We start from the raw sequence: 57671 nt of genomic DNA, 5'->3' as shown, positions 1-57671 counted from the left end.
TTTGATTTACAAATTTACCATCAATAAAAGTAGCAAAAGTAGGTAAGTTACTTACATCTGCAAGTTTTCTACTTTCTGGAAACTTCTCTGCGTCAGCTATTACAAAAACCATATCTTCATTTTCAGAAGATAATTTTTTAAATTTAGGTTTCATAATACGACAGTTACCACACCAAGTAGCTGAAAACTGTACTACTACTTTTTTATTACCTGCAACAACCTCTGATAAATTGTCTTGACTCAATTCTTGTACCATAGTTTCTTATATTATCAATTTCGAAAGGAGCTCGTGCTCGACCCCTTCACTTATCTCACACGAACTTGTTTCCTTTCTTAAATTATATTTTAGATTGCTGCTAAGTACTCTGCAGTAGCTTTAGCATTTGCTTGCATTGCTTCTTTACCCTCTTCCCAGTTTGCTGGACAAACCTCACCTTTTTCTTGTACGTGAGTGTAAGCATCAACTAAACGTAAATATTCGTTTACGTTACGACCAACTGGCATGTGGTTGATTCCTTCATGGAATACAGTTCCTTCTTCATCAATTAAATATGTAGCTCTATACGTTACGTTATCACCTTCAACTTGTACAGTTCCTGTAGCTTCATCGTAAGTTTCGTTAGAGATGTCTAAGATACCTAAAATAGATGACAAATTACGGTTACTATCAGCTAATAATGGATAAGTAATACCTTCAATTCCTCCATTATCTTTTGATTGGCTTAACCAAGCAAAGTGCACTTCAGGAGTATCACAAGAAGCTCCAATTACAATAGTGTTTCTTTTTTCAAATTCAGGTAATGCAGCTTGAAAAGCGTGTAACTCAGTTGGACAAACGAAAGTAAAGTCTTTCGGATACCAAAATAACAACACTTTTTTCTTGTTTTTAACTGCTTCTTCTAATACATTTAATTTAAACGTATCACCCATTTCATTCATTGCATCCACGTTTAAACTTGGGAATTTTTTTCCTACTGCTGTAGCCATTTTATAATTTTTTATTGATTAATAATTTTTTACGAGCACAAATGTATTTCGTTTCTTATCATTAAAAGAGTGAATCTAAAAATATTTTTTTATTACATTATAAGAATTATCAATACTACAAAGCTAACAAAATCAACAAAACAAATACCTTTTTAAAAACCAATAACTTACAGGGCAAAAAAAACAAATAATAAGAAAATATTATACCAAAATAAAAAATATAGATAAAAATTATTCACTCTTTTATTGTAAATTTGAACGTATTCTAACCTGAAAAAAAATATAAATATGAAAGATTTACACTCACACTCTTCTAGTAAAAATGGAAAGTGTCCTTTTTCTCAAGGCGCTAATACTGAAATACATGACAACGTTATGGAGTGGTGGCCTAAATCATTGAATTTAGACATCCTACATCAACATGACACTAAAACCAACCCTTTAGGAGAAAGTTTTAATTATGCTGAAGAATTTAAAAAATTAGATTTAGAAGCTGTTAAAAACGACCTAAAAGACTTAATGACTGATAGCCAAGATTGGTGGCCTGCCGACTGGGGACATTATGGTGGTTTAATGATTCGTATGGCATGGCATGCTGCAGGTACTTATAGAGTTGCAGATGGTAGAGGTGGTAGTAATACAGGAAACCAACGTTTCGCTCCATTAAATAGCTGGCCAGATAATGGTAACTTAGACAAAGCTAGACGACTATTATGGCCTATCAAGAAAAAATACGGAAATAAACTATCTTGGGCAGACCTTATTATTTTAGCAGGTAACATGGCTTATGAGTCTATGGGATTCAAAACATTTGGTTTTGCAGGAGGACGCGAAGATATTTGGCATCCTGAAAAAGATATTTATTGGGGTACTGAAAAAGAATGGTTGGCTCCTACCAAAAATAGATACGGAAGTGACAATGACCGTGAATCACTTGAGAACCCTCTTGCTGCCGTTCAAATGGGATTAATTTATGTAAACCCTGAAGGTGTAGACGGAAAACCTGATCCGTTAAGAACTGCACAAGATGTTAGAGAGACTTTTAAGCGAATGGCAATGAACGACGAAGAAACTGTTGCTTTAACTGCTGGTGGACATACCGTAGGAAAGGCTCACGGTAACGGTGATGCTGATGCTTTAGGTCAAAGTCCTGAAGGAGCAGAAATTCACAACCAAGGTTTTGGTTGGATGAATCCTAAAGGAAGTGGAAATGCTGAACATACAGTAACTAGTGGTTTAGAAGGTGCATGGACAACAACACCTGATAGATGGAATAACACATACTTCCATTTATTACTGAATCATGAATGGGAATCAAAAAAGAGTCCTGCAGGAGCATGGCAATGGGAGCCTGTTAGTATGGATGAAGCTGACAAGCCTGTAGATGCTCACAACCCGAACATCAAAAGAAACCCTATCATGACTGATGCGGATATGGCGATGAAAATGGATCCTGAATACAGAAAAATATCTGAAAAATTCTATAAAGACCCTGAATATTTTGCTGATACATTTGCTCGTGCTTGGTTTAAATTAACACATCGTGATTTAGGACCTAATACACGTTATTTAGGTGCTGATGCTCCAGCAGAAACACTTATCTGGCAAGATCCTGTTCCTACTGTTGACTATACTTTAAATGACAGTGAAATTGAAGAATTGAAAGAAAAACTATTAAATAGTGGACTTTCTCGTACTGAACTTATAAATACTGCTTGGGATAGTGCTAGAACTTATAGAGGATCCGACTTTAGAGGTGGTGCTAATGGAGCTCGTATTCGTTTAGCTCCTCAAAAAGACTGGGAAGGAAACGAACCAACAAGATTAAAGAAGGTACTAGATAAGCTTACTGAGATTCAATCAGGACTAAATAAAAAAGTAAGTATTGCTGATTTAATTGTGTTAGGAGGTAGTGCTGCTGTTGAAAAAGCTGCTCAAGAAGGTGGTGTCAATATTAAAGTTCCTTTTACACCTGGAAGAGGTGATGCAACCGCTGAAATGACAGATGCTGAATCTTTTGATGTTTTAGAGCCTTTACATGACGGATACAGAAACTGGCAAAAGAAAGATTATGTAGTAAAACCTGAAGAGTTATTATTAGATAGAACACAGCTTATGGGCTTAACCGCTCCTGAAATGACTGTTTTAGTTGGAGGAATGCGTGTACTAGGAACCAACCATGGAGGTACCAAACATGGTGTATTTACAGATAATGAAGGTGTATTGAGTAATGACTTCTTTGTAAACCTTACTGATATGAAATACTCATGGAAGCCTGCTGGGGAAAACTTATACAATATTGTTGACCGTAAAACTGGAAGTACTAAATGGACGGCTACAAGAGCTGATTTAATATTTGGTTCAAATTCAATTTTACGTTCGTATGCAGAAGTATATGCACAAGATGATAATAAAGAAAAATTTGTGAAAGATTTTGTAGCTGCTTGGACTAAAGTAATGAATGCTGACAGATATGATTTAGCATAATTTAAAAACTAAATCATAAAAAAAGAAGAGCAAAATGCTCTTCTTTTTTATTTATTACCTAGTAATGTTATTTACTCGCAAATAGTTTCACGTCATTTTTAGAAACTTCTTTTTCTCCTAAAATAAGTAATCGCTCAACTACATTTCGTAACTCACGAATATTCCCTGTCCAATCATATTCTTGTAATAACTTAATAGCATCTTCTGAGAAGCCTTTCTTTGACATTCCTTGTTCTTCAGAAATTTTATTTGCGAAGAAATCTACTAATAACGGGATATCTTCTCTTCTATCGTTTAAAGCAGGAACTTTAATTAAAATCACTGCTAAACGGTGATATAAATCTTCACGGAAGCGTCCTTCTTCAATCTCCTTCTTTAAATCTTTATTTGTTGCAGCAACTACACGTACATTTACTTTTATATCTTTATCAGACCCTACTCTTTGAATACGGTTTTCTTGTAATGCTCGTAATACTTTTGCTTGTGCCGACAAACTCATATCTCCTATTTCATCTAAGAAAATAGTTCCTCCATTTGCTGCTTCAAACTTCCCTGCTCTATCTTTATTAGCCCCTGTAAAACTTCCTTTTACATGTCCAAAAAGCTCACTTTCTATTAACTCAGAAGGAATAGCTGCACAATTCACCTCAACCATTGAAGCTTTAGAACGATCAGACTTTTCATGCAACCAATGTGCTACTAATTCTTTTCCTGTTCCATTAGGACCTGTAATTAATACTCTAGCATCGGTTGCTGATACTTTTTCTATAATTTCTTTTATATGAGTAATGGCATCACTTTCTCCAATCATTTCATAATTCTTACTCACCTTCTTTTTCAAACGCTTGTTTTCTACTACCAACTCCTTTTTATCTAAAGCATTTCTTACGGTATTAAGTAAACGATTTAAATCTGGCGGTTTAGAAATATAATCAAAGGCTCCTAAACGCATTGTATTTACTGCAGTATCTAGGTCTCCATGACCAGAAATCATTACCATTGGTATTTCTGGTTTCAACTTTCTGGCTTTTTCTAACACCTCAACACCATCCATTTTAGGCATCTTAATATCGCATAAAACTAAATCGTAATCCGTTTTCTTTATCATTTCAATTCCTTGTAAACCATCTTCAGCTTCTTCTACTTCATAGGAATCGTTTTCTTCAGAAATAATTTTTTTTAATACTCTGCGAATTGCAGCTTCATCTTCTATTATTAATATTTTAGCCATGCTTTATTTTATTCTTTTAATATTTCCTCTAAAGGGCAACAATTAGGCCACTATTACTTTACTCTTTAATAATATGTATATCTCTTTGAGGAAATGGTATACTAATATTATGTTCTCTAAACAGTTCGTCTATTCTAAATCGTATATCACTTTTTGGTATAGCTGCTTGAAAACTATCGTTTAATGTAAAAATCAATTTAAAGTCCAATGAGCTATCTCCAAAATTTTCAAAAAGCACTAAAGGAGCAGGATGTTGATACACTTTTGAATGTTCACTAGCCGCTTGCATTAACAACTTTTTTACCAAAGCTACATCACTTCCGTATGCCACTCCTACTGTAACACTTTCTCTTGTTGTAGTACCATTTTGAGTCCAGTTATATAAACTGTTTGATAAATATTTATGATTAGGTATTACCAAAACTTTGTTATCAATAGTAACAGCTCTGGTGGTTCTTAGTTTTATTTCCTCTACTCTACCTACTTTTCCATCTAACTCAATAATATCACCAACATGAACACTTTTATCAAGAATAATAAAAATTCCAGAAATTATGTCTTGAAAAAAAGTCTGTAATGCTAAACCAATACCAATTAATAAGGCTGAAGACGCTACTAAAATTGCACTTAAATTAACCCCAGCTGAACTTAAAGCTATAGAAAAAACAACTACATAAGCTAACCAACTAGTAAAGGAGAAAATAGTATCAAACTTATTCTTGTCTTCTTGTTCTAGTTTACTTTTTGCTAGTCTTTTCAAGTACTTCAGTAAAATCTTCACAAGAATCAAACCTAGTATCAAGAACAAAACTGTCTTTATTGTGATATCTATTTCTTTACCCCCTAGAGGAATTCTAAGGTTTAGAAAATCGGTTACTTCTTTTATTAATTCTTTCATCTACTAGTTCTTATTGTTTTTATTCATCAGATTCGTTTCACTATTAAACTCTTTAAAATAAAATTTATTAAGTCAATTTCATAAAGATTTAATTATCCATTATAACGAATCCACTTCCATAAGTCTTTATACGTTGGCTTTTTACCATACATTAAAATACCCACGCGATAAATTTTAGCAGCAATCCATACAATAACCATAAAAGTAAGAATTAATAGCAACATAGAGATTGCTATTTCCCACCAAGCTACTCCAAATGGAATTCTCATTAACATAACGATTGGCGACGTAAATGGTATATATGAGAATATTACTGATACTGGTCCGTGAGGATCATTAATTACCGTTGCAAAACCTACATATACTGCTAAAATTAACGGTAACATAATAGGCATCATAAATTGTTGCGTATCCGTTTCGTTATCCACTGCTGCTCCTACCGCTGCAAACAAAGAACTATACAACATATATCCTCCTAAGAAGTAGAAAATGAATAAGAAGAACATTTTTACTAAAGGCAACCTAAAAATTTCTTGCACAATCATTTCACCTTTATTGGTTGCTGTTTGCTGAATAGCTTCCATTTGTTCTGGTGATACTTTTGCTGACTGCATTTCCATCATATCAACTCCAAAGAAAGAAGATGCTACTAGGCTAAATACTAAAAACAAAATTCCCCAAATAAAGAATTGTAACAATCCAGCTGAAGCATTTCCTATAATCTTTCCTAACATTAATTGGAAAGGTTTTACTGAAGAAACAATTACTTCAATAATTCTACTTGTTTTTTCTTCAATTACACTACGCATTACCGATGTACCATAAATCATTACAAACATCATTAACAAATATCCGGCAATAGCTCCCACACCTATTTTTAACCCGTTGATTAATTTTGAAGATTTTTCCCCAGAAAAATTCAACATTTTTATTTCTGAAGCTATTTTTGATTCTTCAATATGCGCAATATCAATTCCGAAGCTTGTTAGTTTTTTATGACGCAACTCCTTATCAATTTTATCTTCTAAACTTTCCATGATAGACATACTTGGTGAATCTTTTGAGAAAAACTCAATCGATTTTGCCAACACTTCTAAACTATCTTGTTTTGGAATATACAAAGCTCCATAATAATCCCCTTCTTCAACTTTCTTTTTTGAATCATCTATTCCTAAAGCAGTAAAGTCCTCGTACTTTACTGTTTTTGAATCTTTAAAAACATCTTTAGAGAACATTCCAGACTCATCAACATATACTATCTTCTTAACCTTTTCATCGTTCTTCTTCATTAAGAAAAATACTAAAGCCCCCATACCAATCATTAACAGTGGACTTAAAAAAGTCATAACGATAAACGACTTATTTCTAACTTTAGCAATAAACTCGCGTTCTATAATTAATCGTAATCTTTTCATTGCTTAACTGTTTTTATGGATTGCTTGAATAAAAATATCATTAGCACTTGGCACCAACTCTACAAAATGCTGTACTTGACCTTGGTTGGTTAAATACGATAGTAAATCGTTTGGAGAACTTCCGTTAGTAAGTTTTACATTTAACTTTAACCCCTCATTTAACAATTTAAAATCTGCTGGTAAAACCTCAAAGTTTTCTTTTAGCTTTTGCTCCACTTCTTTTGAATTAGAAGTAGCTAATCCAACCTGAAAAGTATTTGTTCTAAACTCCTTTTTAATATCTTCTAGCTTACCATCTAAAATTTTATTCGACTTGTTAATCAAAGCTATATAATCACACATTTCCTCAACAGACTCCATTCTATGGGTAGAAAAAATAATGGTAGCTCCTTCATCTCTCAACTGTAAAATTTCCTTTGCTATTAATTGGGCATTAATAGGATCGAAACCAGAAAAAGGCTCATCAAAAATTAATAATTTAGGCTGGTGTAGTACAGTTACTATAAACTGTACCTTCTGCGCCATTCCTTTAGATAACTCTTCAATCTTTTTATTCCACCAAGCACCAATATCAAATTTATCAAACCAATATTTTAATCGTTTTTTTGCTTCCGATTTACTCAACCCTTTTAATTGAGCAAGGTATAATGCCTGCTCTCCTACCTTCATACTCTTATACAGTCCTCTTTCTTCTGGTAAGTAACCTATATGCTCTATATGGTTTGGAGCTAACTTTTCTCCGTCTAATATAATTTCACCAGCATCAGGCATTGTAATTTGATTAATAATTCTAATAAGCGAGGTTTTTCCTGCTCCATTAGGACCTAACAAACCAAAAACACTTCCTTTAGGTATGTGCATTGACACATTATTTAATGCAGTATAATCGCCATAACGCTTTACCACATTGTTAATTTCTAATAAATTACTCATAGATTTATAGTTGATTAATTACCGCTTATTGAAAAACAGCAGTGACAAACTTACATATTTTTATACTCAATTAGTATACGGTTCTCTCCAAACGTTACAAGATTAATTTTTTGTTAATTTTATTATGCATGCATAACTTTTTTGCAAAATACTATGCATGCATAATAAAATTTTATATATTTGGCATCCATGGACAAGGATAAATCAATAGATCACCAATTAAGAGCCACGTGGCAAGCCGTTGCAAAAATGTATAACGAGCAGGCTGCAAAGCACGATAGCACAATGGCCACGGCTTTTGCTTTGTTGAATATCGATTCTGAAAACGGTACCCCTTCAACTGCATTGGGTCCGTTAATGGGAATGGAACCTACAAGTCTTTCTCGTTTATTAAAAACTATGGAAGATAAGGGAGTTATATGTCGCGAGAAAAATCCAAATGATGGTAGAAGCGTTATTTTAAAACTTACCGAATACGGTAAAGAAATGCGCGAAGTTTCAAAAGGACACGTATACCAATTCAATAATAAGGTAAGAGAACATATTACTGAAGAAGAGCTAGATAGCTTTTTTAAAGTAACAACAACAATAAACAAACTAATTACAGATAAGTTAATATACGAAGACGATATTGACAATAAAGCTGTATAAAACAAACCAACAAACAAATGGCAAGAAGAATTAAAAAAGTAGCAATTATCGGTTCTGGTATCATGGGATCAGGTATTGCATGTCATTTTGCTAACATTGGCGTTGAAGTATTGCTTTTGGACATCGTTCCAAGAGAGCTTAACGACAAAGAAAAGGCAAAAGGATTAACCTTAGAAGACAAAGTAGTTCGTAACCGTTTGGTAAATGATGCTTTGACTGCTTCGTTAAAATCGAAACCATCACCTATCTACAATAAAAAATTTGCAGATAGAATTACTACTGGAAACCTTGAAGACGATTTACACAAAGTAAAAGATGTAGATTGGATTATGGAAGTAGTTGTTGAACGCTTAGACATTAAACAAAGTGTTTTTGAACAAGTTGAAAAATACCGTACACCTGGTACAATTATTTCTACCAACACTTCAGGTATTCCAATTAAGTTTATGAACGAAGGACGTAGTGAAGATTTTCGTAAGCACTTTGCGGTAACTCACTTTTTTAACCCTCCTCGTTATTTAAAATTATTTGAAGTTGTTCCAGGACCAGACTGTAAACAAGAAGTTACTGACTTCTTAATGGATTATGGTTCTAAATTCTTAGGAAAAACTTCAGTATTAGCAAAAGATACACCAGCATTTATTGGTAACCGTATTGGTATCTTCGGAATCCAATCTTTATTTCACCAAGTAAAAGAATTAGGATTAACAGTTGAAGAAGTTGATAAATTAACTGGTCCTGTTATTGGACGACCAAAATCAGCTACTTTCCGTACTGTTGATGTTGTTGGGTTAGATACTTTAGTACACGTTGCTAACGGAATCTACGAAAACTGTCCTAACGACGAAGCTCACGACTTATTTAAGTTGCCTGATTTCATCAACACAATGATGGAAAATAAGTGGTTAGGTAACAAAACCAAGCAAGGTTTTTACAAAAAAACAACCAATGCTGAAGGAAAGCGTGAAATTTTAGCGTTAGACTTAGATACGATGGAATACCGTCCGTCTAAAAAAGCAAAATTCGCTACGTTAGAATTAACAAAAACAATCGATAAGCCAATTGACCGATTCAAAGTATTAGTTGGCGGAAAAGATAAAGCGGGAGAATTTTACCGTAAGAACTTCGCAGCAATGTTTGCGTACGTTCAAAATAGAATTCCAGAAATTTCTGATGAATTATATAGAATTGACGATGCTATGAAAGCAGGTTTCGGATGGGAAAATGGTCCTTTCGAAATTTGGGATGCTGTAGGAGTTGAAAAAGGTATCGAATTAATGAAAGCTGAAGGAAAAGAACCAGCTGCTTGGGTAACAGAAATGTTAGCTAAAGGAGAGAAATCTTTCTATACAGTTAAAAACGGTGCAACATATTACTACGATGTACCTGCAAAAGCACAAGTTAAAAAACCAGGACAAGATTCATTTATCATCTTAGATAACATTCGTAAAACTACTGAGGTATTCAAAAACTCTGGAGTTGTTATTGAAGATTTAGGAGACGGAATCTTAAACTGTGAATTCCAATCTAAAATGAACACTATTGGTGGTGATGTTTTAGCAGGATTAAATAAAGCAGTTGATTTAGCTGAAAAAGACTTCCAAGGATTAGTTATTGGTAACCAAGCTGCAAACTTCTCAGTAGGTGCCAACATTGGAATGATTTTTATGATGGCTGTTGAGCAAGAGTATGATGAATTAAACATGGCTATCAAGTATTTCCAAGATACAATGATGCGTATGCGTTACTCTGCAATTCCTACTATTGCTGCTCCTCACGGAATGGCGTTAGGTGGTGGATGTGAGTTATCATTACACGCTGATAAAGTAGTTGCTGCTGCTGAAACCTACATCGGATTAGTAGAGTTTGGAGTTGGAGTAATTCCTGGTGGTGGTGGATCTAAAGAAATGGCTTTAAGAGCTCAGGACTTATTCCACACTGGCGATGTTCAATTAAACGTATTACAAGAGCACTTCTTAACTATTGGTATGGCTAAAGTTGCAACTTCAGCTTATGAAGCATACGACTTAAACTTACTACAAAAAGGAAAAGACGTTGTGGTTGTAAACAAAGACCGTCAAATAGCAGAAGCTAAAAAACACGCTGTGTTATTAGCAGAAGCAGGTTATACACAACCAGCAAAACGCAAAGATGTTTTAGTATTAGGTAAGCAAGCCTTAGGTATGTTCTTAGTAGGAACAGACTCTATGGAAGCTTCTAAATATATTTCTGAACACGATCAGAAAATTGCAAACAAACTAGCCTATGTAATGGCTGGAGGAGATTTATCAGAACCAACAAAAGTTACTGAGCAGTATTTATTAGACCTTGAACGTGAAGCTTTCTTAAGTTTAACTACAGAACGTAAAACGTTAGAGCGTATTCAGCATATGTTAAAAACTGGTAAACCACTTCGCAACTAGTTGCGAATAGTATTGAGATATTAGTATTAAGTAGTTAGAAATGCATAAAGTAGAAGATTTAAAAATATGGCAAAAATCAATAAAGTTAGCAAAAGCTACCTATCTACTTGTTTCAGAATTACCATCGGATGAAAAATTCGGACTAACATCTCAAATAAAGAGAAGTGCTATTTCGATTCCTTCAAATATAGCAGAAGGAGCTGGTAGAAATTCACAAAAAGAATTCAAACACTTTTTGAGTGTTGCAAATGGTTCTACATACGAACTTCAAACGCAATTACTATTAGTTATTGAATTGAACCTAATACATAAAGATAAAGTACAACCCATTATTGAGTTGTGTATTGAAATTCAGAAAATGAATTATGTTTTTCAGCAAAAATTAAACGCCTAAACATTCACTCAATACTAAAACCTCAATACTCAATACTAAAAATAAAATGAAAACAGCATATATAGTAAAAGGATATAGAACCGCCGTAGGGAAATCTAAAAAAGGTGTGTTCAGATTTAAAAGAGCTGACGAATTAGCTGCTGAAACCATCAAATATATGATGGATAAGTTGCCAGAATTCGATGTAAAACGTATCGACGATGTTATTGTTGGTAACGCAATGCCAGAAGGTTCTCAAGGATTAAACATGGCAAGAATTATTTCGTTAATCGGATTAGATTCTGTGGATGTTCCTGGAGTTACCGTAAACCGTTTCTGTTCATCAGGATTAGAAACTATTGGTATGGCTGTAGCAAAAATTCAATCTGGAATGGCAGAGTGTATTATTGCTGGTGGAGCAGAAAGTATGAGTTCTGTACCAATGACAGGTTTTAAACCAGAATTAAACTACGATATCGTAAATGCAGGTCACGAGGATTACTATTGGGGAATGGGTAATACTGCGGAAGCAGTAGCTCAACAATACAATGTATCTCGTGCAGACCAAGATCAATTTGCATACGAATCGCACATGAAAGCTTTAAAAGCGTTAGATAGTGATCGTTTTCAAGATCAAATAGCTCCAATCAATGTAGAGGAAACCTACATTGATGGAAACGGAAAACGAGCTACAAGAAATTATACAGTTACTAAAGACGAAGGTCCACGTCGTGGAACTAGCGTAGAAGCTTTAGCAAAATTACGTCCAGTATTTGCAGCTAATGGTTCTGTTACCGCTGGTAACTCATCACAAACAAGTGATGGTGCTGCGTTCGTAATGGTAATGAGTGAAGATATGGTAAAAGAGTTAGGTATTGAACCAGAAGCTCGTTTAGTAAGTTATGCAGCAGCAGGAGTACCACCTCGTATTATGGGAATTGGTCCTGTAGCAGCAATTCCAAAAGCATTAAAACAAGCAGGTTTACAACAAAGTGATATTGAATTAATTGAACTAAATGAAGCGTTTGCTTCACAATCGTTAGCTGTTATTCGCGAATTAGGTTTAAATCCGGATATCGTTAACGTAAATGGTGGAGCAATTGCTTTAGGTCACCCATTAGGATGTACTGGTGGTAAACTATCTGTTCAGTTATTTGACGAAATGCGTAAGCGCAACATGAATAACAAATACGGAATGGTAACCATGTGTGTAGGTACTGGTCAAGGTGCTGCTGGTATTTTTGAATTCTTAAATTAAAATTAAGATATAAGTATTGAGTATTGAGAATTTTCTCATCTCTTTTAAAAAATAAGTAACAAAATTATAAAAGTAGTTAGTATCTCAATACTCACTACTAAATACTAAAATCTAATATACTATGTCAGAATTAAATAAAGATATTTTACGCGGAGGGCAGTTCCTAGTAAAAGAAACAAAATGCGAAGATATATTTACTCCTGAAGATTTTTCAGAAGAGCAAACAATGATGCGTGATGCGGTTAAAGAATTTAACGACCGTGAAATTATTCCTTATAAAGATCGTTTCGAAAAGAAAGATTATGCACTTACCGAAGAAACTATGCGTAAAGCAGGTGAATTAGGATTCTTAGGTGTGGCTGTTCCTGAAGCTTATGGCGGATTAGGAATGGGATTCGTTTCTACCATGTTAACTTGTGATTATATTTCAAGTGGAACAGGATCTTTTAGTACAGCTTTTGGTGCACATACAGGTATTGGTACGATGCCAATTACTTTATACGGTACTGAAGAGCAAAAGCAAAAATACGTTCCTGCGTTAGCAATGGGTGAAAAGTTTGGAGCTTACTGTTTAACAGAACCAGGAGCTGGATCGGATGCGAACTCAGGTAAAACTACTGCTGAGTTAACTGAAGACGGAAAGCACTACAAAATTAACGGACAAAAAATGTGGATTTCGAATGCAGGTTTTGCTGAAATCTTCATCGTTTTTGCTCGTATTGAAGACGATAAAAACATTACTGGTTTTATCTTAGAATATGATAAAAACAATCCTAACGGAGTAACTTTAGGAGAAGAAGAGCACAAATTAGGTATTCGTGCATCATCTACACGTCAGGTATTTTTCAACGATACATTAATTCCTGTTGAAAACATGTTATCTGTTCGTGGTGGTGGATTCAAAATTGCAATGAACGCCTTAAACGTTGGTCGTATTAAATTAGCTGGTGCTTGTTTAGATTCTCAAAGAAGAATTATTAGCCATGCTGTAAACTATGCTAACGAGCGTAAGCAATTTAAAACTCCTATTTCAGAATTTGGAGCTATTAAAATGAAATTAGCTGAAATGGCTACTAGTGCTTATGTTGGTGAATCTGCATCATACAGAGCAGCTAAAAACATTGAAGACAGAATTGCTATTCGTGAATCTGAAGGAAGTTCTCACCAAGATGCAGAATTAAAAGGTGTTGAAGAATATGCTATTGAATGTTCAATCTTAAAAGTAGCTGTTTCTGAAGACGTACAAAACTGTGCTGATGAAGGAATCCAAATTTACGGAGGTATGGGATTCTCTGAAGAAACTCCAATGGAGTCTGCTTGGAGAGATGCTCGTATTGCTCGTATTTACGAAGGAACTAACGAAATCAACCGTTTATTATCGGTAGGAATGTTAGTTAAAAAAGCAATGAAAGGTCATGTAGATTTATTAAATCCTGCAATGGCAGTTCAAAACGAATTAATGGGAATTCCTTCTTTCGATACTCCAGATTATTCTGAATTATTCTCAGAAGAAAAAGAGATGTTAGCTAAACTTAAGAAAGTATTCTTAATGGTAGCTGGAGCTGCATTACAAAAATTTGGTCCAGAATTAGAGCAACACCAACAGTTATTAACTGCTGCTTCTAATATTTTAATTGAAATATACATGGCAGAATCTGGAATTTTAAGAACTGAAAAGAACGCGAAGCGTTTTGGTGAAGATGGTCAAAAAGAACAGATTGCAATGGCTAAGTTATACTTATACAATGCCGTAGAAACTATTACTAAAAGCGCAAGAGAAGGAATTATTTCTTTCGCTGAAGGTGATGAGCAACGTATGATGTTAATGGGACTTAAGCGTTTTACAAAATACGCAAACTACCCTAACGTAGTTGAGTTACGTGACACAATCGCAGAAAAATTAAAAGCAGAAAATAAATACTGCTTCTAAAAAATAGAAAAATTTTCTTCAACTTTTATAGGTTTTAGAATTTAGTTGTTTGTTTAAAAGATCGTCAAATTAGTTTTTGGCGGTCTTTTTTTTATCCTCTAAAAAAACATTAACAAACCTATACACTACAATATCAAGCTTCTGTAAAATTAAGGTTCTTAAGTTTTTCTTAAAATGCTTTTTCATATCTTTAATGGTATATTTATTGAATCAGTCCCTATGAAAAATAAAATAGCATGATAAAACTTACCAATTCAGCACTACTAGGAATGGCATTATTAGCCATAGTTAGCTGTAAAAAAGAAGCAAAAAAAGCAGACACACAAAAAACCGTTAACCAAGAAACAGTAGCCACAATAACTGATGTTACTGGAAACTATGTTTCTTCAGAATATGAAAAAAGAAATGAAGGATACGATTGGGTTTCTGTTGCTGTAAAACCTGCTGTAAATAATCAATTAAAAATTGTAGTTCGTTCGCGAGCTGATAAGAAAAAACCTACCTGTACTTTTAACGCTCTTGCTAAAAAAGCAAATGACAGCACGTATACAATTGACATAAATGGTAAAACTGTAGTATTTTCTTTTAAAAACAAACAAATTTCTATTGCAACGGCAAACAAAGAAGACAGCGGTTTATTAAACTTTTACTGTTCTGGTGGAGGAAGCCTTGCTGGTTCTTACCATAAAATTGAAGGAGACTTAGACCAAACACAAATAGACAAAACTATTTTTAAGAAGCATTTAACCTTACAAGGAATTGGTTTTAATATTTCTACTAAAAAAAATGGAATGGATACTGAATTAACGGTTGCTCCTTACGGTTTAGAAATTGACAATTCAGCAATTACTCAAAACATTGACGGTAGTGTTGTTGATGCTGAAATTGAAGATTTAAACTCAGATGGTTTTCCTGAAGTAGTTATTTATACTCGATCTGATGGAAGCGGAAGCTACGGTAACGTAATTGGATATTCTGTTAATAACGGAAAATCGGTGAGTCAAATATACTTCCCTCCTATTACTGAAAATAAAAAGTTAAGCGAAGGATACATGGGACACGATGAGTTTACCATTGTTGAAACTACCCTATCTCAACGTTTTCCTATTTATACAAAAGAAGATTCTAATGCTAACCCAACAGGAGGCATCAGACAAATTAATTATAAATTGGTTGATGGTGAAGCTTCAAGAAAATTTGAAATAAAGAACTCAACTGATTTTAACACTAAAAATTAAACTATTTATTATGAAAAAACTATCATTTTTATTCGCTACTATTTTACTAATCACAGTTTCTTGTACTAAAAAAGATGCTGCTGATCAGCTATACAATACCACTTGGGAACTAGAATATATTACTGGACCAAAAATTGCTTTTGATGGATTATACCCTACTAAAAAGCCACAACTTACTTTTGATAAAGAAACAAAAAAAGCTACAGGAAATAACGGTTGTAACGGTTATTCTGCTGAGTTTACGTTAGGTGAAGAAAACGCTATTTCTTTTGGAGAAGCAGGACCAACTACTATGATGTATTGCGGACAAGGGGAACAAGTATTTTTAAAAACCATTAAAAAAATTAACAAGTATAGCTTTGACATAGAAGGAAAACTAAACTTATTAATGGACGATGTAACCATGATGCGCTTTAAAAAAGTAACCACTGAAGAATAACTCACTATAGTTGTCTCTTTAAACTGAGTGATAACATAGGGGAAAACCTCATACTATACAGCCTTTTTTTGGTTTGTTGGTATGAGGTTTATTTTTTTACTACCAAAGGCAGCGTCCGCTAATAAGTACACAGAGAATATTGAGTTGAATCTATACCAATGTAAAAGCAGATAACATGCCGTGATATCAGCAACCCGTGCCGCGGTGTCTGCGGAGCATGCCGTGATATCAGCGACCCGTGCCGTGGTGTCTTCGGAGCATGCCGTGATATCAGCGACCCGTGCCGTGGTGTCTTCGGAGCATGCCGTGATATCAGCGACCCGTGCCGTGGTGTCTTCGGAGCATGCCGTGATATCAGCGACCCGTGCCGTGGTGTCTTCGGAGCATGCCGTGATATCAGCGACCCGTGCCGTGGTGTCTTCGGAGCATGCCGTAATATCAGCGACCCGTGCCGTGGTGTCTTCGGAGCATGCCGTGATATCAGCGACCCATACAATCTTTAATGACACTTAAAACATCTTTTATTACCTAAATAGCTGAGCTTATGGGATTCCGTAATAAAATTAAGTTATTATTAGTAAGTTCGTTAAAGTATAAGCAAACATAAAATACAATCATAAACATACTAAAGTGGTCGTATAACGATGTATTTTACATCTATATAAACAAGTTAGCCACAAGCAAAACAAAACCAATAATAATAGAATGAATCCAGTATTTCTTGACCTACATATCCACACTTCTGATGACCCTAACAATCTGAACCCAGATTACGATTTACAATTATTAGTGGACAATATCAATAATTATACTAATGATTCTACATTTTTAATCTCAATTACCGACCACAATACCATTAACAAAACAGTATATCTGAAAGCAAAAGATTTAGGAATAAATATATTGGTTGGAGTTGAACTTCATATAAAAAATTATAGCACCTGTCCGCCTTATCACTGCCATATTTATTTCAATTTAAATGAGATTACTGGTGAAATCATTGATGATTTGAACAGTAAATTAGATGAGTTATACCCAGACAAAGTAGTTCAAAAAGACGATGAGAATATTCCATCAATAGAAACTATTATAAACACCTTTGATTTATATGAGTTTTTGCTTTTACCACACGGAGGACAATCTCATTCTACATTTGACAAATCAATTCCTGATGGAGTTCGATTTGACAGTACGATGGAAAGAAGCATTTATTATAATCAATTTGATGGATTTACTGCAAGAGGAAATTCTGGATTGGAAAGAACACAAGACTATTTCAAAAAGCTTGGTATTAATGAGTTTGTGAATTTAATGACTTGCACGGATAATTATAACCCAAATCAATATCCTAACGCAAAATCCTCACAGGCAAAACCTTTCGTACCTACTTGGATGTTTTCACTACCGACCTTTAACGGTTTAAGATTGTCACTTTCAGAATCATCCAGATTAGCTTATTCAAAACAAAAACCAAAGAACTGGTCAGAAAACATAAGAGCAATAAAACTTTCCAAACCAAATATTGAAATAGATGTGGAATTAACATCAGGATTGAATGTTGTAATTGGAGGTTCTTCAAGCGGAAAAACCCTATTGGTAGATTCCATAAACAACAAAATCTATAATGACTTTTCAAAAAGTAATTACGGGCATTTTGAAGTGGAAAAAATAATTATTGAAAATCCTTCAGGTTTGCATCCTCATTATATATCTCAAAACTATATTATGAGTATTGTCAACGAAACTACAGACGACAATCTAGGTAACATCGATATAATTAAAAAAGTTTTTCCAGGCGATGATACGATACGTGAAAAAGTAGATGCAGGTCTTTTAAAATTAAAATCGGACTTAAAAGATTTAGTCAAATGCGTTAAAATAATTGAAGACGAAGACAAAAATTTAAAAAAAATACCAGTCCTTTCAAGGTTAGTTAACAAACAAGATGTTCAAAAAAACATCATATCGAATCTTTTACCATCACAAGAAATAATAGACAAAACCGAATATCCACAGCATCAGTATGAGCAGCACACATCAATCTTGGACGAGATTGAAACCCTTTTAACCGACAATCCATTTATTGACCATAATGAAGATTTGGTTGCTAATCTAAAAGAAGAGCTTCAACAGGCTTTCAATGTTTCTAAATTCGAAAACAAAACAAGAAAATTAATTCAAATATCTAAATCAGCGTATGACGAGCATTTAAAAGCATCAAATGAAGAAGAACAGTCTAAAAAACAACATTTTGATACACTAATTACAAGTATTAAAAATTACTCTAAAGCCTATTCACAATTCAAAAAAATTATTGAGAAAATTTCTGAATATGCAATTCGATGTGATTCAGAAGTAATCGAATCTATGGGACACAAACTATATATCCAAAATGATTTTAGTTTAACCAAAGAAAAATTTCTGGATGTGATTAATTTTTATTTAAAAACTGATAAGAAGGTTATTGACTTTGCACAATTAACACCTGAAAACTTATTCTTTCAAAATTTCAAACAACAGTCACCTAAAGTTCACAGTTATGATGATTTTGAAATTAAGGTGAATAAAAAATTTGAAGACCTGAACAAGAAAAAATATAAAATTGAAACGGCAGATGGAAGAGATTTTGATAATTTAAGTGCTGGTTGGAAAACATCTGTAATCCTCGATATCATTTTAGGTTATGATGGAGATATCGCACCAATTATAATCGACCAGCCAGAAGATAATTTAGCTACAAATTACATTAATAAAGGGCTAGTAAAAGCGATTAAAAAAATTAAGCCAAAAAAGCAAGTTATTTTAGTTTCTCACAATGCCACAATTCCAATGCTAGCTGATGCTCAAAACATTGTTCTATGTCAAAATATAGAGAATAAAATAAGTATTGTATCAAGTCGATTAGAAGGTCAAATAAATGATAAAAACGTACTTGATTTCATTGCTGAAATTACAGATGGAGGTAAACCTTCAATTAAAAAACGAGTAAAAAAATACAACCTTAAACATTTTACAGAATAAATGAAACTATATTTTTCAAAAGACGACCAAGATGAAATAGTTGTTAAAATGTCAACTTCTACTGTTCAAGAAGACTTTTCGTATGTCGAAATGATTAAAAATCTATTAAATAATAATGAATTTGATGAGACAGAATTCAGTAGCGACTTTTCAGATGATGAAAAATCAAGAATCGAAACAATGTTAAGTTCAATCAATGAATCTATAGCATCTGAAAATGGAGAAGAAAGTGGAACATCAGAAAATGCCAGTGGCTAACAATGTATATAAAAAATAGGCGAAACAGTAATAAATTAAAGGCTTTTAGCTCGTATCAAACTTTGTGTTTAATCGAAAGTTTGGTGCTTCGAAATCGCCTACTTTTCATATACTAACCGTTGTACGCAATATGAACAAGACTTATGAAATTTAGAGTTGGGAATTGGAGAATAGACTCAAAAAGTCTTGTAAGAATCCATTGGAAAAAATACTATCCGAAACTCGTGGTTCACGAAAAATATGAAAATCACGTTAAATGGATTTTGCGAATTTTAACTGTAATTGGAATTATTACAAGTTTTCTAATTCTTCCTTATTGGGCAGGAATTGCAGTAACTTTAGTTCTCTTTGGAATTGAACAGTTATTTGAGCGTACTTTATTCGAATATTCAGTAATGATACTACAACCTTTTCCTGATTTTGAAATTGAGTACGACCAATGGTTAACAAACGGTTATTTTTTATTAAACCCGGAATACGAACAAACAGATGGATATTTAAATTATTTTGGTCCTGCATACGCAGACAAAGAATATGCAATAAAATTCTTTAATTACATTCGCTCTTGGAATCAAGACAGCGATATTGACAAAGACAATAATATTTGTATTTCCTTTATCATCGAGAGTGATGTAAGTTATTCGACCTTTTTATATGCAAATCCTGACAGGAAATGGCTCAACCCAATGTTTGCGGATTATAAAGAAGCGATGAAACTGGAAAAATATGGGAAACAACAGCAAGAATTAGTTATGCAAATGGTGTTTTGGAAAAATCTTAAAATGAAAGAAGGTCTGTTTTTCCATAAATTCAGAGCACAACAGAAAAATAATGAACCATTCTTTTTTGCTCCTTTTTGGGTAGAAAATGAAAAACCGATTGAAGAGTTGAGAGTTTGGAAAACTCATTATAAAATTAAAGGGCGTTCTGAACTGACGCCAAATGAAATTGAATATTATTATAAATAAAATACTGCGTACAACAATGGCTATAAGTAATTGCTTGTTCTCGCCTACTTTTAAAAACAGTAGTTTTCTTATTCATTTCGTATTCATTAAATTAGAGATTTAAAAATGTAACTAATCTTATACGAATACGTTATGTATCTTTCTAAACACAAAACACTAAAACACTATTTAGGAGCGCTTTTTTTAATGCTTATTGTAACTTCCTGTAAAGGGCAAACACAAACAAACATAGAAAGAAATGTGGGTGGAGGTTGCCAAGACTGTAAAGCTTTATTGGATTATAAAATGCTTAACATAACACCTAAGTCAGTTGATACCTTACCTGGTTTTCATGAAAATGAGCCAAAACTAAAAATAACGGGTACTGCGTTTAAAAAAGACGGAAAAACACCTGCTGAAAATGTTATACTCTACATTTATCACACAGACAGAAATGGAATTTACCAACCCAGTGACAAACCTGTAGGTTGGGAAAAAAGACACGGACAATATAGAAATTGGCTAAAAACAGGTAACGATGGAAAATTTACTTTTTACACATTCAGGCCTGTATCTTACCCAAATACACAAGAGCCAGAGCACATTCATATTTATGTAAAAGAGCCCAATACTGTACCTTATTATATTGACAGCTATCAATTTGAAAGCGATCCTACTCTTACTGAAGAAAAAAAGCAATCAGAAAAAAACAGAGGTGGTTCTGGAATTATACAACTTAAAAAAGAAGATGGTATTTGGACTGCCAACAGAGATTTAATTTTAGGATTGAATATTCCTGATTATGAGTAAGTTTTTTTGCCTCGATAACAACAAGTATTTCTGAGTAGTGTTTGATACAAATGGCAAAAACCTATAAAAAGATAACTTTTTAACTTAACCTTATTTGATTAGCTCAGCAAAGACAAGGCTACTTTTATTGAATTTGATAACTCTTTTTTATCAGGGTTTACTTTAGAAACAACTCGAATACCATTATAAAGTGTGTAAAGAAGAGTGGCTATAGATTTTAAATCTTGACTGTTTTTTAATTGCCCTCTTTCTTTACCTGCTTTCAAGTACTCGTAAAATAAGTTTTGGAAATCGCATTTGTTTTCTATTAGCACTTTCTGTAAACTTTCGTCATTTGGAATAAGTTCTGTCGTAGCATTTACAACAAAACATCCTTTTTTATCTTCATCAAGAATAGCTTCTTCTATAGTTTTATTAAAAAGCTTAGAAAATCCTTCTTTCACATCTGGATAGTTTTTAAAAAACTCTATTAGTCCTTCTTTTGTAGTAGCTCTATAAAGCTCGAAAGATTTTTTAAATAACTGTTCTTTATCACCAAAAGTATCGTATAAACTTGCTCTGTTTATTCCTAAGTGGCATACCAAATCTTGTACAGAAGTAGCAGAATATCCTTGTTTCCAAAACAAACACATTGCTTTGGTTAGTACTTCTTTTTCATCAAATGATTTTACTCTTGGCATATAAAAAAAAATGTGGAAGCGATTAACTCTTCCACAAAATTACCATACTGGAACTTTCATTCCAAATATATTCAAAAAAATTTAACTCAATAGTGGGTTAATATTTATTCCTCCATCAATATTATACTCACTTCCTGTAATAAAAGAAGCATTATCTGAAGCTAAAAACGATACCAATTTTGCAACCTCTTCTGGTCGTCCAAATCGTTTTAAAGGTATACGATTTTCTATGGCTTGAGCAAGACCTTGTATTTGCTCTTCTTCCATTCCTGTTTTTTCAAAAATTGGTGTAGAAACTGGACCAGGGTTTACCGAATTAATTCGTATTCCTCTCGAAGCTAATTCAGTAGCTGCTGTTCTAGTATAAGAGTTTAATGCTGCTTTTGATGCTGCATATACAGCTGTATTTGGCATTCCGGTATAAGCGTTTATAGAAGATAAATTTATAATTGATGCTCCCTCATTTAAAATTGGTAGGAATTTTTCGGTAGTAAACACAGCTCCTTTAAAGTTAATAGCCATTTGATGATCAAACATTTCTTCACTTATACTTCCAACAGGTGCTGGTTGAAAAATACCCGCATTTACAAATAGTATATCAACTTTATTGAAGTCTCTCTTAACCTGTTCTACTAAGTTTTCAATAGCTGAAAGACTTTTTACATCAGCAACAATTCCCTTTACTCCTAGTTTTTGTGAAGCCTCTTCTACTTTTTCAGAATTTCTTCCTGTAATAATTACTGTTGCTCCTTGATTTTTTAATTCTTGAGCAGATGCAAACCCAATACCACTGTTTCCGCCAGTTACAACTGCTATTTTTCCTTTTAATGTACTCATTGTTTTTATTTTTAGTTAATAATTAATTATAGAACGATCATTCCATTTACAAACATACGTATATTAGAATGATTGTTCCAAATTAAATTTGCTCTTATTTCATTCGCTCAAATGTTAAAATACCGAACAGACTTGTCTGTTCTTTTGAAACTCTGTAACTTTGACATAAATTAAGAGATATGAGTAGTCCCAGAGAACGAATATTAGAAACAGTTGCACATTTATTTCATCAACAAGGTTATAACAGTACAGGTATTAACCAAGTTATTAAAGAAGCTAAAGTTGCTAAAGCTAGTTTTTATCAACACTTTAAATCAAAGGATGCTTTGTGTATTGACTTCTTAAATAACAGGCACGAGCTTTGGTTTAAAGAACTCTTTAAGTATACTTCAAAAAGTAAAAATTTAAAAGATAGAGTATTGCTAGCATTCGATTTTATAGCTTATATGAATACAAAAGAAAATTTTAGAGGTTGTAGCTTTCTAAATATTCTATCAGAAATATCTAAAGAACAAGAGGGCATTTTAACCGTAATTCAATTACATAAAAAAGAATTGAACAACTTTTTTAAAGAGTTAATAGACAATGAATTACTTGCTACACATATTTATCTGCTTTTTGAAAGTGCTATCATAGAAAGTCAACTCTTCAAATCAAATGAAATAGTATATAAATCAAAAAAAATCATACAAAACTTACTATAATTATTATGGAACAGAAACATCCACTACCTCCTTTTACCCTCGAAACAGCTAAGCAAAAAATTCAACTCGCAGAAGATGCTTGGAATTCTCAAAATCCTGAAAAGATAGCCTTAGCTTACACTGTTGATAGTGAATGGAGAAATAGAGACACCTTTGTTAATGGTAGAGAAGAAATTATTAACTTCTTGAGTAAAAAGTGGCAAAATGAGCTTAATTACAAATTAAAAAAAGAGTATTGGGCGCATAGTGAAAATAGAATTGCTGTACGCTTTGAATATGAATATCAGAACAAAGAAGGCAAATGGTTTAGGGCTTACGGTAATGAAAACTGGGAGTTTGATGATAACGGACAAATGAAAAAAAGATATGCTAGTATTAATGATCTTGAAATAGAGGAAGTTGATAGGTATCTTTAATTTTTTAGCATAAAATTGAAAAAGTGAATTATATATCCTTTTTACTTTAAAGGATTACTTATTGAATTAAATAATTGAACTGTAAAATGAATTATAAAATAGATGATATAAACAGTACCGAATATCAGGAAGTAGTTGACTTATGGGAGGCTTCCGTTAGGGCTACACATCATTTTTTAAAAGAAGAAGACATTTTATATTTTAAACCTCTTATTCTAAATACGTATTTAGATGCAGTAGAGTTAAAGTGCATTAAAATCAATAATAAAATAGTAGGTTTTTTAGGTGTTGCTGAACAAAATTTAGAAATGCTTTTTATCCACCCTGAATATAGAGGTAAAAAAGTAGGTAAAGCCTTATTAGAATACTCAATTGACAAATTGAATGTGGATAAGGTAGATGTAAATGAGCAAAATGAACAAGCAGTTGGTTTTTACAATCATTTTGGTTTTGAAACTATCAAACGTTCTGAACTAGACGCTACAGGAAAACCATACCCTATTTTACATATGCAGTTAAGTAATACTCTCTAAAAGAGCTTAAGGGTTATTACTAATAACTCTTATTCCTAAAATTAAAACAAAAAGAATTAACTTTATCAAACTGTAAAAACTAATCTTTTGTAGTTTTACAATATACTAACCTAAAACCTAAACTTTTATAAACACGCGTCTATGGAAACAGTTACTACTAAAACAAGTAATACTTTTAGTGATCGTATTAAACTGCCTTTTAACTTTGATACTACCAAAATGCTTGAAGAAGCTAAAGCTTTACAATTAGATAATTTTGAATATTATGATGTAATTGCTTTGCGGTCGCCTGCACACCTAGTTGATACATCATTACCTTTCCCTCCTCCTGCTGAAGATTATGCTGATGGTTCGTGGACAGATTGGTTAGATACTAATGCTTTAAAAAAATCTCCATACTTAACTAGTGTTATCGATTTTTTTAAAGAAAATACTACAGTTAACTTAGTTAGGTTACTTCGATTAGCTCCATATTCAACAGTTAAAGAACATACGGATCCTACCTTAGGTTTAGAGGTTGAAAGATCAGTAATTCGGCTTACAATACCTATTCTTAATAATGATAATGTTACTTTTTATTTAAATGACACTCCAGTATTGATGAAACCAGGAGAATGTTGGTACATGAGACTTACAGATCCTCATAAGGTTATTAATAATGGTGATGAAGAACGTATAAACCTTACCATAGACATGATTCCTAACGATTGGATTCGAAGGGTTATTAAAGAAAGTGCACAAAATTCTAAATAAAATAAAAAGGGTACGCTAATACGTACCCTTTTTTGTTTTATATAACTTTATAGTCTATTCTAAAGCTCCTAAATAACGCTCTGCGTCTAAAGCAGCCATACAACCTGTACCTGCTGCTGTTACTGCTTGACGGTATTCTTTATCTTGAATATCACCAGCGGCAAAAACTCCTGGTAAGTTTGTTTTGGTAGATTTACCTTTTGTTATTAAATATCCTGTTTCATCCATATCTAATAAACCTTTGAATAAATCAGAGTTTGGTTTGTGACCTATCGCAATAAATACACCTGTTACAGGAATTTCTGTTTTTTCACCAGTTTGGTTATTAACAGCACGAACTCCTTCAACAACATTTTCTCCTAATACCTCATCAATTTCAGTATTATACATAACAGTAATATTTTCTGTTTTGTTAACACGGTGTTGCATTGCTTTAGAAGCACGCATATAGTCTTTACGAACTAACATAGTTACTTTACTACAAATATTCGCTAAGTATGTTGCCTCTTCTGCTGCAGTGTCTCCTGCTCCAACTACAACAACATCTTGCCCTTTATAAAAGAAACCATCACAAGTAGCACAAGCCGAAACCCCACCACCAATTAAACGTTGTTCACTTTCTAATCCTAAATATTTAGCAGTAGCTCCAGTAGAAATAATTATAGTTTGAGCCTCTATCTCTGTCGATTCATCTACAATTACTTTATGAATTCCTCCTTCTTCTTTAGAAAGCTCTACTTTAGTAACCATTCCAAAACGAACATCTGTTCCGAAACGCTCTGCTTGACTTTTTAAATCTTCCATCATTGCTGTTCCATCAGTTCCTTTTGGATATCCTGGGAAATTATCTACCTCGGTAGTTGTAGTTAACTGACCTCCCATTTGCATTCCTGTATACATAACTGGTTTCATGTCTGCTCTCGCTGCATAAATAGCTGCTGTGTAACCTGCTGGACCAGACCCAATAATCAAACATTTAATTTTTTCTGCCATTATCTTGAATTTTTGAAGTTACAAATGTAATTTTTTTTTATTTCTAGTTATCTGCTTTTAAATATATTTTAACTATCGTCTTATAAAATCAAATTATTTAATAAATATTTCATTTTTTTATTTGTTGTTTGCTTTTTTTTTCTACATTTGCAGTCCCAATTATTCGGGGTGTAGCCTCTCGTTTTACTCGAGATAAACTACACTACGAATTTTACACTTTTCGGGGTGTAGCGTAGCCCGGTCATCGCGCCTGCTTTGGGAGCAGGAGGTCGCAGGTTCGAATCCTGCCACCCCGACGAAAATCCTGTAAGTCATATGATTTACAGGATTTTTTATTTGACTAATTATTCTTTTTACTAAGCTTATTTTTCTTCTTCCTATTTTCTAATTAATTTCACGCAGTTTTAGTTCTATCATTATACCATGAAAACCATACCTGTAAGACATTTAAAAACTTCTCAAAAAGAGCCAAACCTATCTGGTGATTTTATGATTAAAAGTCTTCAAGAACTTCTTAACGGGAAAAATATGGTTCATGAACTTCATAGACACGATTTTTTCTTCTTTTTGGCTTTGAAAAAAGGTACAGGAAATCACGAAATAGATTTTGTTAATTATGATGTAACCGATTATACTATTTTTATAATCCGACCTGGTCAAGTTCACAAATTAGATTTAGACAGTAATTGTGAAGGTTACATGATTCAATTTAATACTGAATTTTACTATTCAATTCAAAAAGAGTTAAATTCTTTGTTGCAAAAAGTAAGTGCTATTAATTATTATCAATTAAAAAAAGATGATTTTTTAAAATTAAATCTATTACTAACATCTATTTTCACCGAATATAAAAACAAAGCTGTAGCATATAAAGAAGTTATAAAATCTAATCTTAATATTCTTTTTATAGAATTAATAAGGTTAAAAAACACCAATAACAAAACACTTAATACCAAAGACTTATATATTCAAGAGCGTCTTGAAGAGTTTTTGCATTCATTAGAAACTAATATTATAAAAATTAAGCAAGTGTCTCAATATGCAGACATGCTAAACTTATCTAACTATCAATTAAATACAATAACCAAACAAACCTTAAGTAAAACTGCATCCCAGCTTATTAACGAACAAATTATATTAGAATCTAAAAGATACCTTTTAGCATCTTCCAATCAAATAAATCAAATAGCATATCATTTAGGCTATGAAGATGTTTCTTATTTTATACGTTTTTTTAAGAAACATACTGGTTACTCTCCTGAAGCTTTTAGAAAAAAGCTAAAATAAGTACAACACTATTTTACATTTATCCTATCATTGAGGCTTGAACTCAATATACTTTTACATCGTATAAATTAAATTAAAAACACGATGAAAAAAAGCGATTTAAAGTATATAGATTTTTGGAATGAAAGATATCAAGACCTCAACTTTGCCTATGGTAAAGAACCAAACTTATTTTTTAAAAAAGAGCTTCAAAAATTAAAAACAGGATCAATTTTATTACCTGCTGACGGAGAAGGTAGAAATGGTGTGTACGCTTCAAAATTAGGTTGGGATGTTACTGCTACCGATTTAAGCATTGAAGGAAAAAATAAAGCTCTAAAGTTAGCCAACGAGTTTGATACAAATTTAAAATATGTTGTAGGTGATATACAAGACCTTGAATTTCCTAAAGAATCTTTTGATGCTATTGGTTTAATCTACGCACATTTTACAGCTTGGAAAATTTCTGCAATTCATCAAAAATTAGTTACACTTCTTAAATCTGGAGGATACATCATATTCGAAGCGTTCAGTGAAAATCATTTAAAGTATCAGGCTGACAATCCAAAAATAGGTGGACCAAAGGATATAAATATGCTTTTTTCAGTAGAACAAATACAACAAGATTTTACTGGTTTTGAAATTCAAGTTTTAGAAGAAGAGGAAGTTTTTTTGAATGAAGGAAACTCTCACAACGGCAAAGGAAGTGTGATTCGCTTTATAGGTAAAAAACTCTAGTAATAATGAAAAATCTGCTAACTATAGATTTTGTATTTAGATTAATGTTAAGCTTATTATACAAAGTTGATTTTAGAAAGAAAAAGAAACCGTTTAGTTTACTATGATTTTTTTTATCCCCACTCTCCACTAAATGTTACTCAATAAGAACTATTTTAATCATATAAAAAAACCTTGGAACTACATGATTCCAAGGTTTTACAACTAACTCTACAAATCTAACATACTTGCTTTACAAGAATGCTATTCTTTTAGTAAAACTTCCTCAAAAAACTTGTCTTTAAGTTTTTGGTAAGCTTCCAAATTATTATGATAATTCTCACGTAACCTATCGTACTCTCCTAAATAAGCCATGTCGCACTGAATATCATCACACTCCGCTACATTTACATAGGTATTTGAATATGACAAAACAGTTTTATAAAGCTCATTGTTTATTTTTTTTCTCTCAGAAAAAAGCTTCAATGTTTCTTCAGAAATGGCTTTATTTATTAAAGAGTGTTCATGTAAGCTTAAAAGATTGTCAATTTCTTTATTAACATATTGCAATTGATCTACCCATCCTTTTAACTCTACATGGTTGTATTTATGTACTACATCTATATCGCTACCGTGATTATTAAGTGTCATTTTTTTGTCTTTAAATTAAGGTACTAAAACTCTCTTCCCCCTCTTTTTGAGTTACTTTTAAAATTTTAACTTCTTTCCTTCCTCCTGGTAAATCCCAGTGAACTACATCGTTTAAAGCATAACCAAATAAAGCTATGCCTATTGGTGTTAAAATGGAAATCTTGTTGTTTTTTAAATCCTTTTCAGTTGGTTTTACAATCTGAATAGTTTTTTTCCAATCATCTCCAGAAGTTATAGTCACAACAGTATTCAATCGTACCACATCATCTAGCATTTCATCTTCATCTAAAATTTTAGCCGATTTTAACTCTTCAGCAAACTTATCTAGTGATGTTTGTACTTTATCTTCTTCAGTATGCTCTGAAACATTTAGCAAACTCTTAATGTACACATACTCTTTTTTCTCTAGAACTAAACTTCCGTATTTCATTTTACTTCTTTTTATGGAAAAATACCTCGTTGAACATAAGCCTTTTCAATACGCTGTATAGCTATACAGTAAGCTGCTTTTCGCATGTCTACACCTTCCAACTTTGCATAGTCTGAAACTCTGGTATATGAGTCTTTTAGTTTCTTATCTAATCGCACAATAACCTCTTCCATATTCCATAACTCACCATTACGGTTTTGAAGCCATTCAAAGTAACTAGTAATTACACCTCCTGAATTACATAATATATCAGGAATTATTGTTACTCCTTTTTCTAAAAGGATTTTTTCTCCTTCTACATTTATAGGGCCATTTGCTCCTTCTGCTATTAAATTAGCTTTAATTAAGTGTGCGTTATCTTCAGTAATTTGATTTCCTAAAGCGGCTGGAATACAAATATCACAGTCAATAGCAAAGAAGTCTTCTTTTTCTATCTCTGTTGACTCTGGGTATCCAACTAAACTTCCGTTATTAGCTTTCGTATAGTTGAAAAGGTCTTCTACCTTGATTCCACTTGTATTTTGAATACTTCCGTAAGCATCTTGAACTCCTGTCATTTTAGCTCCTTCTTTTTCTAAGAAATAAGCAGCCCAATACCCAACATTTCCAAAGCCTTGAACGATAAAGGTTTTACCTTCTAAAGTTTGGTTATTTTCTTCTACCCAAAACTTAATTGTTAGGAACACTCCGTAACCTGTAGCTCTGTCTCTTCCTTCTAGACCTCCACTACCAATTGGTTTTCCTGTAACTACATGTTGATTCATTGAACGTTCTGCAGGAGCTTTAGTACTCATATATGTATCTGCCATCCACGCCATAGTTTGAGCGTTTGTGTTTACATCTGGAGCAGGAATATCATGTTCTGGACCAATATTATCACCTAAAGCAAACGTAAAACGTCTTGTAATTCGCTCTAATTCATCTTTTGAATATTTAGTAGGATCAATTTGTATACCTCCTTTACCTCCACCATATGGTAAACCTGCCAAAGATGTTTTCCATGTCATCCACATAGCCAGAGCTCTTGCTGCATCTATATCTACCGTTGGATGATAACGTAAACCTCCTTTATATGGTCCCAAAGCATTATTGTGCTGTACACGATATCCTTGAAAAATTTCAACATCACCATTATCCATCTTCACAGGAAAATTAACAATGATTTCGTTATTCGTAATACTTAATATTTTACGAATATTAGGGTGTAAACCAATTTGATCAGATGCACTATTAAACTGCTCTAATACATTATCAACCATTCCTCTAGCATTCTTTCGCTTCACTGGTTTTTTTAATTCTTTGGTTAATGTCATCTCACTTATGTTTGAATTTATTTTACTTTCTGATACTTCACTTTTTGTATTATTCATACTTTATTTATTAGTAAGCTTTTCTTGTCTTAAGCAGTTTGAACTTGCATTTCAGGGCTTACAACTGCCTCTTTTTTCTTCTCTTTCTCTACTACTTCATTTACCTCATTATACTCACTACACGACCATACCTTTTCTTTAGATTTGGTTAACACACATGTATTTACTTCTATACATGATGGACAAATGTTAAAAGGATTCGTATTCATAAATTACATTTATTTTATTTTCATCTATAAAGGCAAATGGCATGCCGACGAATATGCCAAAAAAACAAAAAACCTCTGAATCCCTTTATTTATAAAGGATTCAGAAGTTTCTTTGAAATTTTATTTTAAAGTTTAAGTGGGGAGTTTCTCCTCATATGGAGAAAAAACTCTCAAAAAAGATGTTTTATTCTTTCAGCTTTTCTCGCAGTGTCTTACGATCTATTTGGAGAATTTTTGCCGCTTTTGTTTTATTATTATTAGTAGCATTTAATACATGTTGTATGTGACGCTTTTCCATTTCTCTTAAAGATATCAATCCTTCTTCAGAAAAATCGACATTATATTTTAATGAATCAGGTAAGTGCTCTACCTCTACTATACGATCACACATAATTACCGCACGTTGTATTATATTTTCTAATTCTCTTATATTTCCAGGCCAATTGTATCGTTGAAGTATATCTGTAGCTTTGGGACTTATTTTTATGAATCTATCTTTGTACTCTATTCCATATTTAAATAGAAACTTTTCCACCAACATAGAAATATCCTCTTTTCTTTCTCTTAAAGGTGGCACCTCTATTTCAACAACTGTTAATCTATAAAACAAATCTTCTCGAAACGTTCCTTTTTGAATCATTTCCTTTAGATTATTGTTTGTTGCTGCAATAATTCTAACATCAACTTTTTCTGCTTTTTGAGCTCCAACCTTTACTACTTCCTTTTCCTGTAAAACTCTTAATAATTTAGATTGTACATTTAAAGAAGCGTTACCTATTTCATCTAAAAAAATAGTTCCTCCATTTGCAGCTTGAAAAAAACCATTCCTATTACTTTCTGCTCCTGTAAAAGCGCCTTTTACATAACCAAATAATTCAGATTCTAATAAATTTTCAGGAATTGCCCCACAGTTTACAGCTATATATGGCCCTTTAGCAAACTTACCTTCATAATGTATTGCTCTTGCTACTAATTCTTTACCTGTACCGCTTTCACCCTTAATAGAAACTGTAGCTTTATTATTTTTAACTCGATCTATTATTTGAAAAATTTCATTAATCTTTTCAGAAGCCCCTATCATGTCTCCATAAAAGTCTTTCTTCTCTTTTTTTTGAGCAGCACTTTTCTTACTTATTCCTGATTTTGATAATGCATCATCCATTGCCGTTTTCAACTCGTTTTTAGTAAATGGCTTCGTTAGGTATGCTACTACACCTGACTTAATTGCCTCTAGTGAATCTTGAACAGATGGATACCCTGTTACAATAAGTTTTGGTAGCTTTGGATAATGCTCCGAGACAAATTTAACTAACTCGAAACCATCAACTTCAGGCATTTTTAAATCTGTAATTAACAAATCAATTGGCGTATCTCTTAAAATTGTAACTGCTTCTTTAACCGATACCGCCTTGTAGGTATGATAGTTCCAAGACTGTAAATGTCGATGTAACAATTCTAAAATATGAACATCATCATCTACTATTAATATATTTTCTTTTTTTAACGGCATTTCTTTTATTTTGGTAACCTAACCTCAAAGATAGCACCTTTTTCAATGCCATTTTTAGCAGTTATTGTTCCTTTATGACTCGATACAATACCATGCACAACACTTAATCCCAGCCCTGTTCCTTCTCCTGTTGGTTTCGTTGTGAAGAAAGGTTGAAACACTTTTTCAAGAGCTTCATTACTTAAACCTATTCCTTCATCAGAAATTCTTAAAACAACTTCTTTATCTGTTTGGAATGTTTCTATAGTAACAAGCCCGTCTTTAGGTGAAAAATAAATAGCGTTTATAATAAGGTTAAAAATAATTTGAGTAAGTTGAACTGTATCTGCTCGCAACCATAATTCTGACTCCTCAACTTTCACTAAATATTTTACAGACTGCCTTCTAAAAGTAGCGTCCAGTAAATTTATAGCATCTTTTATACTTGGAATTATATTTACTTTTTTCATTTCTTGCGGCATTTCACAAGCAAAATACATGAGTTTTTTTACTACTTCTCTTGAAAAAATTGCGCTTTGAATAATTTTATCTACATCAGCCAAAGCCTTTTCATTACTGGACATATCCGCTTTCAATAGCTCTGAATAACCTAATATGTTAGCTAGGGGGGTATTTAATTCATGGGCAATACCAGCGGTTAATTCTCCTAAGATTGATAAACGATCGGCATGTTCCATTTTACGTCTCATCGACAACTCATTGTTCTTTATTTCAATACGCTCTAAAAGTCCTCCTATTTTTATAGCAACGGTGTCAAATAATTCTTTTTCTTCCTTTAGGTATAAATTATCCTTAAGTTCCTTTCCTCTTATAAATGCTGATATTTTTCCTTTAGGAATATTAAATACTGAAATAGGACTTGAAATAATACAAAACTCTTCCTCGGTTTTACTTTCCTCTTCAGAATATTTTTCCGTATCAATAAAAACTCGCGTGTTTTTTGGAAACTGTAATGCTTTTTTTAAACTTTTAGCTATGGCTTTTAAAGCTACATCAACTTGATCTAGGTTTGCATTTATTATTAAAGATGTTACTTCATATAAACAAGTTAACTCTTTTATACGTTCTTTTAGTTCTTTTTCTGTTGCGCTTGCTGACCTCATTAAGTAGTTGTTTTACTCTGATAAACTCTTTTACTTTCTGAGAATAAAAATACAAAATAACTTTCCTCCACTTACTTCATTTATAAAACTACTACAATATATATTCTCTTTTATGCTTTACCTATTTTATGTAAATTCGTAACTATGGAATTACTTTTTATAGGTTTGGCGGGAGGTGCCATTATATCCTATTACATTTTTAAAAAATTCACCTCAGCAAAAAGAAAAAATTTAACCGAAAAACAATCGGTAGTTCTGCTAGATAAGATTAAAAAAGTATCTAAATTAATTACTGTTGAAGGGGAATTTGCCGAGATATATCATCATGAAAACACCAAAGAGAAGTTTTTAGGACTTGTTACTAGTAAGAAAAAAGCCATTATTTTAATTAATGCTAAAGTTCATATTGGTTTTGATTTTAGAAAAATAAAAATGCATACCGACACGAAGAAAAAGGTATTGGTTTTATCTGAATTCCCACAACCCGAAGTATTTTCAATAGAACCAAACTTACGTTTCTATGACATACAAAACGGATTACTTAACAAGTTTAGTTCTGAAGATTTAACTGAAGTAAATAAAGAAGCTAAAGATCACATTCTTCAAAAAATACCTGAAAGTAATTTAATGCAAACCGCAAATAAAGAAGCCTTAGAGGCTGTTACCTTAATGCAAAATTTAGTGGAAACTATTGGATGGAAACTAGACTACACAGCTTTAAAGATTCCTGAATCAACTCAAAATTTAATTGAATAATGAATATTGAAGAATTTCGTAACTATTGCATTACCAAAAAAGGAGTTACTGAACATTTTCCATTTGATGATAATGTTTTAGTATTTAAAGTAATGAATAAAATGTTTTCGTTATCGGGTTTAGATAGCTGGGAGCAACATGAGCCTAAGGTTAATTTAAAATGTGATCCTGAACGTGCTTTAGAATTAAGAGCTGAGTATGAAAGTATTAATCCAGGATTTCACATGAGTAAGAAACATTGGAATACAGTTACTTTAAACAATGATGTTTCTGATACTTTTGTTTTTGAATTAATTGATCACTCATACGAACTTATAGTAAAAGGATTAACAAAAAAACTTAAAGAAGAATTAAAATCGTTGTAACCCAATGCTTAAATCTGACCTTAGAAAACTATATAAACAAAAGAGAAATACTCTTACAATAACTAAAAAAGAAAAATTACAAGAGAGTATTTACCAACAAATATTCGAGTTAAAAACTGATAATATTAGTACTGTACATTTGTTTTTATCCATGCGAAAGTTTAATGAAATAGACACTCAACCTATCATTGATTTTTTTAGAGATAAAGGAAAAAGAATTATTGTTAGTCGTTGTAATTTTGAAGATGACTCGCTAACTCATTTCTACTTTGAAAAAGAAACCAAACTAGAACTCAACAAATTTGGAGTTCCAGAACCTATAAATGCAGAAGAAGCAGATGTAAAAGATATTGACTTGGTTTTTGTGCCTATGTTAATTTCTGACGAACAAAACTATAGAGTTGGTTACGGTAAAGGGTTTTATGATCGATTTTTATCAGAATGTAGAGAAGACACTCAAACTATCGGACTCAACTTCTTTTCTCCTATCAAAAAGATAAAAGATACCCATGAATTTGATGTCCCACTAAATTCTGTGATATATCCAAAATAAAAAATCCCGCTAAGAGCGGGATTTTTTATTTTATATAACTAACGATTATCCATTCATTGAAATCAGGAACTCATCGTTATTTAATGATCTTTTAATTCTGTCTTGAATAAACTCCATTGCTTCAATAGGATTCATATCTGCTAAATACTTACGTAATACCCACATACGTTGTACTGTCTTTTCATCTAATAATAAATCATCACGACGTGTGCTCGATTTAATTAAATCAATTGCAGGATAAATTCTACGATTGGCAATATTACGTTCTAATTGTAACTCCATGTTACCTGTTCCTTTGAATTCTTCAAAGATAACCTCATCCATTTTCGAACCAGTTTCGGTAAGTGCAGTAGCAATAATAGTTAACGAACCACCATTTTCAATATTACGAGCTGCACCAAAGAAACGTTTTGGTTTATGTAATGCATTCGCATCGATACCTCCTGATAAGATTTTACCAGATGCTGGTGCTACTGTATTGTAAGCTCTTGCTAAACGTGTAATAGAATCTAATAAAATCACTACATCATGTCCACATTCAACTAATCGTTTTGCTTTTTCTAATACGATATTGGCAACACGTACATGTTTATCTGCTGGTTCATCAAAAGTAGATGCTACAACTTCACCACGTACACTACGTTGCATATCAGTTACCTCTTCAGGACGCTCATCAATTAATAAAACTATTTGATATACTTCTGGATGATTCGCTGCAATTGCTTTTGCTACATCTTTTAACAATACTGTTTTACCAGTTTTAGGCTGCGCTACAATCATACCACGTTGTCCTTTCCCTATTGGAGAAAACAAATCGATAATTCTAGTAGATAATGTGCTTCCTTTTTCTGCTAAATTGAATTTCTCATTAGCAAATAATGGTGTTAAATGTTCAAATGAAACACGATCACGAACAATATTTGGATTTAATCCATTAATTTTTGAAACTCTAATTAAAGGGAAATACTTCTCTCCTTCTTTTGGAGGACGAACATTACCTCTTACAGTATCTCCTGTTTTTAATCCAAACAACTTAATTTGAGATTGAGAAACATAAATATCATCTGGAGATGACAAATAGTTATAATCAGAAGAACGTAAAAACCCATACCCATCAGGCATCATTTCTAATACACCTTCACTCTCTATAATACCATCAAATTCAAAATCAGGATCACGGTACTTATTACCACTTTTGTGATGTTGTTTATTTGTATTCTGATTTTTATTGTGCTTATTACCTCTATCTCTGTTGCTATGATTTTTATTATGCTGCTGCTTTTGTTGTTGAGGTTGTTGCTGCTTTTTATCTTCAACAGCTTTAGGAGGCTGTTTCTTATCTTCTACCCTCTTTTTAGGCTTAGCAACTGGCTCCTTTTTTTCTGGAGCTTCTTTTATCTCAGGCTTAACAACAACCTTATCTTCCTGTTTTTCAACAGCAGTAGTTGTAGTATTAGCTTCTGTTTTAGATATTCTTTTTCTTTTTGGCTTCTCTGCTTTAGGAGCAGGTTTTGGTTTAGCCTCATTAGCACTTGCTTCTGCTTGCGCATCTAAAATTTTGTATACTAAGTCTAACTTCTTAAGTTGACTAATTTTCGTTAATCCTATTGATTTCGCAATAACTTGTAAGTCAGCTAATTTTTTAGTTTTTAATTCCGAAATATCGAACATTCGTTAAATAGTTAAGTTACTAAAATTCCTTATGTATAAAGAATTATTTTGTATTAAGTTTTGTTTTGAGTGCTAATTATATAGGGGCTATATAATAATTTTGTGCGGTTACATACAAGGCAAATATATACAAATATTTTAACTTCTAATATTTCTTTTTAAAAAAAGAAGTATTACATTTGCTACCCGATAAAAAATTATGATACAAAGAATACAATCTATATACTTATTAGTAGCAGGAATTATCTCTGGAGGATTGACTTTTTTATTTAGTCTTTGGAGTAACTCTCAAACTAACACTATATATATATTGGATTTGTTTTCTGGAAACTCAATTCTAGAAAAAAGTATTCCTGTTTTATTTTTTATTTCGGCTTTAGTATCTATTGTTACAATATTTTTATTTAAAAACCGTCAGTTACAATTTGTACTAAACCGCTTAAACATATTGATAAATCTTTTTTTATTAGGAGTATTGATATATTTATCACAAACATTATCTGGAGAAGCTTCGGTTTCTGAGAAAGGTATTGGGATGTTCTTTCCTATCATTGTTGTTTTGCTGTTAGTTTTAGCAAATAGAGCCATTAAGAAGGATGAAGATCTTGTAAAATCTGTAGATAGATTACGATAAACCTAACATCTTAGTATATTTAGTGCGAAAAAAACCGAGGATTAATTCTCGGTTTTTTTATTTTTGTTTCCTAAGCTATTCAAGGCCTACAGCTTTAAATGTTAAAGAAATGTTAAAAAAAACTCAGGGTTAACCCTGAGTCATTAATGAAACGATTAGGGATACTGTGTATTGTGCACACTGTTTTAACCTCATAAATTTGTAACTGTAATAACAACCATGAATTACAACAAGATAAAAGTTCACATAGCAGATGACCATAAGATTTTAATAGACGGAGTCATTGCTTTATTAAATACTGAAGACGACATTGAAGTTGAGGGTTTTTCTTTAACTGGAAGACAAGTAGTAAACTGGTCCTCTAAAAATACAGCAGATGTATTAGTTTTAGATATTAACATGCCTGAGATGGATGGTATAGAAGTTTTAAAAACGTTTAAAAAACGTAATACAACTATTAAAACAATAATACTATCTAGTTTAAGCGACCCAAAACTTGTTCAAGAAATGATTGCGTTAGGCGCTAATGGTTTTGTAGATAAAAGTCGAGCTAATGAGCAAATAATTGATGCCATTAAAGTTGTACACAACGGCATACAATACATTAGTGAAGATATTAAAGTAAAATTATTAGACTTATATGCTTCTGATGCAAAAGAAGAAGACGAGCCAGAATATTTGCATGGAGATTTAACGGAGAGGGAAATTGCTGTATTAAAGTTAATTGCTAAAGAGAAAAGCTCCAGTGAAATTGCAAATCAACTCAATGTCAGTATAAAAACAGTAGAAACATATAGAAGTAATTTATATAAAAAATTAAAAGTAAGGAATGTAGTAGGTTTAGCGATGTATGCAGTGAGAAACAAAATAGTGTAAAGACATAATCAACCCTTCAAATTTTCTTTAGTCCCCCAGATTAAGAAGAAGCCCCCCGAGTCTATACACTTTATGCATCGCTAATCAACTACTTCTAATAACAATAAACCCAATAGCGATGTACGCGTTATTTAACATAGTATAGAAAACCCCTTCATTTTGTTTTCTTTTATCCCCTAAGAGATATCGTCCCCCGTCTCTTAACATCTATCCTAAGTACATCGCTATTTTTTAAAAACCTAATCTCAATAATAAACACCAAATAAGTCATGAAAAAATTTACTCCTTATTTCTTAGCTTTAAGCCTTAGTGTTATTTTTGCTTCATGTTCTTCTAACGAAGCGGAAGTTATAGAGAATAATCCTGAAAACTTATTACAGTCATATACACTTAAAAGAGATGCTACTGGTGCATACTCTATTGATTTCAATACAACAAACAATACAGATGTAACTACAGTAACTAATGTAGACAACTCAAAAGAAATAATTTTAGCTGAAACTCCGCAAAAAACAGCTACGAAACACTCTAATGATTTTTCTATAGAAAATGATCATTTAAAAATTGGTTTTTTAGAGGCTAATAATGGTAAACGAAAAAGTATATATATCGAGGACGAAAACATTACTTTTGCTAAAGGAATTACTGAATTCTTAAACTCATATAGCATTACAGCAAATGAAGATGGAACATATCAGTTAAATTTTGTAGTTAATGATAATGTTGCTACAGATTTCATTTATAATGAAAAAATTGAAGCTTACGAAGTTCACCTATCAAACGGAAATGCTTTGCAGAAAGTATTTTCTAGACAATTAGAAATGAGTCCTAATGAAACTCTTAAAATTAATTTTGTTAATCACAAAAACACCTCAAATAAATCAGATACTGAAGTTCATGTTTCTGTTGAAGAAAAACCCGTTATTGTAATATCATAAATACTAACATTGTTTTATTTGAAAAAAATACAAATCTTATTTTCTTTCTTATTAATAAGTTTTTCAATCTGTGCTAATAACAACATAAAACAAGAGCAAAGAAAAAAAAATGTTTTTAATAAAGAAACTGCTTCTCTTAACAAAGAGCTATCTCTTTTGCAAAGAGATAGCTCTTTGTTAAAAAAAATTAAAGAGTCAAAAACCCTCTTTCAAAAGAAAAATTACTCCCAAAGCTTAACAAAGGCTCTGTCTCTTTTGAAAAAGAGCAAGAAGGTTAAAGATTTAGATTCAGAAGTAGAATTATATTTTTTAATAGGAGATATTTTTACAGAAACCAATAACTACTCTAAAGCTTTATTATACTATAAAAAAGCAAATCAAAGGCTTAGCAATGAAATTCAATCAGATTACAACAATGAATTAATCAAAACAAAACCAAACCTTATTTTTAAAGAAGATTTATATGCAAAAAGTTTACTTGACATTGGTAGCTCTTTTTTAAGACAAGAAGAAAAGGACAGTTCTCTTATATATTTTCAAAAATTAATAAATATTAAATCTAAATCAAAGGATTTATTATCATATAAAGCGAGAGCATACAGTAATCTATCAGGTATTTACTTTAAAAGAAAGGAATATGAGAAGGCTAAAGAAAATGCTAATTCTGCTATAGAGATACACAGAAGTCAAAATAACAGAATATTCTTATCAGCTGCAATAACTAACTTAGCTAGCATTTATCTCCTTGAAAAAAAATATAATAAAGCTAGAGAAAAATATTATGAAAGTCTTGAACTCATAGAAAAAGATACTAGCATTAAAGCCGTTAAATTTAAAGAAAGGTTATATCTTAATTTATCGTTTGCATTATACAAACTTAAAGACTATACTGCTTATGACTATCAAGAAAAGTCTTATAATATTAAAGATGATTTAAGAGACAAGGAAATAAGGAGAATGATTGAGGAAATTTATGCTCAACAAGAAGTAAATTTAGAAAAAGAAAAAATAGCCTTAGTAGAAGAACAACGAAAATTAGAAGAAGCTCAAGAAGCCAAAACCTCTATGCTATTTGGTGCTTTAAGTTTTTTGGTTTTAATTGTTTCAGGTGTAATTATTTACAACTATAAACTTCGTCAAAAAAACCTACGTCTTAAACTATCTGAAAGTAAACTTATACAGCAACAAAACCTTGAAAAGGTAAAATCAGAAGCACAGGTTAAAATTCTTAATGCAACGATAGATGGGAAAGAAACAGAACGAAAACTCATTGCTGAAATATTACATGATAACGTTAGCGCATTGCTTTCTTCTGCAAATATGCATTTAACAGCTACAAAAAAACAATTTGACGGAGATGCTCCACAAGAAATAGAAAAAACACAAGCTATTATTTCTGAAGCCTCTCAAAAAGTTAGAGACTTATCTCATAATTTAGTTTCTTCTATTTTATTAAAATTCGGACTTGAATATGCTATTAAGGATGTCGTTAAAAAGTATTCTAATAGTCAATTAAAACTTGAAGTTTCTGCAAAAAACATAAATAGATATAATCAAGAATTTGAAATAAAAATATTTAATGTGATTCAAGAATTAATCAATAACATCTTGAAGCACAGTAAAGCCAAACATGCACAAATAGATTTAAAAGAAGAGAAGAGTCAACTAACCGTTCTCGTTAAGGATGATGGGGTAGGATTTTCTACCTCGTCTTCTTCTTTTTCTGATGGTATTGGTCTTAATCAAGTTGAAGCTAGAATTCACATGATGGATGGTAAACTAACCATAAAATCTGAAGTAAATGTAGGCACTACAATACACATTACAGTTCCTATACTAAAAAAGGAAAAAAACTATAATCAGTTAACCTCTGTTAGCTAATTCTATAATTTCCATATTTTTCACATTACCTTTATCTATTTCAAAACGTAGCATGGTTCTAATTTTATGAAATCCGTGGTTTCCTGCTGCTCCAGGATTTAAGTGAAGTAAATTTAATTTTTTATCGTACTGAACTTTTAAAATATGTGAATGTCCACAAATAAACAACTGTGGTCTATTCGTTTTTAATTCTTCCCTAACTCTTTGATTATACTTATTTGGATAACCTCCTATATGAGTTATCCAAACTGAAACACCATCAACAACAAATTTATTATCTAACGGAAACTCTACCCTAGCATTTTTATCATCAATATTCCCATAAACAGCTCTAAGTGGTTTAAGTTTTTTTATTGTATCCGTAACTTCTAAATCACCAATATCACCTGCATGCCAAACCTCATCAGCTTGCTTTACAAACTTTAAAATTTGTTCATCAATAAAACTATGTGTATCGGAAAGGAGTAAAATCTTCTTCATCAGGACAAAACTAACGAATTAAAAAGGAAAAATCCACGACATTACATCATGGATTTCTTTATACTAAGGGGAAATTAATGAAAGGGGAATTCACTTTCGTATTCTAAAAGGTGACAAAAATAACACAAACATTACAGTTAATCTGTTAACATATGTTAATAAATCTCAAAAACATTATTTTACACTTCTCTCTAGCACTTTTCAAATTAGAATTTTATAATTTAGCTCTTTAAAAATTTACACTTCTTGAGGTATTTTATTGAATTAGCATACAACGGAAAAAATTATCATGGATGGCAGATACAGCCACATGCAATTTCAGTTCAAGAAAAAATAAATAAGGCCATCAGCACAATTTTAAGAAAAGAAATAAACATTGTAGGTGCAGGGAGAACCGATTCTGGCGTACACGCCTCACAAATGTTTGCTCATTTTGATGTAGAAACACCGCTAAACGATAACTTTTCTTACAAATTAAACGCTATTTTGCCCGACGACATAGTTATATTCAGAACACAATTAGTACATGACGATGCCCACACTCGTTTTGATGCTCTTAGCAGAAGTTATGAGTACAAAATCTGGTTAGGTAGAAATCCTTTTTTACTAGATACTACGTGGCAACTACATCATCAGCAATTAAATATAGAGTTGATGAATAAAGCAGCTGCTACTCTATACAATTATGAGGATTTTGAATGTTTTTCAAAAGTAAAAACAGATGTACATACATTTAACTGTACAGTAACCAAAGCTGAGTGGGTTAAAAACGGAAATGAATTAACGTTTCATATTAGTGCTAATCGTTTTTTAAGAAATATGGTTCGAGCCATTGTAGGAACATTAATTGATGTTGGTTTAGAAAAAATAACTGTGGATGATTTTAAAAAAATTATAGAAAGTAAAAATCGAAGTAAAGCAGGTGTATCAGTTCCTGCAAAAGGTTTATTTTTAACAAAAGTAATATACGACTATATATAGTGAGTAAAACAACAGGAAAAGCATTTGATATTAAAATTTTTGCACGACTAATGAGTTTTGCAAAAAAATACCGTGTACGATTTATAATTGCAGCATTATCTACCATTTTACTAGCAGGTTTTGCTGTGCTAACCCCTGTCATTTTAATGACAGCTATAGACGATTTCACTGTAACTAAAGATGTTTCAAGGCTATTATATTTTACAATTGCCATGATAGTAGTGTTGCTTATCCAAGTCTTTTTTCAATTTAGCTTTATTTTTTACGCCAACTGGGTAGGTCAACACATTATCAGGGACATAAGAGCCAAAACTTTTAGAAAAATACTTCAATTTAAAATGGGGTATTTTGATAATTCTTCAGTTGGAAAATTAGTAACTCGTGTTGTTTCAGATATAGAAACCATTGCTAACTTTTTCACCCAGGGTGTTTTTATGATTGTTAGTGATGTTTTAAAAATGATTGTTGTAATCATTGTAATGTTCTATACCAACTGGAAATTAGCTTTAATTGCACTTGCAACCTTACCTGTATTGATTTATGCTACCAAACTATTTCAAATAGCTATAAAATCTACTTTTCAAGATGTTCGTAACCAAGTAGCAAACTTAAATAGCTTTGTACAAGAGAGAGTTACAGGAATGAAAATCGTCCAACTCTTTAATAGAGAAAAAATTGAGTATAAAAACTTTATTGAAATTAACAATAAACATAAAAAGGCACATGTTAAAACTGTATGGTACTACTCTATTTTCTTCCCTATTGCTGAAATTCTTTCTTCTATTGCAATAGGACTTATTGTATGGTACGGTGGATTACAGGTTGTTGAAGACAAGGCAGTAAGTGTTGGTGCTATTATTGGTTTTATAAAAATGGCTCAAATGCTTTTTAGACCGTTGCGACAAATAGCCGATAAGTTTAACCAACTACAAATGGGAATTGTTGCCGGTGAACGTGTATTTAATATAATTGATACTGAAAGCTCTATAGACAAAAACGGGACAATTATTGCTGATAACATACAAGGAACTATTAACTTTAAAGATGTACGATTTAGCTATATTGAAGATGAAGAAATTTTAAAAGGCATTAGCTTTAGTGTTGAAAAAGGACAAACAGTAGCTATTGTTGGTGCTACAGGAGCTGGTAAATCAACCATTATCAACCTTATAAGTCGCTTTTACGAAATAAATAGTGGAGAAATATCTATCGACAACATTCCTGTACAAGACTATGAAATAGCTTCTTTACGTCAAAAGGTAGCAGTAGTACTTCAAGATGTGTTTTTATTTTCTGATAGTATTTTAAATAACATCACTCTTAACAACGAAAACATTTCTCTTGAAGAAGTTAAAGTTGCTGCCAAACAAATTGGAATTCATGATTTTATAATGAGTCTTCCTAACAACTATCATTATAATGTAAAAGAGCGTGGCGGTATGTTATCTTCAGGTCAACGTCAATTAATTGCCTTTTTACGTGCCTATGTTAGTAAGCCTAGTATTTTAATTTTAGACGAAGCCACTTCTTCTGTTGATGCACATTCAGAGCAAATGATTCAGTATGCTACTGATAAAATTACCAAGAACAGAACTTCTATAGTAATTGCACACCGTTTAGCAACCATTAAAAAAGCTGATATGATTATTGTTATGGACAAAGGTCGTATAGTTGAAAAAGGAAACCATACAGAATTACTAAAAAAACATGAGGGCTATTATAAGAATTTGTTCGAAAAACAGTTTAATAGTGAAACAGTGGTGTAAATAAATTTGTTTACATCATTCAAAATAGTACATTTGTTATTCAATCTTAAAAACTAAAAATCAATAAACGATGAAAAAAGTAATTTTATCAGTATTTGTTGTTGGTGCTTTATTAGCAACATCATGTAAAAATACTAAAGAAGATGCTAAAGATGCAACCAAAGAAGCTGTTGAAGCTGTAGAAAAAGCAACTGAAGAAGCTAAAGAAGCAGCAACTGAAGCTACTGAAGAAGCTAAAGAGGCTACTGAGGAAGCTGTTGAAGCTATGGAATCAGCAATCGAAGGTATCGAAATTCCAGAATTTGAAGACCCAAAAGTAGGAGAATACTTACAGTCTTATTCTCAATATGCTAAAGATTACATCGAAGCAAAAGGAGACGTAGTAAAAAACTCTGAATTAGCTAAAAAAGGTGTTGAATTAGCTACACAAGCTAAAGACATCGTTGCTAACTTAGACGAAGAAGCTGCTAAAAAATTCAATAGCGTTATGACTGCTATTCAATCTAAAATGGCTCCTGCTCAATAATCTTTTTTGAACAGAACACAAAAAAGCTCGCAAGTTGCGAGCTTTTTTTATGCCATTACATCTTTTTCTAATTTTCTATGGAGCTCTTCTAACGATTTATATAACACAAACTCTCCATCTTTTATATAAGAAATCTCTCCTGTTTCTTCTGAAACCAACAAACAAATTGCATCAGTTTTTTCACTAACTCCAATAGCTGCTCTGTGGCGTAAACCAAACCTAGAAGGTATCTTAGCACTATTAGAAACAGGTAATATTACTCGAGTTGCTACAATATAATTATCACGAATAACAGTTGCACCATCGTGCAACGGGCTATTTTTATAAAAAATACTTTCAATGATTGCCTCATTAACCAAAGCATTCATTTTATCACCAGTATTAATTAAAAAATCAAGATTATTTGTTTTCTCTATCACTAACAATGCACCCGTTTTAGTTTTTGATAAGTTAGCACATGCCGTTAGTATAGTTTCAACATCTGTTTCAGAATGAATTTCAGTCTTTAAAAACTTCAACTGATTTAAAAAACTTTTTTTGGTAGAAAAGTTAGTAGTTCCTATCATTAATAAGAACTTACGAATTTCTTGTTGAAATACAATAATCAATGCTATAACACCACCAGAAAGTAAATATCCCAAAATCCCACTCAACATTTCCATGTGTAGAGCCTGAGTAACTTTCCATATTAAAAATATAAATGCAATTCCGATTACAATGTTAATAGCTACAGTTCCTTTTAATAACTTATATATATAGAAAAGTAGCACTGCTACTAAAAAAATATCTAACACATCAAGAAACGAAAAGTCGATAAAATCTAAATTCATTAATTTTTTGAAGTTTTTTAACTTTAAAACAAGTTTTTAGGCATTATATACTACCTGATAAGTAAATGTAAGGATTTTATTACAACTGCTCCACAATTTTAACCGCCTCAACTGCCTCCTTTACATCATGCACCCTTAAAATATGTGTACCATTTAACAAAGCAACTGTATTGGCTACGGTAGTAGCATTTAAAGCTTCTTTAGGTGTAACACCTAATAACTTATACAACATTGATTTTCTTGAAACACCAGTTAAAATGGGAGCATCTAAACTTTTGAACAGTGACAACTTTTTAAGTAACTCATAGTTTTGATCAAGCGTTTTACCAAAACCAAAACCAACATCAATAATTACATCATTCACCTTTAGTTTACGCAATTTAAAAAGCTGCTCTGCAAAAAAAGAAATCACTTCCGTAACCACATTTTCATATTGCGGATTTTGTTGCATGTTTTGCGGCGTTCCTTTCATATGCATCATAATATATGGAACTTGAAGTTTAGCTACCGTTTTAAACATCTGCTCATCCATCATTCCTCCAGAAATATCATTAATAATTGCAGCCCCTGCATTAACCGACTCTTCCACTACTCTACTTCTAAAAGAATCTATTGATATAATAATTTCAGGAAAATTTTTAATCAACAATTCCACTACAGGAAGCATTCTTTGTAGCTCCTCTTCTTCCGAAATATGTTTTGCTCCTGGTCTTGAAGAATAAGCTCCAACATCTATAAACGCAGCCTCTTCATTCAACATCTTTTCCGCTTGTTTAAGAATATCTCGTTCGCTTTTATACTTTCCTCCATCAAAAAAAGAATCAGGAGTAACATTTAAAATCCCCATAACCTTAGGCTTAGTTAAATCTACCAAGGTTCCTTTACAATTAATTGTCATCATGTTAAATTTCCAAGTAAAAATAAATGAAAAGCTTGTAATATTTACTATTTTTGATCTAATACTTTTAAATAAGAAAGATGCAGAACACCTCTAAACAGTATGATACTGTAGTTGAAGAATGTAGAAATTTGTTTGTAAAAAAAATGAGTGATTACGGTAGTGCTTGGAGAATATTAAGACTTCCTTCATTAACCGATCAAATATTTATAAAAGCTCAACGCATACGTCAATTACAAGAAAATACTGAACGAAAAGTTGATGAAGGAGAAAAATCAGAATTTATTGGCATTATTAACTACTCAATAATGGCATTAATTCAAATTGAGCTTGGCGTTGTTGAGCAACCTGATTTAACTACTGAAGAGGCTACTAATTTATATGACAAACATATAAAGATTACCAAAGAATTAATGGAAAACAAAAACCATGATTATGGTGAAGCTTGGAGAGATATGAGAGTTTCTTCGTTAACCGATTTAATTCTACAAAAACTACTTCGTGTAAAACAAATAGAAAACAATCAAGGCAAAACCTTAGTTTCTGAAGGAATTGACGCTAATTATCAAGATATGATTAATTATGCTATTTTTGCCATGATTCATCTTTCTGAATCAGATAATTAACCTAAAAACATCCCTATATGATTTTAAAAATGTTAACTCATATTTCAAGAGTACTTGTAGGACTTCTTTTTATTTACTCTGGATTTGTAAAATTAGTAGACCCAATTGGATCTCAATATAAATTTGAGGAGTACTTTAGTGCCGGTGTACTAAACTTAGAATTCTTAATTCCTTTTGCTTTACCTTTTTCAATTCTTTTAATTGTTACCGAATTGGTTTTAGGTATTATGCTTTTAGTTGGCTATAAACCAAAACTTACCGTTTGGAGCTTATTTGGCTTAAACCTTGTATTCTTATTTTTAACATGGTATTCATACACTTACAATAAAGTTACAGACTGTGGATGTTTTGGTGACGCTTTAAAGCTTACTCCTAAAGAAACATTTTACAAGAATGTTGTTTTTATGATCTTTATTGTTATTCTTATTTTAGGTGTTAAACACATTAAGCCTTTAATTTCAAATAAGTTTTCTTCAATAACAACCTTTTCTTCTGTTTTTTTAGCGCTCATTATTAGTTACTATGTTTTACAACATTTACCAATTATTGATTTTAGAGCTTATGCTATAGGAACAGATATTGCTAAAGGAATGGAATATCCAGAAGATAGCGATGAGCTTCCTCCTATACACGATTTCATGATTGAAACAGATGAAGGAGATAAGTTAGAAGAAATGCTTGCTAAAGAAAAAGCTATGCTTATTATCATGTCTAACTTCAAGAAAACAGAAAAAGAAGGTATTACTGATGTTTCTGAAGTAGCTAAACAAGCTAGTGAACAAGGTTATGAAATTTATGTACTAACCGCTTCTTATATTGAAGATTTAGCTGCAACTCAAAAAGAATATGGACTTCCTTATACTTTTGGGTTTTGTGATGAAACTGCTTTAAAAACAGTAATTAGAGCTAACCCTGGTATTGTTACCGTAAAAAACGGAGTCATTGTTGGGAAGTGGAACTGGACCGATGCTGATGATGTAGAACTATAAACAGTTATACCATTTATATACAAAGAAAACCTCACAAATTTGTGAGGTTTTCTTATTTTCGCAATAACATGAAAAGCTCTTGTAGAGATTCTTACAACATTTCTTTCAATAAGAGAGTAAAACCAAGCTATTAACTTAGAAATATTTTTGTGAAACAATTATTATTAGTTTTTATAGGTGGCGGAGCAGGAAGCGTATTACGATATATTATTGGAAAAGCTTTAAACAGTTCGCAAACAGGAATTCCTTATGGAACTTTTGCAGCTAATATTCTTGGAAGTTTACTTATTGGAATTATTTTAGGACTTGCTGCTAAAAACGAAACAATAACTCAAAATCACACTTTATTATTAGCTACTGGATTCTGTGGTGGATTTACAACTTTCTCTACCTTTGCTTATGAAAACCATGTCTTTTTAAAGTCTGGAGATTTTACCTCTTTTGCTCTATACACTATAGCTAGCTTTATTATCGGATTTTTAGCTGTTTTCGCAGGAATCTACATTGTTAATTACTTTTGGACGAACGCACAATCAATTTAAATAATACTTTACCCTTAAAACAAACCTCACTTTGTGAGTAAATTTATATAACAAATGAGTGAACTTATACAATACAATTCAGAAGAAAATCACGTAATTATAACTATTACTAACGGAAAAGCTAACGCTATTTCTCATGAAGTGATTGATGCTTTAAACATCTCTTTTGACAAAGCTGAAAAAGAAGAAAAACCTGTAATATTAACAGGACAACCAGGAATATTCTCAGCAGGTTATGATTTAAAAAGCATGACACAGTCTCCTGAATCAGCCTTAGAACTAGTAACTAAAGGATCGCAATTATCACATAGAATGCTTTCTTTTCCTTACCCAATAATTGCAGCTTGTTCAGGGCATGCAGTAGCTAAGGGTGCTTTCCTACTTCTTTCTACTGATTACAGACTGGGTATTGAAGGTGATTTTAAAATTGGACTAAATGAAGTTTTAATAGGTATGACCATGCACAACGCTGGAATTGAAATAGCAAAAGCACGCTTATCTCCTATTTATTTTGAAAGAAGCGTTAGTTGCTCAGAAATATACAACCCTAAAGATGCTATTACTGCTGGTTTTTTAGATAAAGTTGTTCCTCAAGAACACTTACTAGCAATAGCTATAAAGGTTGCTGGAATGTTTTCTAAACTAAATAAGAAAGCACATAAAGAGACCAAGTTAAAAGTAAGAGAATCATATTTAGACTCATTAGCAAAAGCCATCAAACAAGACAGCGAAGAAGGTCTAACACCTCCTTCTAAATAAATAAAAAGTCCTGCAATTTGCAGGACTTTTTATTTATTTAGGTTTCTTATAAGCCATTACCCCTGCTTTAATTTCTGTATCTAAATAATTATCACTTGGTGTAATTGGACAAGAATACCTATCACTATAAGCACAATATGGATTGTACGCTTTATTAAAATCAACCTCTACAGTTCCATCCTTCTGGATATCTGTTGTATAAACATCTATAAAACGACCACCTTTATAAGACGTTCTACCATTTGTATTATCTAAAAAAGGCAAAAACAAATGGTTTGCATATTCAGGCTTAGGGTTTACATCTTGATAAAGAGCTAGTTTAAAATCCTCTCCATCAATAGAAAAAGACAAAACCCCATATTTTTTATACATCGCTACCCTATCGGTCGTCGTTGGAAAATCAAAAATAGGCGCATCTGGTGTTTTTTCTAATTCTGCTTTTACAGTATACTTTTTATCAATAGGAAAAAAATCTAACCCTTTAAACTTCTTTAATCCCTTTTTAGTAAGTGGTGACCTAGAAGCATCTTTGAACTTAGTATTCATCTCTTTTTGAAAATCAGACTCCCCCAAGACAGCTCTTTTTCCTTGACTGTTACAAGACAGTATTGAAACAGCAAAAATTAACAATAGTAGTTTTCTCATATTAACTCATTATATTTCTATAAATACAAAAATACTTTATTACAACCAAAACATCTCTAATCCTTAAAAAATCATTAAATAAGCAGGTCAAAACTGTTAATTTTCTATTAATAATTTGAAATAACAAAATAAAATTGTTACATTTATATTTATAGATTAAACTTATAACTGATATAAGATACCGGAAAAAAAGATTTTTTTATCTTATAAGAAAAACTTATTAACTAATAAAACAAATTGATGAGCTTGTTTCTTTGTAAACAGAAAGTTTCCTATATATTTGCCGCCCCAGTTATTTAGGCATATATCTTTTATCAGAAAAAACCTAATAAAGAAATTTTAAATTAAATTGGTAAATTTTATGAAATCAGAATTAATCAATAAGGCAGAAGAATTTGAAAACAGAAAATTCAAATTTGTTACTACTAGTGATAGAATACTAGCCTCTAGAGAAGCAAAAGCTCTGATTCTAGAGATTAATGAGGTATATAAACAAACAAAAGATAGTACGTTAATGGACTTAATGAAGCGTTTAACAGCTGTTAAACAACGCATTGAAAAACGTTTAAAAGGAAAACCTTTAACAGCTTAAACAATAAACAACCTTTAAGCTCGTTTATCATATATACATAAGAATAGTAGTTTCATCAACTACCACTCTCATTATAATATTTATTCTTGATAAAGTTCTAAGTAATTTACTTAGAACTTTTTCTTTTTTAAATATATTTGTGGAATCGGGATGTAGCTTAGTCCGGTTAAAGTGCTGGTCTGGGGGACCAGAGATCGGTGGTTCGAATCCACTCATCCCGACTTCTTTTATTTTTTTCAAAAAAATAACTTCACTAAAAAAGTCAAAACAAACTCTAATTCAATAACTTAAAAAACACTCTGAACGATTACAAAAAACAAGCATTAAAAATTTTTAAAAAAAGTTTTTTCAGTTTCAAAAAACATTATATATTTGCCACGCTTTTAAAGCAAACGCCGATGTAGCTCAGCTGGCTAGAGCAGCTGATTTGTAATCAGCAGGTCGTGGGTTCGAGTCCCTCCATCGGCTCAAAAACTAAAAGCGCTAACAAAAAGTTAGCGCTTTTTTTATGCGCTTAATTTGCTAAATTTGTCATAACTCTATTTTTACAAAAACTTAATGAAAAATATATTTGTTATTGGTATTGCTGGAGGTACAGGAAGTGGAAAAACCACTGTAGTAAACCAAATTATTAACGAACTTCCTGCCGATGAAGTATGCGTTATCTCTCAAGACTCTTACTACAAACAAACAGATAATCTAACCTACGAAGAACGTACTAAGATAAACTTTGATCATCCAAGAGCTATCGATTTTGATTTAATGGTGAATCACCTATCTGAATTAAAAAACGGATGCATTATTGAACAACCAGTATATTCATTCGTTGCTCACAACAGAACCAAAGACACTATAAAAACACACCCTAGAAAAGTTATTATTATTGAAGGTATTTTGATTTTTAATAGTAAAGAACTTCGTAACTTGTGTGACATTAAAGTTTTTGTTCATGCTGACGCTGACGAACGTTTAATTAGACGTGTAAGAAGAGATATTAAAGAACGAGGTAGAGATGTTGATGAAGTTTTAAACCGCTACCAAAGCACTTTAAAACCTATGCACCAACAATTTATTGAGCCTACTAAAAATTATGCTGATATTATTATACCTAACGACAGATATAATACTGTTGCTATAGACATTGTAAGAACTGTAATTAACGACCGTTTATAACATGAGTTTTAAATCAATAAAAAACAAACCTTCCTTTAAAATAGCCACTAATATTTATGTGATTATACTTACTGTATTTGTGGTATGGATGCTTTTTTTTGATGAAAATTCTTACCTTACACATAGAGAGTTTAATAAAGAAATTAATGAGTTAAAAAGCTGGATTGATTATCATGAAAAAAAAATCAAGAAAGACAAAAAAACCATACAACAACTACAAGACTCTCTTCAACTAGAACGCTATGCTAGAGAAAAATATTTAATGAAGAAAGAAGATGAAGATATTTATATTATTGAATTTGATACCATAAAAAAGTAATGAGTAACTATTTATTTGACGAATTTCAAGGTGTTACCCCTGCAGAATGGAAACAAAAAATACAAGTAGACCTTAAAGGTGCCGATTATAACGACACTCTTTTATGGAAAACTGAAGAGAGTATTACTGTAAAACCTTTTTACACTAAAGAAGATAGAACTAATATTAGAGTAAGCACTCCCAAGAAAGGTTTTACCATTTGCCAATCTATCAATATTGAAGATGAAGAAAAAGCAAATGCGTTTGCTATCGACTCTCTTCAAAGAGGTGCTAGCGCTATTGAATTCAATGCTAAAAAAGAGTTTGACTACAATACCTTGCTAAAAGGAATTGACACTCAAAAAACTACACTTTACTTTACTTTTGAGTTTTTATCATCAGAATTCGTTAAAAAACTAGCTGATTATACAAACTCCGACAATTGCTTTTTTAACATTGATATTATAGGACACTTAGCCAGCTCAGGAAATTGGTATTCTAATCTTAAAAATGACCATACCCAATTAGAAGAAATAGCAAAAGTAACTCAAAATGCTATTTGTGTTAATGCTTCTACTTACCAAAATGCAGGGGCTTCGATTGTTCAACAATTAGCATACACACTTGCACACGCAAATGAATACTTGAATCATTTCGGAAGTTCAATTGCTAATAATATTCATTTTAATTTTTCAGTAGGCAGCAATTATTTTTTTGAAATCGCCAAACTAAGAGCTTTTAGAACTTTATGGGACTCTCTTTTAAAAGAATATAACACTGAAGCAAATGCTCACATTTTTGCTCAATCTAGTTTACGTAACAAAACTTTATATGATTATAACGTAAACATGCTTCGTACAACTTCAGAGTGTATGAGTGCTATTTTAGGAGGAGCAAATACCGTAGCCAATAGTTCTTATGATAAAGTTTTTCATCACTCAAATGAATTTGGAGAACGTATTTCAAGAAACCAGCTATTAATTTTACAACAAGAAAGTGAGTTAGCAGAAGCTCAAAATATTGCTGACGGTGCTTATTACATCGAAACAATTACTCAACAACTTGCTCAAAAAGCACTAGAAGTTTTTAAGCTAATAGAAAAAGGTGGCGGTTTTTTAAAACAACTAAAAGAAGGAGTTATCCAAAGAAAAATAAAAGAAACTGCAGATAAAGAACAACAATTATTCGATTCAGGAGAATTAGTATTACTTGGCACAAACAAAATTCAAAACGAAGAAGATAAGATGAAAAACGATTTAGAAGTTTCTCCTTTCTTGAAAATTCGTAATGAAAAAACCCTAATTCAACCTATTATCCAAAAACGATTAGCCGAAAAACTAGAACAAGAACGTTTAAAAAATGAGTAAAAAACTAGTTAACATATCTGTTTTCATTACATTCCTTTTTGGAACATTATCCTTAAATGCTCAAAATCTAGGCAACATTCCAAAAACCGAACTTATCAAATTGATGGTTGATTCATTTGAGAATCAAATTTGCAACTACTATTCAATCAACAAGGAAAACTCTGATGAAGCTTTTTTTAAGTATGTAAATGATTTTAACTCTAACAAAATCAACATAAAAGACCTAACTTCCAAAGAAGAATTAGAACTTTTAAAGGTTTCTAATGAAACTTTAAAAGAATATATCTGGATTACTGATAAGGAAAAATTTGAACGTTTTATAAAAAACATTGAAGAAGAAGAACAAATCCAAATAACCGAAATTAAAGACGAGAGAAACAGCACAGAACCCCTATACACTAACAAGTTAGGAGTGAATTATTCTGGTGAATACTCAAGAAAACTACTTAAAGAGACAAAAGTTAACGATTTAAAAGAGGTGCTTACAACCTTAAGAGACACACCTGACACATCTCCTCGCTCAAGTGCTTTTGCTTTCACATATATAAATAAAGAAAGCTACAAAGACTCTTCTTTAAAAACCTTTATTTCATTTGAACTGTATTACACCGTTTTAAACACCTTGAATAAAAATGAGTAGACAAGATATATCAAATATACAAATAGATAAAAGCCAAGAACAGCAAAACAAGAGCTTTAAACACGAAGATTTTGTTGCTGGTATCGCTCCTAACTTGCGTGGTCCTTATTCTACTATGTATGTTCGTAGGCCTTGGACAATTCGTCAATATGCAGGTTTTTCTACCGCAGAAGAAAGTAATGCTTTTTACCGTAGAAATTTAGCTGCGGGGCAAAAAGGATTATCAGTTGCTTTTGATTTAGCTACACACCGAGGGTACGACTCAGACCATGAACGTGTACAAGGTGATGTTGGAAAAGCTGGGGTTGCTATTGATTCTGTTGAAGACATGAAGGTCTTGTTCGATCAGATTCCGCTAGATAAAATGTCGGTTTCCATGACCATGAACGGAGCCGTTTTACCAATTTTGGCATTTTATATTGTAGCAGCCGAAGAACAAGGTGTAGCTCCTGAATTATTATCAGGAACTATTCAAAATGATATATTAAAAGAGTTTATGGTGCGTAACACTTACATTTACCCACCTACTCCATCAATGAAAATTATTGCTGATATTTTTAGATATACTTCTGAAAATATGCCTAGGTTTAATTCAATTTCTATTTCTGGGTACCATATGCAAGAAGCAGGTGCTACAGCAGAAATCGAATTAGCATACACTTTAGCTGACGGATTAGAATACATAAAAAAAGGATTGGAAGCAGGAATGGATATCGACACCTTTGCTCCCCGCCTATCTTTTTTCTGGGCTATCGGAATGAATCATTTTATGGAAATTGCCAAAATGCGTGCAGGTAGAATGTTATGGGCTAAATTGGTAAAGCAATTCAACCCTAAAAACCCAAAATCGCTAGCATTAAGAACTCACTGTCAAACTAGTGGATGGAGTTTAACTGAGCAAGATCCTTTTAACAACGTGGCTCGTACTGCAATTGAAGCTATGGCTGCTGCTTTTGGAGGTACACAAAGTTTACACACCAACGCTTTAGACGAAGCAATTGCCTTACCTACCGATTTTTCAGCGCGCATTGCTCGTAACACACAAATATATTTACAACAAGAAACCCATATTACAAAAACGGTTGATCCTTGGGCGGGTAGTTATCATGTAGAAAAACTTACCGAAGAAATCGCCAACAAAGCTTGGGAATTAATTCAAGAAGTTGAAGAATTAGGAGGAATGACCAAAGCTATTGAAAAAGGGATTCCTAAAATGCGTATCGAAGAAGCTGCTGCGATAAAACAAGCCAAAATTGACAGTAGTCAAGATATAATTGTTGGTGTTAATAAATATCAGCTAGAACAAGAAGACCCTTTACATATTTTAGAAGTTGATAACGAAGCCGTTCGTCAATCTCAAATTGATAGACTAAACGATTTAAAATCAAAAAGAAATCAAGCTGAAGTTGATAAAACATTGAGCGATTTAACTGAATCTGCTAAAACAGGTAAAGGAAATTTATTAGATTTAGCGGTAAAAGCTGCAAGAAATAGAGCCACATTAGGTGAAATTTCCGACGCCCTTGAAACTATTTTCGGACGTCATAAAGCAGTGCATAAAACCATATCTGGCGTGTATAGTAAAGAAATAAAAGATGACGAGTTATTTAAAAAGGCTACTGAACTAGCTGATAAATTTGCTGAGTTAGAAGGACGTCGTCCACGTATTATGATTGCTAAATTAGGACAAGATGGCCACGATCGTGGTGCTAAAGTAGTAGCTACAGGATATGCTGACTTAGGTTTTGATGTAGATATAGGCCCTTTATTCCAAACTCCTCAAGAAGCTACCAAACAAGCTATAGAAAATGATGTACATATTTTAGGTATCTCATCATTAGCCGCAGGACACAAAACCTTAGTTCCTCAGGTTATTGCTGAGCTAAAAAAATATGGACGTGAAGATATTATGGTTATTGTTGGTGGTGTAATTCCTGCACAAGACTACCAATTCTTGTTTGATGCTGGTGCCGTAGGTGTTTTTGGTCCAGGAACTAAAATTGCACAAGCTGCTATTGACATGTTAACTATTTTAATTGATAGTACCGAAGAATAACAGTTATGAAAATAAAATTCATTGATAGAAAAACAGGTAAAATAATTACCGAAACTCCTCCTGGAGAAGGGTACTTAAAATTGCTATACAACAATCCGTTTGGTAAAATGGCTTTATTGCCATTAGTTAAGCGTAAATTTTTATCATCATGGTATGGTAAACTCATGAACAAACCTAACTCTATTAACAAAATAAATAGTTTTGTTAGAGAGCTTCAAATTGACATGAACGAAGCTGAAAGACCTTCAGAAGATTATATTTCTTTTAATGATTTTTTCTATCGAAAATTAAAACCTGACGCTCGTCCTATTGAAAAAGGTTTTGTTTCTCCTGGTGATGGAAAAATGTTAGCCTTTAAAAATATTTCAGATATTCAAAACTTCTTTGTTAAAGGAAGAAAATTCACCTTAGAAGAATTTTTAGGCAACAAAGAACTAGCCACAAAGCATAAAGACGATTCTTTAATTATACTTCGATTAGCACCTAACGATTATCATCGTTACCACTTCCCTTACGACGGAATTCCTTCTGAGGTAACAAAAATTAAAGGACGTTATTTTTCAGTATCACCTTATGCCCTGGCTGCTAACTTCACAAGAGTGTTCTGTGAAAACAAAAGAGAATTCTGCACTTTAAAAACACACGATAAAGGAGATATTATCATTGCCCCTGTAGGTGCTACCATGGTTGGAAGTATCATAGAAACTTACACCCCAAATACAAAGGTTAAAAAAGGCGATGAGATGGGATATTTTGCTTTTGGAGGGTCTACTATTGTGTTATTAGTTGATAGCTCAAAAATCACTATTGACAAAGATATTTTAGCTAACACTAAAAACAGGATGGAAACCTTTGTTAAAATGGGAGAACGAATTGGAAATTAACCTTCATAAATTTAACATTTTACCTTTTAAAAATGATTGATTTCATAAGGCGATTAGAGCTTTAATCCGTAAATTTGCGTCGTTTTATACTTAGCAGATTTACTGATGAAAAAAATCTTAGATACCCTCTACTCTACCCGTTTAATGGCCGTTTTATTTTTTGCTTTTGCCATTGCCATGGGAGTTGCAACTTTTATTGAAAACGATTACGGAACACAAACTTCTAAAGCACTAATATATAACACTTGGTGGTTTGAGTTAATAATGGTGTTTTTTGTTATCAATTTTTTCGGAAACATTTTTAGGTACAGGTTATATAAAAAAGAAAAATGGTCAGTATTATTATTTCACGTTTCTTTTCTTTTAATCTTAATTGGAGCTGGTATTACTCGCTACATTAGTTATGAAGGTTTAATGGTTATTGACGAAGGAGAAACAACCAACCAATTTTATTCAGAACACACATATTTAAAT

Annotated in this window: 60 protein-coding genes and 3 tRNA genes (2 of these 63 cut by a window edge); 43 read left to right on the top strand and 20 right to left on the bottom strand. The window is 32.1% G+C overall.

The window, feature by feature from the left end:
* Both C8N27_RS14015 and C8N27_RS14010 read right to left on the bottom strand, forming a co-directional pair.
* A protein-coding gene (locus C8N27_RS14015) for a thioredoxin family protein (protein ID WP_099214027.1) crosses the window boundary here: on the bottom strand, window positions 1-256 show its 5' portion. It extends 53 nt beyond the left edge of the window; only the first 256 of its 309 coding nucleotides appear in the window; it begins with the start codon at window positions 254-256; its stop codon lies off the left edge, out of view.
* 89 nt (window positions 257-345) lie between these two features.
* Complete coding sequence (locus C8N27_RS14010; RefSeq protein ID WP_121148250.1) at window positions 346-987, bottom strand: peroxiredoxin; 642 nt, start codon at window positions 985-987, stop codon at window positions 346-348.
* Between the two features lie 288 nt (window positions 988-1275).
* On the opposite strand from C8N27_RS14010, the gene katG reads away from it, so the two are divergent.
* Window positions 1276-3474 (top strand): catalase/peroxidase HPI, encoded by a 2199-nt coding sequence (gene katG / locus C8N27_RS14005; protein ID WP_121148248.1) that lies wholly within the window; start codon window positions 1276-1278, stop codon window positions 3472-3474.
* A gap of 67 nt (window positions 3475-3541) precedes the next feature.
* On the opposite strand, the gene C8N27_RS14000 is transcribed toward katG, so the two are convergent.
* From C8N27_RS14000 to C8N27_RS13985, 4 genes are all read right to left on the bottom strand, one after another.
* Window positions 3542-4705, bottom strand: a complete 1164-nt coding sequence (locus C8N27_RS14000; protein WP_121148245.1) for a sigma-54-dependent transcriptional regulator — start codon at window positions 4703-4705, stop codon at window positions 3542-3544.
* 58 nt (window positions 4706-4763) lie between these two features.
* The gene (locus C8N27_RS13995; protein ID WP_121148243.1) at window positions 4764-5603 is read right to left on the bottom strand and encodes a mechanosensitive ion channel family protein; all 840 of its coding nucleotides are present in this window, start codon (window positions 5601-5603) and stop codon (window positions 4764-4766) included.
* A 92-nt stretch (window positions 5604-5695) separates the two neighbouring features.
* A complete protein-coding gene (locus tag C8N27_RS13990; protein ID WP_121148240.1) occupies window positions 5696-7018 on the bottom strand; it encodes an ABC transporter permease in 1323 nt (440 codons plus the stop codon).
* Window positions 7019-7021: 3 nt separating this feature from the next.
* A complete protein-coding gene (locus tag C8N27_RS13985) occupies window positions 7022-7951 on the bottom strand; it encodes an ABC transporter ATP-binding protein (protein WP_099214021.1) in 930 nt (309 codons plus the stop codon).
* A 189-nt stretch (window positions 7952-8140) separates the two neighbouring features.
* Between C8N27_RS13985 and C8N27_RS13980 the strand changes: the two genes are divergently transcribed.
* The 11 genes from C8N27_RS13980 (at window position 8141) to C8N27_RS13925 (ending at window position 21299) form a co-directional block, all read left to right on the top strand.
* Window positions 8141-8602 carry a MarR family winged helix-turn-helix transcriptional regulator gene (locus C8N27_RS13980; protein ID WP_121148237.1) on the top strand — a complete coding sequence of 154 codons (462 nt, stop codon included), beginning with the start codon at window positions 8141-8143 and terminating at the stop codon, window positions 8600-8602.
* Between the two features lie 17 nt (window positions 8603-8619).
* Window positions 8620-11025 (top strand): 3-hydroxyacyl-CoA dehydrogenase/enoyl-CoA hydratase family protein, encoded by a 2406-nt coding sequence (locus tag C8N27_RS13975; RefSeq protein ID WP_121148236.1) that lies wholly within the window; start codon window positions 8620-8622, stop codon window positions 11023-11025.
* 40 nt (window positions 11026-11065) lie between these two features.
* On the top strand, window positions 11066-11419 hold the full coding sequence (locus C8N27_RS13970) for a four helix bundle protein (RefSeq protein WP_099214018.1): 354 nt from the start codon (window positions 11066-11068) through the stop codon (window positions 11417-11419).
* A gap of 46 nt (window positions 11420-11465) precedes the next feature.
* Window positions 11466-12656, top strand: coding sequence for an acetyl-CoA C-acyltransferase (locus tag C8N27_RS13965; RefSeq protein ID WP_099214017.1), 1191 nt, complete (start codon window positions 11466-11468; stop codon window positions 12654-12656).
* Window positions 12657-12777: 121 nt separating this feature from the next.
* The gene (locus C8N27_RS13960) at window positions 12778-14586 is read left to right on the top strand and encodes an acyl-CoA dehydrogenase FadE (RefSeq protein ID WP_121148233.1); all 1809 of its coding nucleotides are present in this window, start codon (window positions 12778-12780) and stop codon (window positions 14584-14586) included.
* A gap of 236 nt (window positions 14587-14822) precedes the next feature.
* On the top strand, window positions 14823-15824 hold the full coding sequence (locus C8N27_RS13955; protein WP_121148231.1) for a PliI family lysozyme inhibitor of I-type lysozyme: 1002 nt from the start codon (window positions 14823-14825) through the stop codon (window positions 15822-15824).
* Between the two features lie 10 nt (window positions 15825-15834).
* Window positions 15835-16263 carry an META domain-containing protein gene (locus C8N27_RS13950; RefSeq protein ID WP_121148228.1) on the top strand — a complete coding sequence of 143 codons (429 nt, stop codon included), beginning with the start codon at window positions 15835-15837 and terminating at the stop codon, window positions 16261-16263.
* Window positions 16264-16968: 705 nt separating this feature from the next.
* Complete coding sequence (locus C8N27_RS13940; RefSeq protein WP_121148222.1) at window positions 16969-19284, top strand: PHP domain-containing protein; 2316 nt, start codon at window positions 16969-16971, stop codon at window positions 19282-19284.
* A gap of 48 nt (window positions 19285-19332) precedes the next feature.
* Entirely contained in the window at window positions 19333-19542 is a 210-nt protein-coding gene (locus C8N27_RS13935; RefSeq protein WP_147431747.1) for a hypothetical protein, read from the top strand.
* 143 nt (window positions 19543-19685) lie between these two features.
* On the top strand, window positions 19686-20510 hold the full coding sequence (locus tag C8N27_RS13930; protein WP_121148217.1) for a hypothetical protein: 825 nt from the start codon (window positions 19686-19688) through the stop codon (window positions 20508-20510).
* A 132-nt stretch (window positions 20511-20642) separates the two neighbouring features.
* A complete protein-coding gene (locus C8N27_RS13925; RefSeq protein ID WP_121148214.1) occupies window positions 20643-21299 on the top strand; it encodes a peptidase associated/transthyretin-like domain-containing protein in 657 nt (218 codons plus the stop codon).
* Between the two features lie 98 nt (window positions 21300-21397).
* On the opposite strand, the gene C8N27_RS13920 is transcribed toward C8N27_RS13925, so the two are convergent.
* Window positions 21398-21979: a TetR/AcrR family transcriptional regulator gene (locus C8N27_RS13920; protein WP_121148212.1), complete on the bottom strand. Its 582-nt coding sequence runs from the start codon at window positions 21977-21979 to the stop codon at window positions 21398-21400.
* 81 nt (window positions 21980-22060) lie between these two features.
* Window positions 22061-22816 (bottom strand): SDR family oxidoreductase, encoded by a 756-nt coding sequence (locus tag C8N27_RS13915; protein ID WP_099214006.1) that lies wholly within the window; start codon window positions 22814-22816, stop codon window positions 22061-22063.
* Between the two features lie 179 nt (window positions 22817-22995).
* Here C8N27_RS13915 and C8N27_RS13910 point away from each other — a divergent pair, with 179 nt between their 5' ends.
* The 4 genes from C8N27_RS13910 to C8N27_RS13895 all read left to right on the top strand — a co-directional run bounded on the left by C8N27_RS13910 (window position 22996) and on the right by C8N27_RS13895 (window position 25222).
* On the top strand, window positions 22996-23520 hold the full coding sequence (locus C8N27_RS13910) for a TetR/AcrR family transcriptional regulator (protein WP_121148209.1): 525 nt from the start codon (window positions 22996-22998) through the stop codon (window positions 23518-23520).
* Window positions 23521-23525: 5 nt separating this feature from the next.
* Window positions 23526-23936, top strand: coding sequence for a nuclear transport factor 2 family protein (locus C8N27_RS13905; protein WP_099214004.1), 411 nt, complete (start codon window positions 23526-23528; stop codon window positions 23934-23936).
* Window positions 23937-24022: 86 nt separating this feature from the next.
* Window positions 24023-24469 carry a GNAT family N-acetyltransferase gene (locus C8N27_RS13900; RefSeq protein WP_121148206.1) on the top strand — a complete coding sequence of 149 codons (447 nt, stop codon included), beginning with the start codon at window positions 24023-24025 and terminating at the stop codon, window positions 24467-24469.
* 141 nt (window positions 24470-24610) lie between these two features.
* The gene (locus tag C8N27_RS13895; protein ID WP_121148204.1) at window positions 24611-25222 is read left to right on the top strand and encodes an aspartyl/asparaginyl beta-hydroxylase domain-containing protein; all 612 of its coding nucleotides are present in this window, start codon (window positions 24611-24613) and stop codon (window positions 25220-25222) included.
* Window positions 25223-25276: 54 nt separating this feature from the next.
* On the opposite strand, the gene trxB is transcribed toward C8N27_RS13895, so the two are convergent.
* A complete protein-coding gene (trxB, locus tag C8N27_RS13890; RefSeq protein WP_099214001.1) occupies window positions 25277-26215 on the bottom strand; it encodes a thioredoxin-disulfide reductase in 939 nt (312 codons plus the stop codon).
* Window positions 26216-26436: 221 nt separating this feature from the next.
* Between trxB and C8N27_RS13885 the strand changes: the two genes are divergently transcribed.
* The 3 genes from C8N27_RS13885 (at window position 26437) to C8N27_RS13875 (ending at window position 28219) form a co-directional block, all read left to right on the top strand.
* Window positions 26437-26511, top strand: a tRNA-Pro gene (locus C8N27_RS13885).
* Window positions 26512-26638: 127 nt separating this feature from the next.
* Window positions 26639-27502 (top strand): AraC family transcriptional regulator, encoded by an 864-nt coding sequence (locus tag C8N27_RS13880; RefSeq protein WP_121148201.1) that lies wholly within the window; start codon window positions 26639-26641, stop codon window positions 27500-27502.
* An 84-nt stretch (window positions 27503-27586) separates the two neighbouring features.
* Window positions 27587-28219: a class I SAM-dependent methyltransferase gene (locus C8N27_RS13875; protein ID WP_121148198.1), complete on the top strand. Its 633-nt coding sequence runs from the start codon at window positions 27587-27589 to the stop codon at window positions 28217-28219.
* Window positions 28220-28462: 243 nt separating this feature from the next.
* Here C8N27_RS13875 and C8N27_RS13870 read toward each other — a convergent pair whose 3' ends face one another.
* The 6 genes from C8N27_RS13870 to C8N27_RS13845 form a co-directional block, all read right to left on the bottom strand.
* On the bottom strand, window positions 28463-28849 hold the full coding sequence (locus C8N27_RS13870) for a hypothetical protein (RefSeq protein WP_121148196.1): 387 nt from the start codon (window positions 28847-28849) through the stop codon (window positions 28463-28465).
* A gap of 10 nt (window positions 28850-28859) precedes the next feature.
* The gene (locus tag C8N27_RS13865; RefSeq protein ID WP_121148193.1) at window positions 28860-29279 is read right to left on the bottom strand and encodes a GreA/GreB family elongation factor; all 420 of its coding nucleotides are present in this window, start codon (window positions 29277-29279) and stop codon (window positions 28860-28862) included.
* A gap of 11 nt (window positions 29280-29290) precedes the next feature.
* Window positions 29291-30592 carry a Glu/Leu/Phe/Val family dehydrogenase gene (locus C8N27_RS13860; RefSeq protein ID WP_121148480.1) on the bottom strand — a complete coding sequence of 434 codons (1302 nt, stop codon included), beginning with the start codon at window positions 30590-30592 and terminating at the stop codon, window positions 29291-29293.
* 86 nt (window positions 30593-30678) lie between these two features.
* Window positions 30679-30858, bottom strand: a complete 180-nt coding sequence (locus tag C8N27_RS13855; RefSeq protein ID WP_121148191.1) for a hypothetical protein — start codon at window positions 30856-30858, stop codon at window positions 30679-30681.
* Between the two features lie 184 nt (window positions 30859-31042).
* A complete protein-coding gene (locus C8N27_RS13850; protein ID WP_121148189.1) occupies window positions 31043-32368 on the bottom strand; it encodes a sigma-54-dependent transcriptional regulator in 1326 nt (441 codons plus the stop codon).
* A 5-nt stretch (window positions 32369-32373) separates the two neighbouring features.
* Window positions 32374-33471, bottom strand: a complete 1098-nt coding sequence (locus C8N27_RS13845; protein WP_121148187.1) for a sensor histidine kinase — start codon at window positions 33469-33471, stop codon at window positions 32374-32376.
* 144 nt (window positions 33472-33615) lie between these two features.
* Between C8N27_RS13845 and C8N27_RS13840 the strand changes: the two genes are divergently transcribed.
* The 3 genes from C8N27_RS13840 to C8N27_RS13830 are packed head-to-tail and all read left to right on the top strand — an operon-like array spanning window position 33616 to window position 35145.
* Complete coding sequence (locus C8N27_RS13840; RefSeq protein ID WP_121148185.1) at window positions 33616-34227, top strand: DUF4230 domain-containing protein; 612 nt, start codon at window positions 33616-33618, stop codon at window positions 34225-34227.
* Entirely contained in the window at window positions 34227-34592 is a 366-nt protein-coding gene (locus C8N27_RS13835) for an MmcQ/YjbR family DNA-binding protein (protein WP_099213993.1), read from the top strand. Before C8N27_RS13840 ends, C8N27_RS13835 begins: the two co-directional genes overlap by 1 nt.
* Window positions 34593-34596: 4 nt before the next feature.
* Entirely contained in the window at window positions 34597-35145 is a 549-nt protein-coding gene (locus C8N27_RS13830; protein ID WP_121148182.1) for a 5-formyltetrahydrofolate cyclo-ligase, read from the top strand.
* A 45-nt stretch (window positions 35146-35190) separates the two neighbouring features.
* On the opposite strand, the gene rho is transcribed toward C8N27_RS13830, so the two are convergent.
* Window positions 35191-36816 (bottom strand): transcription termination factor Rho, encoded by a 1626-nt coding sequence (gene rho, locus C8N27_RS13825; RefSeq protein ID WP_121148180.1) that lies wholly within the window; start codon window positions 36814-36816, stop codon window positions 35191-35193.
* Between the two features lie 199 nt (window positions 36817-37015).
* Between rho and C8N27_RS13820 the strand changes: the two genes are divergently transcribed.
* The 4 genes from C8N27_RS13820 (at window position 37016) to C8N27_RS13805 (ending at window position 41145) form a co-directional block, all read left to right on the top strand.
* The gene (locus C8N27_RS13820) at window positions 37016-37450 is read left to right on the top strand and encodes a DUF4293 domain-containing protein (protein ID WP_121148177.1); all 435 of its coding nucleotides are present in this window, start codon (window positions 37016-37018) and stop codon (window positions 37448-37450) included.
* Between the two features lie 219 nt (window positions 37451-37669).
* On the top strand, window positions 37670-38326 hold the full coding sequence (locus C8N27_RS13815; RefSeq protein WP_099213987.1) for a response regulator: 657 nt from the start codon (window positions 37670-37672) through the stop codon (window positions 38324-38326).
* A gap of 269 nt (window positions 38327-38595) precedes the next feature.
* Window positions 38596-39264: a hypothetical protein gene (locus C8N27_RS13810; protein ID WP_099213985.1), complete on the top strand. Its 669-nt coding sequence runs from the start codon at window positions 38596-38598 to the stop codon at window positions 39262-39264.
* A 255-nt stretch (window positions 39265-39519) separates the two neighbouring features.
* The gene (locus C8N27_RS13805) at window positions 39520-41145 is read left to right on the top strand and encodes a tetratricopeptide repeat-containing sensor histidine kinase (protein WP_147431746.1); all 1626 of its coding nucleotides are present in this window, start codon (window positions 39520-39522) and stop codon (window positions 41143-41145) included.
* Here C8N27_RS13805 and C8N27_RS13800 read toward each other — a convergent pair.
* The gene (locus tag C8N27_RS13800; protein WP_099213982.1) at window positions 41128-41625 is read right to left on the bottom strand and encodes a metallophosphoesterase family protein; all 498 of its coding nucleotides are present in this window, start codon (window positions 41623-41625) and stop codon (window positions 41128-41130) included. The two genes, C8N27_RS13805 and C8N27_RS13800, sit on opposite strands and share 18 nt — an antisense overlap.
* Before the next feature lie 246 nt (window positions 41626-41871).
* Between C8N27_RS13800 and truA the strand changes: the two genes are divergently transcribed.
* The 3 genes from truA to C8N27_RS13785 all read left to right on the top strand — a co-directional run bounded on the left by truA (window position 41872) and on the right by C8N27_RS13785 (window position 44898).
* Complete coding sequence (gene truA / locus C8N27_RS13795) at window positions 41872-42606, top strand: tRNA pseudouridine(38-40) synthase TruA (RefSeq protein ID WP_099213980.1); 735 nt, start codon at window positions 41872-41874, stop codon at window positions 42604-42606.
* A 50-nt stretch (window positions 42607-42656) separates the two neighbouring features.
* Window positions 42657-44372 (top strand): ABC transporter ATP-binding protein, encoded by a 1716-nt coding sequence (locus C8N27_RS13790; RefSeq protein ID WP_394342568.1) that lies wholly within the window; start codon window positions 42657-42659, stop codon window positions 44370-44372.
* A 70-nt stretch (window positions 44373-44442) separates the two neighbouring features.
* The gene (locus C8N27_RS13785) at window positions 44443-44898 is read left to right on the top strand and encodes a hypothetical protein (protein ID WP_099213976.1); all 456 of its coding nucleotides are present in this window, start codon (window positions 44443-44445) and stop codon (window positions 44896-44898) included.
* A 47-nt stretch (window positions 44899-44945) separates the two neighbouring features.
* On the opposite strand, the gene cdaA is transcribed toward C8N27_RS13785, so the two are convergent.
* Together cdaA and folP are read right to left on the bottom strand one after the other, a co-directional pair.
* Window positions 44946-45728, bottom strand: coding sequence for a diadenylate cyclase CdaA (gene cdaA, locus C8N27_RS13780; protein WP_099213975.1), 783 nt, complete (start codon window positions 45726-45728; stop codon window positions 44946-44948).
* Between the two features lie 79 nt (window positions 45729-45807).
* Window positions 45808-46626 (bottom strand): dihydropteroate synthase, encoded by an 819-nt coding sequence (folP, locus tag C8N27_RS13775; protein WP_121148172.1) that lies wholly within the window; start codon window positions 46624-46626, stop codon window positions 45808-45810.
* An 80-nt stretch (window positions 46627-46706) separates the two neighbouring features.
* On the opposite strand from folP, the gene C8N27_RS13770 reads away from it, so the two are divergent.
* From C8N27_RS13770 to C8N27_RS13755, 4 genes are all read left to right on the top strand, one after another.
* Window positions 46707-47252, top strand: a complete 546-nt coding sequence (locus C8N27_RS13770) for a DUF1599 domain-containing protein (protein ID WP_099213972.1) — start codon at window positions 46707-46709, stop codon at window positions 47250-47252.
* A 17-nt stretch (window positions 47253-47269) separates the two neighbouring features.
* The gene (locus C8N27_RS13765; RefSeq protein ID WP_099213971.1) at window positions 47270-48241 is read left to right on the top strand and encodes a BT_3928 family protein; all 972 of its coding nucleotides are present in this window, start codon (window positions 47270-47272) and stop codon (window positions 48239-48241) included.
* A 149-nt stretch (window positions 48242-48390) separates the two neighbouring features.
* A complete protein-coding gene (gene crcB, locus C8N27_RS13760; protein WP_099213969.1) occupies window positions 48391-48783 on the top strand; it encodes a fluoride efflux transporter CrcB in 393 nt (130 codons plus the stop codon).
* 54 nt (window positions 48784-48837) lie between these two features.
* Window positions 48838-49542, top strand: a complete 705-nt coding sequence (locus C8N27_RS13755) for a crotonase/enoyl-CoA hydratase family protein (protein WP_121148170.1) — start codon at window positions 48838-48840, stop codon at window positions 49540-49542.
* A gap of 33 nt (window positions 49543-49575) precedes the next feature.
* Here C8N27_RS13755 and C8N27_RS13750 read toward each other — a convergent pair whose 3' ends face one another.
* The gene (locus tag C8N27_RS13750; protein ID WP_121148167.1) at window positions 49576-50187 is read right to left on the bottom strand and encodes a DUF1684 domain-containing protein; all 612 of its coding nucleotides are present in this window, start codon (window positions 50185-50187) and stop codon (window positions 49576-49578) included.
* Window positions 50188-50548: 361 nt separating this feature from the next.
* On the opposite strand from C8N27_RS13750, the gene C8N27_RS13745 reads away from it, so the two are divergent.
* From C8N27_RS13745 to ccsA, 10 genes are all read left to right on the top strand, one after another.
* Window positions 50549-50779: a hypothetical protein gene (locus C8N27_RS13745; protein WP_099213964.1), complete on the top strand. Its 231-nt coding sequence runs from the start codon at window positions 50549-50551 to the stop codon at window positions 50777-50779.
* A 146-nt stretch (window positions 50780-50925) separates the two neighbouring features.
* Window positions 50926-51000 (top strand) — tRNA-Pro (locus C8N27_RS13740).
* A gap of 173 nt (window positions 51001-51173) precedes the next feature.
* Window positions 51174-51247 (top strand) — tRNA-Thr (locus C8N27_RS13735).
* A gap of 99 nt (window positions 51248-51346) precedes the next feature.
* Window positions 51347-51952, top strand: coding sequence for a uridine kinase (gene udk / locus C8N27_RS13730; RefSeq protein WP_121148478.1), 606 nt, complete (start codon window positions 51347-51349; stop codon window positions 51950-51952).
* A gap of 1 nt (window position 51953) precedes the next feature.
* Window positions 51954-52271: an FtsB family cell division protein gene (locus tag C8N27_RS13725; protein WP_121148165.1), complete on the top strand. Its 318-nt coding sequence runs from the start codon at window positions 51954-51956 to the stop codon at window positions 52269-52271.
* Window positions 52271-53617, top strand: coding sequence for a methylmalonyl-CoA mutase subunit beta (locus C8N27_RS13720; RefSeq protein WP_121148163.1), 1347 nt, complete (start codon window positions 52271-52273; stop codon window positions 53615-53617). Before C8N27_RS13725 ends, C8N27_RS13720 begins: the two co-directional genes overlap by 1 nt.
* Window positions 53610-54257 (top strand): hypothetical protein, encoded by a 648-nt coding sequence (locus C8N27_RS13715; RefSeq protein ID WP_121148161.1) that lies wholly within the window; start codon window positions 53610-53612, stop codon window positions 54255-54257. Before C8N27_RS13720 ends, C8N27_RS13715 begins: the two co-directional genes overlap by 8 nt.
* On the top strand, window positions 54250-56313 hold the full coding sequence (gene scpA, locus C8N27_RS13710) for a methylmalonyl-CoA mutase (RefSeq protein WP_121148159.1): 2064 nt from the start codon (window positions 54250-54252) through the stop codon (window positions 56311-56313). Before C8N27_RS13715 ends, scpA begins: the two co-directional genes overlap by 8 nt.
* Before the next feature lie 5 nt (window positions 56314-56318).
* Entirely contained in the window at window positions 56319-57197 is an 879-nt protein-coding gene (locus tag C8N27_RS13705) for a phosphatidylserine decarboxylase (RefSeq protein ID WP_167444758.1), read from the top strand.
* Window positions 57198-57302: 105 nt separating this feature from the next.
* On the top strand, window positions 57303-57671 hold the start of the coding sequence (gene ccsA / locus C8N27_RS13700; RefSeq protein ID WP_121148154.1) for a cytochrome c biogenesis protein CcsA. 2778 nt of this gene lie beyond the right edge of the window; the window shows 369 of its 3147 coding nt (coding positions 1-369); it begins with the start codon at window positions 57303-57305; its stop codon lies off the right edge, out of view.

It is taken from the genome of Tenacibaculum discolor (assembly GCF_003664185.1).
Classification (GTDB): Bacteria; Bacteroidota; Bacteroidia; order Flavobacteriales; family Flavobacteriaceae; genus Polaribacter; species Polaribacter discolor.
The sequence above is the reverse complement of the archived record's forward strand: the minus strand, read 5'-3'. Positions and strand labels throughout refer to the sequence as shown.

Bases quoted from the DNA above. Each gene is read 5' to 3' on its own strand.
- katG (WP_121148248.1), top strand. From the start codon at position 1,276: ATGAAAGATTTACACTCACACTCTTCTAGTAAAAATGGAAAGTGTCCT.
- folP (WP_121148172.1), bottom strand. From the start codon at position 46,626: ATGACAATTAATTGTAAAGGAACCTTGGTAGATTTAACTAAGCCTAAG.
- C8N27_RS13755 (WP_121148170.1), top strand. From the start codon at position 48,838: ATGAGTGAACTTATACAATACAATTCAGAAGAAAATCACGTAATTATA.
- C8N27_RS13790 (WP_394342568.1), top strand. From the start codon at position 42,657: ATGAGTTTTGCAAAAAAATACCGTGTACGATTTATAATTGCAGCATTA.
- C8N27_RS13765 (WP_099213971.1), top strand. From the start codon at position 47,270: ATGATTTTAAAAATGTTAACTCATATTTCAAGAGTACTTGTAGGACTT.
- C8N27_RS13815 (WP_099213987.1), top strand. From the start codon at position 37,670: ATGAATTACAACAAGATAAAAGTTCACATAGCAGATGACCATAAGATT.
- C8N27_RS13970 (WP_099214018.1), top strand. From the start codon at position 11,066: ATGCATAAAGTAGAAGATTTAAAAATATGGCAAAAATCAATAAAGTTA.
- C8N27_RS13965 (WP_099214017.1), top strand. From the start codon at position 11,466: ATGAAAACAGCATATATAGTAAAAGGATATAGAACCGCCGTAGGGAAA.
- C8N27_RS13840 (WP_121148185.1), top strand. From the start codon at position 33,616: ATGGAATTACTTTTTATAGGTTTGGCGGGAGGTGCCATTATATCCTAT.
- C8N27_RS13995 (WP_121148243.1), bottom strand. From the start codon at position 5,603: ATGAAAGAATTAATAAAAGAAGTAACCGATTTTCTAAACCTTAGAATT.
- C8N27_RS14010 (WP_121148250.1), bottom strand. From the start codon at position 987: ATGGCTACAGCAGTAGGAAAAAAATTCCCAAGTTTAAACGTGGATGCA.
- cdaA (WP_099213975.1), bottom strand. From the start codon at position 45,728: ATGAATTTAGATTTTATCGACTTTTCGTTTCTTGATGTGTTAGATATT.
- C8N27_RS13725 (WP_121148165.1), top strand. From the start codon at position 51,954: ATGAGTTTTAAATCAATAAAAAACAAACCTTCCTTTAAAATAGCCACT.
- C8N27_RS13850 (WP_121148189.1), bottom strand. From the start codon at position 32,368: ATGCCGTTAAAAAAAGAAAATATATTAATAGTAGATGATGATGTTCAT.
- C8N27_RS13900 (WP_121148206.1), top strand. From the start codon at position 24,023: ATGAATTATAAAATAGATGATATAAACAGTACCGAATATCAGGAAGTA.
- trxB (WP_099214001.1), bottom strand. From the start codon at position 26,215: ATGGCAGAAAAAATTAAATGTTTGATTATTGGGTCTGGTCCAGCAGGT.
- C8N27_RS13810 (WP_099213985.1), top strand. From the start codon at position 38,596: ATGAAAAAATTTACTCCTTATTTCTTAGCTTTAAGCCTTAGTGTTATT.
- C8N27_RS13715 (WP_121148161.1), top strand. From the start codon at position 53,610: ATGAGTAAAAAACTAGTTAACATATCTGTTTTCATTACATTCCTTTTT.
- C8N27_RS13875 (WP_121148198.1), top strand. From the start codon at position 27,587: ATGAAAAAAAGCGATTTAAAGTATATAGATTTTTGGAATGAAAGATAT.
- C8N27_RS13870 (WP_121148196.1), bottom strand. From the start codon at position 28,849: ATGACACTTAATAATCACGGTAGCGATATAGATGTAGTACATAAATAC.
- C8N27_RS13920 (WP_121148212.1), bottom strand. From the start codon at position 21,979: ATGCCAAGAGTAAAATCATTTGATGAAAAAGAAGTACTAACCAAAGCA.
- C8N27_RS13855 (WP_121148191.1), bottom strand. From the start codon at position 30,858: ATGAATACGAATCCTTTTAACATTTGTCCATCATGTATAGAAGTAAAT.
- C8N27_RS13930 (WP_121148217.1), top strand. From the start codon at position 19,686: ATGAAATTTAGAGTTGGGAATTGGAGAATAGACTCAAAAAGTCTTGTA.
- C8N27_RS13895 (WP_121148204.1), top strand. From the start codon at position 24,611: ATGGAAACAGTTACTACTAAAACAAGTAATACTTTTAGTGATCGTATT.
- C8N27_RS13980 (WP_121148237.1), top strand. From the start codon at position 8,141: ATGGACAAGGATAAATCAATAGATCACCAATTAAGAGCCACGTGGCAA.
- C8N27_RS14000 (WP_121148245.1), bottom strand. From the start codon at position 4,705: ATGGCTAAAATATTAATAATAGAAGATGAAGCTGCAATTCGCAGAGTA.
- C8N27_RS13975 (WP_121148236.1), top strand. From the start codon at position 8,620: ATGGCAAGAAGAATTAAAAAAGTAGCAATTATCGGTTCTGGTATCATG.
- rho (WP_121148180.1), bottom strand. From the start codon at position 36,816: ATGTTCGATATTTCGGAATTAAAAACTAAAAAATTAGCTGACTTACAA.
- C8N27_RS13750 (WP_121148167.1), bottom strand. From the start codon at position 50,187: ATGAGAAAACTACTATTGTTAATTTTTGCTGTTTCAATACTGTCTTGT.
- C8N27_RS13915 (WP_099214006.1), bottom strand. From the start codon at position 22,816: ATGAGTACATTAAAAGGAAAAATAGCAGTTGTAACTGGCGGAAACAGT.
- C8N27_RS13720 (WP_121148163.1), top strand. From the start codon at position 52,271: ATGAGTAACTATTTATTTGACGAATTTCAAGGTGTTACCCCTGCAGAA.
- C8N27_RS13800 (WP_099213982.1), bottom strand. From the start codon at position 41,625: ATGAAGAAGATTTTACTCCTTTCCGATACACATAGTTTTATTGATGAA.
- C8N27_RS13950 (WP_121148228.1), top strand. From the start codon at position 15,835: ATGAAAAAACTATCATTTTTATTCGCTACTATTTTACTAATCACAGTT.
- C8N27_RS13770 (WP_099213972.1), top strand. From the start codon at position 46,707: ATGCAGAACACCTCTAAACAGTATGATACTGTAGTTGAAGAATGTAGA.
- C8N27_RS13860 (WP_121148480.1), bottom strand. From the start codon at position 30,592: ATGACATTAACCAAAGAATTAAAAAAACCAGTGAAGCGAAAGAATGCT.
- C8N27_RS13785 (WP_099213976.1), top strand. From the start codon at position 44,443: ATGAAAAAAGTAATTTTATCAGTATTTGTTGTTGGTGCTTTATTAGCA.
- C8N27_RS13865 (WP_121148193.1), bottom strand. From the start codon at position 29,279: ATGAAATACGGAAGTTTAGTTCTAGAGAAAAAAGAGTATGTGTACATT.
- C8N27_RS13820 (WP_121148177.1), top strand. From the start codon at position 37,016: ATGATACAAAGAATACAATCTATATACTTATTAGTAGCAGGAATTATC.
- C8N27_RS13985 (WP_099214021.1), bottom strand. From the start codon at position 7,951: ATGAGTAATTTATTAGAAATTAACAATGTGGTAAAGCGTTATGGCGAT.
- C8N27_RS13880 (WP_121148201.1), top strand. From the start codon at position 26,639: ATGAAAACCATACCTGTAAGACATTTAAAAACTTCTCAAAAAGAGCCA.
- C8N27_RS13705 (WP_167444758.1), top strand. From the start codon at position 56,319: ATGAAAATAAAATTCATTGATAGAAAAACAGGTAAAATAATTACCGAA.
- C8N27_RS13925 (WP_121148214.1), top strand. From the start codon at position 20,643: ATGTATCTTTCTAAACACAAAACACTAAAACACTATTTAGGAGCGCTT.
- C8N27_RS13745 (WP_099213964.1), top strand. From the start codon at position 50,549: ATGAAATCAGAATTAATCAATAAGGCAGAAGAATTTGAAAACAGAAAA.
- C8N27_RS13910 (WP_121148209.1), top strand. From the start codon at position 22,996: ATGAGTAGTCCCAGAGAACGAATATTAGAAACAGTTGCACATTTATTT.
- C8N27_RS13955 (WP_121148231.1), top strand. From the start codon at position 14,823: ATGATAAAACTTACCAATTCAGCACTACTAGGAATGGCATTATTAGCC.
- C8N27_RS13940 (WP_121148222.1), top strand. From the start codon at position 16,969: ATGAATCCAGTATTTCTTGACCTACATATCCACACTTCTGATGACCCT.
- C8N27_RS13835 (WP_099213993.1), top strand. From the start codon at position 34,227: ATGAATATTGAAGAATTTCGTAACTATTGCATTACCAAAAAAGGAGTT.
- C8N27_RS13905 (WP_099214004.1), top strand. From the start codon at position 23,526: ATGGAACAGAAACATCCACTACCTCCTTTTACCCTCGAAACAGCTAAG.
- C8N27_RS13960 (WP_121148233.1), top strand. From the start codon at position 12,778: ATGTCAGAATTAAATAAAGATATTTTACGCGGAGGGCAGTTCCTAGTA.
- C8N27_RS13830 (WP_121148182.1), top strand. From the start codon at position 34,597: ATGCTTAAATCTGACCTTAGAAAACTATATAAACAAAAGAGAAATACT.
- C8N27_RS13990 (WP_121148240.1), bottom strand. From the start codon at position 7,018: ATGAAAAGATTACGATTAATTATAGAACGCGAGTTTATTGCTAAAGTT.
- scpA (WP_121148159.1), top strand. From the start codon at position 54,250: ATGAGTAGACAAGATATATCAAATATACAAATAGATAAAAGCCAAGAA.
- C8N27_RS13935 (WP_147431747.1), top strand. From the start codon at position 19,333: ATGTCAACTTCTACTGTTCAAGAAGACTTTTCGTATGTCGAAATGATT.
- C8N27_RS13845 (WP_121148187.1), bottom strand. From the start codon at position 33,471: ATGAGGTCAGCAAGCGCAACAGAAAAAGAACTAAAAGAACGTATAAAA.